Below are 57671 nucleotides of genomic sequence, written 5' to 3'. Positions count from 1 at the left end.
AGTACATTGATTAATAGTTGTACAGGTGGTGTACTTAAGGATTTGTATGAAATAGGAACTGTATTTATACTTCCAGAGTATCAAAGAAAGGGGATAGGGAGTTTACTACTAAATACAATGTTTCTTACGTTACTTAGCAGAGGAATAACAGAATACTGTTTAGATAGTGGATACAAAAAAGCGCAAAGTATATGGACGAACAAGTTTGGAGAGCCTAGTTATGTACTGAAGGATTATTGGGGAGAATCAAGTGATCATATGATTTGGAAGAAAAGTTTACATGATACACCCATAATATTTGAATTATAAAATGAAATATGCCTATGAACGTAGCTTTTCTTACATATGTATGCTATTATTTATCTTTATAATAAAAGAGGACGTGAATGAACTTGATTAAAATTAATATTCCTGAAGCTGATGTTTCAATTACTGAACGTAAACAAGTTATTAAGGGAGACGAGCCAATAATCACTCCAATTAATGGCTTTATCGATTTCCACTTGTTCCCTAGAGATAAAGGCGGCATTTTTATGTTTTACAATATTAATGACGAACTTCTTTTCGTAGGTAAAGCTCGTAAAATTAGACAACGTATTAAGAAGCATTTCGAAGACAATGTTTCACCAATTAAAAACCACCGTGATGAAGTATACCGCATTGATGCATGTGTCGTAGAAGATCCAACAGAAAGAGAAATTTACGAAACATATATCATTAATGAATACAAAGCAAAATATAACGTTGATAAAGTATTCTATAAATAAGTAACAAAAAACAATCCTAGTACATATGCTGGGATTGTTTTTTGTTTTAAATTAGTCCTCATATTTTTCTCCTTTTTTCAAATGATTAGCAACAATAAAACAGCATACACCTATACATATAAGTACAATTCCAATCATTTTATGTTTCCCCTCAAAGAAAGGAATATCAGAAATAACATTTGTCATACATAACCCTACAAACACAAGGATAGGTCCTACCCACAGTAATAGTTAAAAGTAAATTCCTGGAGAAATATAGTTTTTTTCATATCGAAAATTTAACCTTCATATATTGGTACAAGCAAACAAGAAAGGGGACCATCATGAATTGGTTAGAAGCTTTTATATTAGGGATCATACAAGGTTTAACAGAGTTTTTACCGATAAGTAGTACAGGTCATCTTTATTTAGGAAGGCATTTGTTTCAATTAGATAAAGCAGGATTGTTTTTAGATACGATGCTGCATATTGGGACTTTGCTTGCAGTGTTTATTTATTACAAAAAAGAATTTATATATTTAATCAAAAATCCATTTTCAAAACTAATGCTACTACTTATTGTCGGAACGATACCCGCAGTTGTAATCGGCTTGTTATTTAAAGACTTCTTTGAAGATATTTCAAAAACAGGTATTACGATTGGTTGGGAGTTTTTAGTGACGGGATTCTTTCTCTACATGGCGGATAAACAAAAGAATGGTCGTAAAAAAATGGACGACATTACATATAAAGATGCATTTATTATCGGTTCATTTCAAGCGGCTGCCATTTTCCCGGCAATTTCTCGTTCTGGTATGACAATCGTCGCTGCATTATGGAGAAAGTTAGACCGTGAAACTGCTGCTTACTTTTCTTTTTTATTATCAACTCCAGCCATTGTCGGGGCTATCATTTTGCAATTTGCAGATGTTTTTCAAGGGAAAGCAGAATCTATTTCAAGTACATCTTTAATTGTCGGAACGTTATCAGCAGCGTTCTTTGGTTACATAGCCGTTTCATGGATGATTCAATATTTAAAAAATCACTCCTTAAAAGTATTCGCGTATTACGTATGGGGATTAGGTATTTTAATTTTAACGTTGCAATTTACTCATGTGTTTTAAGTATAATGATAAAGAAGTTAATTAGTTTAAGATCCTGTTTCATTTATACAAGGCAGGATCTCTTTTTATTAAGGGGGAAAATATGTTTAATAAGGCTATCATTATTGGCGGAAGTATGGCAGGAAAGCTCGCAGCAAAAGCATTATCAACTTCTTTTAAAGAAGTAATCATTTTAGAAGCTGGCGAAAGATGGGATGGAAAGTCTTCGAGAAAAAGAGTTCCACAAAGTAATCACCCTCATGTGTTATTAAAAGGTGGAGAAAAAGCCATTGAGGAATTGTTTCCTAATATCACTAATGAACTAATTGAAGCAGGTAGTATCGTAAATAACTTTACTCGCGATTTAAAATGGCATCAATTTGGTTTATGGAAACAACCATTCATAGGAGAAGTACGTATGATTCAACAAAGTAGGTTTTTGCTTGAATGGCATATTCAAAAACGAATACATCAAATTTCAAATATCACCAGCAAATTTGGGACACTGGTTGAAGAATTATTAGTAGATGGAAAGGTTAACAAAGTACGTGGAGTAAAAGTTAAATGTTTAGAGACAGGCATGCAAGAAGAAATTCAAGCAGATATTGTTGTTGATGCTAGTGGATTTAGTTCAAAAAGTATATCGTGGTTACGTGAATACAATATCGAAGTGCGAGAAGAGAAAGTGCGTATTGATTTATTTTACGCAACTAGAATGTTTAAACTTAAAGAAAATGAGAAATTAGACTGCTGTAATATGCTCATGTCTCCAAGTTTCCCTGACAATCCGTATGGTGTTCTTATTCAAACGATTGAGGATAATCGTTATTTTGTTACTTTCAGTGGATATGCTAATGAGAAAGCACCACAAACAGATGAGGAATTTTATAATTTTGCTGAAAATCTATCAATCTCAAATGTTACAGATTTTCTTAACAAATCAGAGGCAATTTCAGATATCAAAACGTACAAAATTCCGTATCAAATACGTCGGCGATTTGATTTAGTGAATAATCTACCCGAAAGATTGTTAGTAGTTGGAGATGCACATTGTCGTTTTGATCCTGTTTTCGGTCAAGGTGTTTCAGTTGCGGCTATGGAAGCTCACCAATTGCAGTTGCTTTTACAAAGGAGACAAAAGCTTGATAAGGCATTTACACAGCAGTTTTATAAAGAGACCGCTCATATCATACAAACTCCTTGGGAAATGACAACAACGGAAATATCACGTCATCCTCAGCTAAAAAGAGAATTAACGATAAAGCAAAAATTTCAGCTATGGTATACGAAACAAATATATCAACTATCAGCAACGGACTCTGACGTTTATATTCGATTAGTAAGAGTGATGAATTTAATTCGTAGTCCATTTCACCTATTTCATCCAAAAGTGCTACTTGCTGTGTTACTGAAGCGAAAGAAATAGCAGGAAATTAATCGATTTAAAAAGAATATATAACAGTTAGTAGATATAGAAGGGGTAATCGAGATGAAAATATACATAGAACAATTAAAGAAACACGATGCGAAAGATTTATTTACGTTTGAACTTACGAATAAGTCTTTTTTTGAAACAATGGTACCAAATCGTGGCTCGCAATATTTTGATTTTGAATATTTCCAAAAACTACTAGATGATTTATTAATAGAACAGGCGGATGGAGATTCTTATTTTTATATAATTCGCAATGAAGAAAAAGAAATTGTAGGACGAATAAATTTAGTAGATATAAATTCGGAAACTCGAATCAGTTCGTTAGGTTATCGAGTCGGAGAAAAGTTTACTAAAAAAGGAGTCGCAACAGCAGCTGTAAAATTAATTTTAGACGTAGCGAAAAATAATAAAATTAATGAAGTTCATGCTAAAACAACTACTAATAATCTCGCATCACAAATTGTATTAGAAAAAAGCGGGTTTTCTTCTTATCATAACGAAGCAGATACAACATCTGTAGAATTAAATGGAGAACATGTGAAATTTGTACATTATATATGGAGAAATACTTCGCGTTTATTATAAGGGGGACTTATTCATGAATGATTTACGTTATCCAATTGGGCAATTTACATACAAACGTCCTATAACTGAAGAAATGATTGATACATGGATTCAAGAAATTGAAGATTTACCTAATGAACTAACGAAGGCAATCAAAGATTTAGATCAGAAACAGTTAGACACACCGTACCGCGTTGGTGGATGGACGGTTCGGCAAGTAGTCCATCACGTTGTGGATAGCCATATGAATAGCTATATACGTTTTAAATTAGCACTAACAGAAAAGAATCCAACGATTAAACCATATAAAGAAGAAAAGTGGGCAGAATTACCTGATTCTAAATTACCAGTAGATGTTTCACTAGTAATGTTAGAGTCATTACATAAAAGATGGGTTAACCTTTTATATTCTCTAGAACTTGAAGATCTAGAAAAGACATTTAACCATCCAGAGACTGGCGAAACAAAACTTGCTGCTGCAATTGGACTATACGCATGGCATGGTCGCCATCATACAGCTCATATTACCTCGTTAAGAAAGCGACTTAATTGGTAACATGGAGATTACATTAGAGAAGGCGACAGAAAGTGATGCAGCAGTTTTATTTCAAATGCAAATAGACTCATTTAGCCCTTTATTAAATAAATATAAAGACTATGAAACAAATCCAGCAAATGAATCTATTGAAAAAACTATTTTAAGGATAAATAATCCCAGCAGTAATTTTTATAAGATGATAATAGATTCGAAACTTGTTGGAGCGATATGTATATCCAAAAAAGAGCTACCTTATAAATTTTGTATTAGTCCAATGTTTATTCATCCAATCTATCAAGGGAAAGGAATCTCTCAGAAGGTACTTATTTTAATTGAAGAGATGTTTCCAGAAGCACGGAGTTTTGAACTTGCTACAATTTTAGAAGAAGAAAGAAATTGTTTTCTATACGAAAAAATGGGGTATAAAAGAACAGAAGTAATAAAGAAATTAAATGATAAAACTACACTTGTTTTTTACAAAAAAGAAAGGTAAAGCATTTGAAATACGCTTTACCTTTTTATGTTATTTTAGATTAAATATACAAAATTAATGTATATTATTCCAAAATAATCGGGTTAGTAATTTTACAAATGAATAAACATGCACAAATTAACTATTTCGTCGTATATGTTACCAATGCTTTTTGAATGCTTAAAACACTATCGTCACCTTTAAATTCTTTCGTAATTGGCGTGCTCAAACTAGATACCCAAATTTTAAGTTCAGCATCTAAATCAAAATGTCCAGCCGTTTCAATGCTGAATTGTGTAATGCTTTTATAAGGAATAGAATGATACTCTGTTTTTTTACCTGATATTCCTTGTTTATCTACTAAAATAAGACGACGATTTGTAAATACGATTAAATCACGAATTAATTTATAAGCATGCTCAACTTTCTCATCATCTAACATAATCTTCTCTAAATCACGTTCAACGCTCTCTGCACTCGCGTTTGATGCGTTTCCTAAAATACCACTAAATAAACCCATATGAAATTCCTCCTTTAATATCTATGGAATGAGTTACTTATATTGTACCATGTTACTAACTTAGAGATTATGACATTACTTTAGTAGTTTTTGGTTATTGTTGCAATTAGTTTATATAACCTCATCTTAAAATCTTGTGCTAATATAAAAATAAGAAAAATGAAGCAGAGGGATATAACATGAAGAATACCGGTTTAGTATTAGAGGGCGGAGGAATGAAAGGTTTGTATACTGCAGGCGTACTCGAATATTTTATGGAAAAGAACTTATTCTTTCCCTATGTAGTCGGCGTATCGGCTGGAGCCTGTATGGGAGCAACTTATTTATCACGTCAAAAAGGAAGAAATAAAAAAGTAAATACAGAGCTAGTAGCAGATCACCGTTATATATCTTATCGAAATTTGATTCGAAAACGTGAATTATTCGGAATGGATTTTTTATTTGATGAAGTACCTAATAAAATTGTACCATTTGATTTTCAAACTTTCTTAAACTCAAATGAACAGTTTGTCATAGGGACGACTGATTGCGAATCAGGACAGGCTATTTATTATAATAAAACAGAACACGGAAATGATATTTTAAAAATCATTCGTGCCTCAAGCTCTGTACCGTTTATAGCACCTGCTGTAGAATACGATAATCGAAAGTTGTTAGATGGAGGAATTATAGATCCTATTCCAGTTCTAAAAGCTCAAAGTGATGGTTATGAAAAGAATGTCGTTATCATGACAAAACCAGAAGGATACGAAAAGCAGCGGAATAAATTTTCTGGACTGGCTAAAATTTTATATAGAAAATATCCGAATATCGCAGAATCTTTAGTAGAACATTATCGTTTTTATAATGAGACGATATCTTATATGAATCAAATAGAACAAAAAGACAACTTTTATGTCATTCAACCAAGTGTACAACTTCCTATAAGCGGTATAGAGAGAAATAAAGAAAAACTCGTTAATTTATATAATCTTGGGTATACAGATGCTCAATATCATTATGAAAACTTATTAAATTGGATAGAGAAATAAAGGGGTGGAAATTTGAAGTTAGGAAAACAAATTATTTTTAAGGAATTGCAGAACATGCATAGTCCACTTCATAAACCGTTTCCTTATAGTGCTACAGCAAAATTGCAGCGAAACTTAAAAAGTAAATGTACCGAAGATGACTGTATAAACGTTGATTTTAATCATTATTGGATGCATACAGCAGCAACTTTAAGTTCTGTACTAAATGGAGACGAACAGAACATTATGTTTCAGCAAATCAAGTGGTTAAAGAAATCGTTTTTTTGAGTGGTTTCCGCAATATCGTTTTCTAGAAACAGAAATTGTTAAGTATCCCATTTTGTATAGAGATTTCATGAATTATGAGAAGACCCGAAAACTATTACTTTATTACCTTACTGAATAAAAGCAAAAACGTACAGGTTACATTACTTGTGCGTTTTCTTGTTCACAAAATATACAATAGTAACAACTTGTTTATATAGGAATTCTTATGATAAAAAAGAAGTACATATAGAGTATTACGAAGGAGGGAAGAGGAGTGCACTCAATAATAAGTCCTAAGTTAGAGGAACTTAATAGTCAATTAAAAAATGGAAACGAGAAAGCTTTTAATACTTTTTTGTATGAAATAAAGTCAAATAATACGCCACTAATAGAACAATGTCCAGAAGATGATCAGTATAAGCTTATCACGTATATATGGTTAGGGAATCAAAATACTGAAAACGTTTATGTATTCGGTGTTTTTCCTGGTTGGGATCTGTCTGTAAATCAATTGCAACAGTTGCTACATACAGATATTTGGTTTAAAACGTTTAGAACGGATAAGACATTTATTTCAACTTACTATTTTTCAGTGAATGATTTTTTTGAAAATGATTGGATAAAACGTAGTGAGCAGTACGAACTAGACCAATTTAATGGAAATACATTTGGAGATAGCGCCAATAAAACATCTGTATTAAAAATGGGTATAGAAATGCAATATGATAGTCGATTCAGTTTAAACCAATATCCATCTGGAGAGATTGAGACTTATTCATTCTATAGTTCAATTTTAAATAATACACGTAAAATCCATATTTATACACCTCATAATTATTCTCATAGTTCCCATCCTCATGAACTTCTCATTGTATTTGATGGGAATTCATTCATTAATAACCTTTCAATCGCAAAAACACTTAATTATTTAATTTACGAAAAAGAAATCCCGTCTTGTATTGCTGTTGCTATAGATCCTGTTGATCGACTAGCAGAGTTAACCTATAACGATAAAATGAATACATTTCTAACAGTGGAATTAATTCCTTGGATTCAAGCTAAGTATCACGTATATCAAGAAGCGAAACATACAACAATTGCAGGTTTCAGTCTTGGTGGCTTAGCAGCTTTTTATGCAGCACTTCTAAATCCACATATTTTCGGAAATGTGTTGTCAATGTCTGGATCTGTACATTGAAAAAAGGATAATTATGAAAATACAATTCCTTGGATTGAAAATCAAATTTCATCAATAGATTCTGATGCGACTCATCTTTGTTTTTACATAGCAGTAGGAGAACTTGAAAACGAACCTCTTTTAACAGTTAATAGACGCCTGTACAGAGCTTTCAAACAAAATAAATACCAAACCACTTATGAAGAGTTTCGAGGCGGTCATGACAGCGTGTGGTGGCGAGAAAAGTTATTCGATGGATTAAAGGCATTGAAATTTACAAAAACGACACTAAAAAATAAAAAGGAGAGGGAATCTATGAATCACGAAGAACTAGATAAAAAACTAAAAAAGCAAGAGATTTTAGTAAAAGATGAGAAAGTTTGGTCCTATACGTATGAGGATCATATCAGTTCTATCGTTAAAGAGGCAGAAAAGAAAGGGTCATTTGATAATTTACCTGGTAAAGGGAAACCTCTTAATCTTGATAAAGATCTTTCGTACAATCCCGAAAAGCAATTGTATAGAACGTTAAAGAATAATCATGTGTTACCTAGATGGATTGAGCTTTCAAAGGAAATTGATAATTTAAAAGAAAAACTAAAAGAACATACAAAAACGGCAGAAGCAGCGAATCTAATTCAAACTATTAATAAAAAGGTTTTAGAACATAATCTACTTTGTCCACCAAGTGCGCAAAAAACGAGGGTAAAAACGGACTTTTAACAATTTTCAATGCAGCCATCTCTTGCTATATAATTAAGTAAGGCATTTTCAATTCATTATTAAAGGGAGGCAATTGTGATGAAGAATACGTATCAACTTCAAATTCCGAAAGAACTAGAGCAGTATCGTAGTATTTTAGAAGAAAGTGTAAAACCGTATATTAAAGTGTCTGGAACATTAGCAGAGACAACTCTTTTTGAAAGTAAGTTTGGTGGTTATCCGTATTTACCTATAGATCAAGAGCATCCTAAAGATTCAAATGGACAACCTATGATGTTACTTGCACAGCTAAACTTTGAAGAAATTCCGCATGTTGAATATATGCCTCAAAAGGGAATGTTACAGTTTTTCGTAAGTGCTGATGATGAGCTTTATGGAGCAGATTTTGATCATCCAACAATCCAAAAAGACTTTCGAATTATTTATCATTCTACAATTATAGAAGATTTAAATAAGGTTATTACTGATTTTAGTTATTTAAACATTTTAGAATTAGAGGATTTTATCATACCTGAAGCAGCGAAACTACAGTTTGAATTGGGTCATCAACCCGTAACATCAAGAGATTATCGATTTGAAAAGATTTTTTGTGAGGATATTGATTGGGAAGCCATCGTTGATAAAGAAAACAATACAGAATTAGGCGAACTATATGATGATTTATGCGAAGATCAAGGGCATAAAATTGGTGGTTATCCATTTTTTACACAGACAGATCCAAGAGAATGGGAAGAAAAATACAAACAGCATGATGTGTTATTGCTGCAAATTGATACAGACGATTCATTAAATATTATGTGGGGCGATTCTGGTGTTGCTAATTTCTTTATAAAAAAAGACGATTTGTTAAATCTAGATTTTTCCAGTGTTATTTACAATTGGGATTGTTACTAAAAAGTTATCAATAAAATACCAGCAAGCTAAAAAATCTTCCTGAAGGTAAGGGAGATTTTTTGTGTTAAAAATAAACGTTATGTTAACTAGAGTGTAGAACAATGAGTGCATTAAAAGTCAAGCGTAAATAATAGAAATAACAACAAATAAAATAAAGTTGTAAAACGTGTGTACATAGCAATAAATTCATTAAGGAAAACATAAAATAAAATTATTAATTTATATTTTGTATAGAAATAATTTTTCCGAATAAAAATTTCTTGCCGATTAAAAATGATTTGGATTCGTTAATTCTTAAGCAATTATTGATTGAGAATTGCTGTGATGGATTTATAGCAAAATAAACGATAAAAAGTTTAGAAATCCGTTTAGATAAGATTTTATGCACATCTCACTAAAAATCTCTGTTTCGTCTCATTAAGTATAGTTTACTTGGTTTTTGATACCTGAGATTGCTTTGTTTCTATAACTACCTATAATATATATTATGTTAACTGGTTAAAAATAATAAACTTATTAAATGTTAGTTTGGATTGTATGCTCCCCCTATTCTTTGGAATTAATCCTGTGTGATGGATTGTGTGGTTATTTGTTGTTGATTATAAGGTCTCTAGATATAAATTATATTTAATACAATAAAAAATACAATTCGTTTAAAATGAACGCATTAAACGAATTGTATTGATATGATTGCGAATGCGTTTTTGAAATTAGTTTGCTACAGCAATCGCTTCGATTTCAATTAATAAGTTATCGTTAATTAACTTCCTAACTTCTACAGCTGAACTTGCTGGTGGATTCCTAGTGTCAATGTATTGATCTCGAATATCTCTGACAATGGCCATTTGAGAAATGTCTGTTAAGAAAAACGTTAATTTTACTACATCATTAAAGTTTAAATTTGAAGTTTCTAATGCACATTTAATATTTTCGAAAACTTGTCGTGTCTGTTTAGCTAAATCACCAATGCCGACTATTTGACCATCAGTGTTAATCGCTACTTGTCCAGATATGTAAATTGTTCGTTTAGCATTACTAACTTCGACTACATGTGAATATCCGAAAGTTGGTGGCATTGTTTTTGGATTGATAAATTTCTTTTGCAAGATTTTTCTCCCCTTTTAATATCTCATTTTCTTTATATATTAGATTTTAATTCATCATCTATTTACAAATTACTAAATATTCCCCATACAATTAGCTGCTACATATGTGAAATTATATAAGTCGCTTTTATTTAAAGTTCGTTAAATTAAGTTTGCAATAGATTTAATGGATTATGTACGTTTGATTTTTTTGAACACTAGTTATAATTACACCTTTTCTTATTAATTCTTTAGTTACTTTTGTATAGAAAAAATGATACCACCAGATAAAAAACTCTTCATAAGTTATTTCTTGTAAGTATCTGCTGCTCGCAAAGTATTTTTTTAAAGGTTTATCGTTTTCTTTAAGTAATAAGACTAAATCTTCACTGATTGTGTTTGCAATTTCGTTAAGTATAAATAAGTCTGTTGATTTAAATACAGGGATAACAGGTTGTGAATTTTGATATAAGCCTAATTTTTCGTAAACTACGTTTAAATGTAAGTCTTTTTGTCTATCTGCTGCTACGAAACTTTTTACTAATTGCTTTTTCTTATAATTAATATCAGTATTAGTATTTTGAAAATGTTCTTCAATTGTTTCATTATTTGCTGTTATTAAATTTAAAGTTGAATATCGAGTATTTCCATAAAGTCCAATTTGAACTTCTCCTAAATCTAAATACGTATTACCATACATCCCGAAAGCTTCTTTATCTGCTAGTTCTTGTTCTTGAATCGCATAATAATATCTTTTCTTATTTCTTAAAGGTCGTTTCTTTTTTAATTAGTTTTCTTCAATGTAATTTATTTGTCCAAAATCTAATAACACACCACTATACAATAAAAGACTATAAGATTCTTTAGATAAATGATTAAACGTGTCGATTCTTTTTGAAATAAATTCAATTTGATTTGAATGATTTTCAATGATCTTAAGTGTTGGTTTAATTAGAGGTTCACAAAGGTTATAAAGCTTTCTTCCTTCACAAGCTGTTATCACCATACACGTTGGATAGTATATCCCTCCCGTTTTTTTCAACAGCCCCTCTACTTCTAATGAATTAACATGCTCTTCAAATTCCTCATTCGTCCAACTTAGCATCATTTTTATAGCATTTGACTCAAAATCAAAATGGAGCATTACAAGTAAATATTGAAGTTTCGTCCCTTTTATTTTTATAGATGGCCAATTATCTCCAGACGAAATCATTTTTGCTTCATAAGCTGTATGTAATATATTCTCCGGACTATTATTAGTGGGCATTTCATATCCCCTCCCTTACTAGTAAATTCATTGTAAAATCTATGTATTTACTAAGTTCTATAAACGAAAATAAGTATCCTCTAATAATCTCAAATTAAAAACCTTAGCATAGATATACTAAGGTTTCTTGCATTTTTATAATGAATGAATTCTTTCATAGTCTTTTTTAAATTGATTATCATGTTTTAACCAACGTTTAAAAGTTGATTCGCTTATTTCTAAATTAGAACAAGCTGTACCAATACATTTATTTTTCATATATTCCTTAAGAAAATTTTGTTTTCTCTGCTTAACAGCAGCTTGAGTTCTTTTTAGTTTTCGATCTTTTAATTGATCTAGACTTAGACTTTCTTTCTGAAATTCTTCATATTTTCTACGCAAATAAATATCTTTGTCTTTAGAAATCCAATTTGAAAATAGTTGTATTAATTTTCTACCGGTTAAAATGACGCGATAATGTTTATTTTGATTTAGTAAATCGGTTGGTAAATTTTGATTTTGTAGTATTTGATTTAAAGAATTCATAAAATTATATGATCCACCTACAAAACTAACTGTATAAGTTTCATAATTGGCGTAACCATCCCCATCAAAATACCCACGAACAAAATGATGTAAATACTCTTCTGGTACGCACGGAAATTCGATGTTAAATGATTTACATGGCATGATTCCATGTATGTTCATAAGATCGTCTTTTATTGTTTTGCTATTAATGTTTAGCATATATACACCTGTTTCTTTGTTTTGGTATAGTGGCTGGTTTGTTTTTAGTTCTTTTTTTATATCTTCTAAAATGTAACTTTCTTTTTGTGATATACTGACGCATTGATTTTCTTTTTGTATGACACCATCTGCTGTTATAAACCCTAATATATAAGCCATGTTATTTGACCAAGTTTTAAAATAATTTTCTGTTATGTCATACTTTCTCTTCCAACTCCCTATAGCGCGTCTTGGAACGTTATTGTCTGTTAAAACCATACGTATATACCTAGCAGACACATTAGCAAGCATAGCGATTTCTGAGGTGCTCTTCCCTTCTGCATACAGATGAATAATTTCAGGTTTTGATAGTTTACATTTTGAATTCTTTTTTCTCTGTATTTGCACTTACATCCTCTCCTCTCTCTTACTAATTAGAGACATATTTTCTTCTTTAACATACAACGAAACGTATGTTCTTTGTTACTTTTAAGAATGAATTTACTCAATTAAAACAATTTACATTTACTTAATATTGATTTTATCTGCTGCATGGTTTGTATTTTATATATACGAATAATGAATTTGACGAATTTATGAAATGTACTTCATTTAAGATGAAAGATAAAATGATATAGTTTACACTACAAATAGCTACAATAACAACATACGTATATTGTTAAACGTAAAAAGGAGAACGAATGAAAAAGAAATATATTAATCAAATTCACACTGATGTAAGTTTTAAACCGAAAGATATTATAGGTTTAATGACTGATTACTTTAAAATGAAAACTAAGCTGCGTCCTATGAAAAATTTACCTATTGTTTTATCGAATAAAGATAATGGGTCTTTAGAGAGCGTTACGTGGTTTGGTCATTCTGCGTCTCTTTTAAAAATAGAAGGTAAAAAACTGTTATTAGATCCTATGCTTGGAGATGCTTCTTCCCCATTCCCAGTCTTTAATAGTAAACGTTATAGTGGTACGTTTTCTTTAGAACGTGAAGATCTTCAAGAAATTGATGCGATTATCATTTCTCATAATCACTATGATCATTTAAATTATAAAAGTATTATGCAATTAAAAGATCGTGCAAAGCATTTCTATGTTCCGACTGGAGTTGCACAATATCTTATTAAATGGGGTGTTTCACCTAGTAAAATTAGTGAACATAATTGGTGGGATGAAATTACGTTTGATAATATTAAGTTAGTTTGTGCTCCTGCAAGACATTTCTCTGGACGAAGTATGACAGATAGAGATTGTTCGTTATGGTGTTCATGGCTTATTCTCGGTCAAGAAACAAAAATCTTCTTTAGTGGTGATAGCGGATATGCGCCTCACTTTAAGGAAATTGGTGATAAGTATGGTCCATTTGATCTTACATTAATGGAATGTGGGCAATATGATACACGATGGTCTGCTATTCATATGTTGCCAGAAGAGACGGTACAAGCTCATATTGACGTTAAAGGAGAATTATTACTTCCGATTCATTGGGGTGCTTTTACATTGGCATTACATGAATGGAGTGATCCTATTGAACGTGTTACGAAAGAAGCAAAACGTTTAGGAGTTAATATTACAACGCCGCAAATCGGTGAATCCATTACGTTAAAATCTAAAGATTATCCCTCAGCAGCTTGGTGGCGTGAAGTTTAATTATAAATATAAAAAAGAGCGAATCTTTTTATTAGAGATTCGCTCTTTTTTATGTATTTAATTTTTTTCTTCTTTAAATTTATTACTTTAATAATTTCATCTGCCTCACATAAAATTCTGTAACAAATAACGTAAATTATTCTATTTCCTCAAGCATTTTCAGTTTAGTATTCGAAATCAATTACAAATTATAATTGCAGTTTCGTTTATATATTATGTATAGAATCTATCGAACCGTCCTGCTTAACCAATTCTTCATTCCTGTAATCTATTAATTTATGATTAGATAAAATAAAATTGTGTTCTAATATTAATTCATTATGTAGGAATTCAGGTAATAATTTTGGTAACATCTCTCCTACACCGTAATTATAGTCACTTAATATCCAGGACACACTTTTCCAATCTAAAATCCCTTCGGATACTTTTTTAGGTGTGGCATATGTAAATTCATACGGTAATTCTACGACATAAACATACATGCCACCAGAGTATGAAGAGTCCTCCCACTTAATAATTCCTTTAAATTGAATTTGATCTTGCTTAACATCTATATTTGTTTCTTCTTTTATTTCACGAATCGCATTTTCTAACGGTGTTTCCCCTGGTTCTATCTTCCCTCCTACCCCGTTCCACAATCCTTTTACAGGGTCATATTCTCTATTTAGCATGAGTATTTCTTCATTTCTTTTTATAAAACATAAAGTGTGCTTGTACATAATGTAATTCCTTCCTTCGTTCTTAATAAGCTCTCACTGGTGATATAAGATGAATAGCTGTAGATTGCTCTCCTGCTTCAATTAATATCGGTCTCATAGAACCACCAAAACTTAAAGTAACAGTTTCTTCTTTTATTGCTCTTAAAGCATCAACCATAAATCGTCCATCGAAAGATATATTTAATTGTTTTTCACCACGAATGGTATCTATTTGTTGTGTCTCAGATATTTTTCCGATTTGAGAAGCATTAGAAGAAACTTTAATAGTGGATTCATTGATGATTTCTAAGTTGACGTTGTTATTCGCCCATTCACTTGCTAATAAACTTGAACGATCTACACCTTGTAAAATCTTTTTTCTATCCATGTGAATAACCGTTTGAAATTCATTTGGAATGAGGTTAGATATATTAGGATATTTCCCTTCAATCAGTCTTGAATATAACGTAGTTGTGCCGAATGTAAAAATAATATGGCTTTCTGAAAGATAAATAGAAACGAATTCTACATTGTTGTTTATTAATTTTAAAAGCTCATTAACGGTTGCGCTTGGTACAATACAATTGGCTTTCATATTAGTAGAAATTAGCGTTTCCCGTATAGCTAGTCTATGAGAGTCAGTTGCAGCGCAAATTAATTTACCGTGATCCAACTCGATATGTACTCCGGTAAGAACGGGTCTAGATTCATTTTTAGCTACCGCAAAGGCCGTTTGTTTAAATGCTTCAATTAATTGTTCGGTTTCCATTTGTATTTCTACATGATTATCTATTGATGGTACGTTAGGATACTCATCTGCTGGAAAGCCATTTAAGTTCAAAGTGATTTCTTCTGATTGTATAGTAATTGTTTGTTCATTCTTACTTTTTATTACTATATCATTTGGCATTTTCTTTATAATTTCAATGAAATATTTTGCAGGTACAACAATAGTTCCTGCTTTTAAAATAGTTGTAATTTGTTCGTCATCTATGGAACTAGGTATAAATTTTTCGATGAAAATATTCGAGTTACTTGCAATTAAAGTAATTCCAGATTGATCTGCTATTATTTTGATACCAGATAAGATAGGAATTAAAGCTTTTGTCGATATGGCTTTACTTACTTCTGAAAGTGCTTGAGTGAAGTGTTTATGATTAACGATAAACTCCATTTTTCCCCCGCCTTATATGAAATGATATTTTTATGTTGATTGATGAATGATTGTTCCATTAAAAATGTAAGGTACTGTTTCTTTCTTTTGTAAAATGTCTAGTAAATGTTCTGGTATACGTAAATACGGTGCTGCTATATGAAGTTCCATCCAAGTAATCTCTTCAATTTCTTTTGGCCTGGATATATATGTCTCTCCGCCGATTATCTCGCCTGAAAAATTAAAGAAAATGGCATGGTGGTCTCTTTCCTCGAAAAAGGCTTCGCTGATAGAGCAAATCCCGTTTACAGATATATGTAGTCCTGTTTCTTCTTTCACTTCTCGAATTACTGCCTCTTCTAACGTTTCCCCGAATTTAACTGCGCCGCCTGGTAATGTGTAATAAGAACCATTCTTCCCTTTGTTTTTTACCATTAAGATCTTTTCGTTTGTTTTATCGTATAAAAGTGCATATGTAACATTTACTTTTTTCATCTAAGTCCACCTCTAATAATGGGAATTTTCTATCTTTGTTACATTCTACCATTTAATCGTTTTAAAATATAAAAAAGTTAATTGAGTATTTCATTTATCTTCTCTTAGCAAAGTTAATAATCGATAGTTCTTCATTACAAAATAAAAAAGAGCGTATTTTGAAATTGATTGTTCAACGTACGCTCTTTATGCTCTAATTGATTCATTTTTGGATTCTATATACTTTATAACCTTTTTTCTAAATAGTATCGATTGTGCCCCTTAGGATTGTCTTCACTTACCCCAATTACTTTATATCCATACTTTTTATAAAAATCAGGTGCCTGAAAACTAAAAGTATCTAAATTGATTAACCTGCACTCTTTTTCAATTGCAAATTCTTCAATAAGTTTTATTAACTTGGTTCCATAGCCTTCGTGTCTATATTCTTCAGAAACCCACAGGAAATCAACATGTACGTGGTGCCAAAATGTAATTGCAGTTATTCCACCTACTATTTCTTCTTTTTCATTTTTAACTATAAAACTAATTTTTTCTGAAGGCTTTTTCTCTTCATCCGAAATATGTTTTTGATTATATTCAATTACTTTTTCTCTTATGTAATCACTATCCTCCTGGACCCATTGTTTTACTATTTTCATTTTAATTATCACGCTCCTTTTATGGTATCTATTCAATTTAATAATCGTAATCTCCTGTCTAACTTAAAAGTTGTAGGTCACTGTTTCAGTTCACTAAAATAAAGAAAAGCCCTATCTGTAATAAGGCTTTATACGTTGTTCAATCCATTTTAATAAAAGCGTCCGTTAGTTCAACATTTTAATTAAATAATGCAATTGTATCGCTGCGAAAAAGAATGAATATTCCTAAACCAATTAGAACAATTGGAACTATAATATGACAATTGTTCTCAAGTACTTTAGCTAAAATAGGAGCTCTTATCAATGTGTAGCTAATAAAACACCATATTGCTATCATGGAAAAAAAGATAATTAATGTAACGATATTTGCTTCCAAGGTTTGACTAGCGAACATTGGTATATAAATTGAGATATTGTCTGCTCCATTAGCTAATGTAATCGCAGCTACTTTAAATAATGAGCCAGAAGTGTTATCAAAATGTTTTGTAATAAAAAAGAGCCCTATATTAGGACTCTTTTTAGTATTACGCTACTTTCCCATGTAAATGTTTTAGTTCCTTTTTCTTCTCTGCTTTTGGTGGACGAATTAATATCGAAATAATGAAGGAAATAACGCTTAAAACACCAATTATAATAAAGGTCGGTTTAAATCCACCAAGTAATGCTCCGATGAATGCTCCTGCAAGCGCACCAAATCCGAACCCTTGGTATACAATCCCGTAATTTGTACTATGGTTTTTTAAACCGAAGTAATCTCCAACAATGGCTGGGAATATTGTAATATTACCACCAAAGCAAAAGGCTACGCTAGCTACACAAGCGAAATAAATCCCGTAATTTAGTGGAATGAAACTTAATGTAAAGACTGACAATCCAATAATAATAAACGTTGCAGAGACAATTTTCATTCGACCAATTTTATCTGATAGCGTTCCAAGAATGATTCTACCTACTGTATTAAAGATTGCAATCATTGCGACGGCGTTAGCAGCAGTTGCTGCGCTAAGTCCAACGAGCTGTACCCCAATATCTTTTACCATACCAATTAAATACAGACCACCCATACACGACGTAAATAGCATGAAAAACAAGAAATATACTTGTTTCGTTCTCATCATTTCACGCGGCGTATAATCATTGTGTAATGTTTCTGTTACTGTGTTACTTACAATTGCTTCACGTAAGAAGAACGATCCAATTAATACTAAAAGTAAGACGATAATACCCCAATATAAAAATGCTTGTGATACACCAAGGCTGTCGATAAGATTCCCGTTTACATATCTAAAGATTAGGCTCCCCATTCCGTATGCTGAAACAGATATACCAGAAATAAGCCCTTTTCGGTTTGGAAACCATTTAATTAAATTTGATAGTGATGTAATGTAAGCAGTTCCATCTGCATAACCAACAACGACACCAGCTAATAAATATAGTAATGGCAAGGAAGAAACTTGTGAGCTAAGTATTAAGCCGAGTCCCAGAACAATCCCTGCAGTAGCGATGAGTTTACGAAGTCCAAATTTTTTCTGTAACTTTCCCGCAAATAAGGTTGAAAATGATAAAGAAAAGCTTGTTATGGAGAAAGTTATCGCAACGGCATTAAGGTTCCATCCAAACTTACTGACAAGGGGTTGATTAAATAAACTCCATGTATAAATTGTTCCAAGGCCAATTTGAACAATGATTGTGCCTAAAACAATTAGTAACGGATTTATAGTGGTTTGCTTCATACTAACTGTCCCCTTCTATTATCTTGACATGAATTTTCACAGTTAGTATAACCATCATAAAATGCAAGATACTGTGCGGAAAATGGAAATTAAGTTCATGCACACAAAAAGACACTCCATAATGAAGTGTCTTTTTGCAGGTTATATACAGATATATTTCAAGAAAGCTTTGTTAAGATAAGACATTTTCAAATGCTTATGTATATAGGATATCAAAAGATTTCTTTCATGTGATGGGACTTAAGATGTATTTTTTATTCATCATATAGTCCGATGAACGAATAATTAGTATTCAATTTCATCAAAATCCTTCGGCTGCGGTACTGTTTGCATATTAGCTGCATCTTTTGGATCGCTATAAATTGCATTTTGTTCTGTATTTACATCTTTAATGTTTTGCTTTTTGTTTTTATTTATTTTATCTTTCATTTTTTTCACTCCTTTTCAATATAGGAGTAATTATGCCCTATTACTGCTACGAAATGTATCTGCGACTAAATTGCTAAATTCACGTAAATAATATAAATAATTATCACCGCCATAGTTATATCTTTTATTATACATTTTCGCAACAACTACATTATATTCAGGTATTACTAATATAGTTGGTCCCGTAATTCCTAATATTTGATACGATCCTTTTGGTACGCGTTCACCAAGTTCACTTAATTGTGCAGGTTCATTTTGAACGAACCAAAACAAGCCATTTTGTGGTAGCTCTTTATTTACATATGTTGGACTCTGCAAACTCGTAGCGATTTTTATAACTTCTTTTGGAACAATTTGTTTATCATCTATCATACCTTGATTTAAATGAAGATTGCCCCACTGCGCAAATTCTTTAGCTGAGACAAATAAATTTTTTTCAGTACCATCATCTACCGTACCAATTTCACTAATTGCGTCTTCATTTGGATTATTAACAACGTCAACTAAATTTTCATCTTGCTGAACTCTCCAACCTGTTTCTTGAAAATTAGCAGGTCTAAACACACGCTCTCTTAACAATTCAGGAAAACTTTTGTTATATAGCTGATAAATAAGACGTGTCATCATTCTTACATTAATATCTCTATACGCCCAAGCTTGTCCGGGTTCAAATTCACGAAAAATTGTCCCGTCATCCGTTTCTTCTAAACCGTGCGAATGTGTTACTAAATGTCTTATCGTTGTTTTACCAAGCAATGCAGGATCAAAGTCTTTAAAATATTCTATCGCTTCATCATCAATAGAGTTTATTTTCCCCTCGTAAAGCGCATATGCTATCATTAATCCTAAATAACTTTTTCTCGCAGAAGCAACATTGAACTGGGAAGATGCTGTTACCTTTTTACTTTTAGATGTATTTGAATGGTATCCACTATAATGCTCTAGTACAATTTTGTTATCCTTTATAATACAAAGTGCTGTAGCAGAACTATGATTTTTCTCTTTTATATTCTCCACCCAAGAAATCAACTTATCATATGTATACAAATAAATCCCCCTCAATACGCATAAAAATTACAGCTTGAAAGAAAAGTGCAAAATAGTTTTCACACCTTTCTTTCAAGTAAATAGCTTTGATATTCTATACTTAAATGATCCACCAGTTCCAGCAATTAAAACAACTGAAACATCCAGCGCAACCTATGCATCCGCCGCAACGACCTGCACAACCACCACATCTACCGCCACATCCGCCACAGCGTCCACCACAACCCCCGCATCCGCCGCAACGACGTGCATCGTCTTGAATGTAGTAGTATGGATATTGACTTTGTTGTTGATCCCAATACACAACATTACCAGACTGATAATCATTAAGGTTTAATGATTGTAATTCTTGTTGAAACTGATTCATTACGAAACCCTCCATTTATTAAAATAAAATTCTGTCCAAATATTAAGTTTAATTTAGAAACAAGGCTATAGACTAAATGCGTACATCAACAAAATATGAACTTACACTAGGTGATGTACCTTGTTTTGCAGCCTATTTTCTTTATATCCTTTCAATGGACGAATTTACTATAAATAGAGTGATTTAAAAATTGCTAATCCAACAATTTAGTAGTTCATCACTTAATTTTCTTTCTAGTAATTCTTTAACTGAAGGCATTGGCATAATTTTATAAGTATTTAAAGATTCCTTATTATAATCTATCCAGTGAAATGCTAAATGAGATTCTCTAGACTTTGGTGTTAAATCAATATGTAACTCTTGTGAATCTACTTCAAAAATGTGGTTAATTTCATGATGAAGCACTTCTTTATCTTTCCATTGGTTTTCTATGACCCCTAAAAACCGTTTTATACTACAATTTACTCCGAGTTCTTCTCGTAACTCTCTTATTAATGCATTCTCTGCTGATTCTCCAATTTCAACATGGCCACCAGGTAAAAAATAATGATGACCAATATATTCAGCAACTAGTAATTTTTTATCTTTTATTATAACAGCCCGTACAATATGATGGAATTTGCTTTTCAACTTATATTCCTCCTAGGTATTCAATTTATACTTGCTCAAAATAGTCATTTAGTATCGGTATAATATAAATCATAGGTGTTTCATACGGATGAATATTATTAATAACTTCAAGAGCACCTTTTACAAGTTCACGTTTACACTTTATTTCAACTTTACATTCTTGCCCTTCGCATATTTGACCAATTTCCCCATTATAAGGTGATGCTCCCTCTAACGGTCTCCAGTATCCTTTTACTGAACTAAAAGAAAGACAATGGTCATATTCTCCAGTTTTACAAGCGCCAATTTTATTTAACGCATCCCTTAACATTTCAATGTATTCTTCAGGAATAAATACTTCGATTTTCACTTCAGTAAATTGCACAATTCATTTCACACCTTTACTACATCATAGTTAAACGAATAAACGATATACTTGCTCACCATCATAATCATGTCCCAATGATTGAAAACCATAATGTTCATATAGTTTCTTTGCAGAGATATTATCTTTATGTACTGTTAATCTAATTTCTTTACACGCCTTAAACGTATTTTTTATTAAGTATATACTTTCTTGTAATGCCGCTTTTCCATAGCCTTTACCTTGCTGCGTTTGATCAATAATAAATCCGTTAATCCAATACATATTTGTTGTCTCTTTTACAACAGCATGCATAATAAAACCAACCATAAGATCACCATCATATATTGCAAATGGTATGTATTCTACATTCTCGCCATCTGGTTTTATATATACTTTAGCAAGTGAGACTGCTACAGCCGGAACAAATTTTCTTTGATTTTCTTTAACTTGTAACTTTAATGCATCTTCCCAATTCTCTCTCGTAACAATCTTTAACTGGATATTCAATATTGTAAGCTCCTTTATTAAGTGGATATATTTTTATATTCAACGTAGTGAAATAATCCCCTTTTTCGACAACGGCTTTTAACTAACTTTTTATAAAGCTAAGTTGGAACTTGAAATGTGTTGAAATATTATTGTGAATAGAATCTACCTTGTTGTATTGAAGTGTTTTTCACTCTCAATTTCTTTCTTTAATGATACATGCGCAATTAAAACCCCGAGTATAGTAATTCCACCGCCAACTATCGAAACAAAAGTCGGTACTTCACCTAACCACGTCCAAGCAATAAAACATGCAGTTACTGGAGTTAAATATAGAGAACTTGTTGCCTCCGCAGCACCAGCATGAGATATAATATATGCCAATGCAATATACGGGAGTACTGTTGGAAATAACCCTAAATATATAACGCTCAAATTAACTTCAAGAGGAGCTGCTAGTATTTCTTGATAAATTCCTGGTGAAAAAATAAGCATACATACCGTACTAGATAAAATTGTATATATGGTAAATGGCAAGAAACCGTACTTTTTTAAGTAAGATGATTGGAAAACGAAAAATAGGCTTTCGGAAATCGCTGCTAATAATATAAATAATCCCCCACTATTTAATTGAATAGCATCTCCTTGACTAAATGATATGAAAGCAATTCCTATAAAACTAATTACACCTCCAATCCAACCATTTAATTTCATTTGTTCTTTTAAAAAAACAGAAGCTAGAATTGCTGTTACTATAGGTGTGACTGAAACAATTAAACTTGCAGATCCAGCATTTACTGTTTTTTCGCCATAGTTTAATGCAATGTGATAAAAAGTAAATCCTAAAGTACCAAATATAAAAATTGCTGGGATATCTTTTAATTCAGGTAGTCGTAACTTATATAAAAAGGAAAACAAAAGAAGTACAAATGAAGCAATTAATAAACGTAGTAAAGTCAGATGCTCAGGTGTATAAGATTCAAGCCCCATACGAATTGCCGGAAAAGCAGATCCCCATATAAGAATCGTAAAAGCGTGAGCACATATAATACGTAAATCCCATTTTTTATTATGCATGTTGTCTCTCCCTCCCTAATAAACCAACCATTTTCAAATTACCAATTATTTCTTTTCATCATATTTAATAGTTGATACAATGTCTTCAACCAGTTTTTTATCGTAAAAACCAACCACTTGGCATTTTTTAAGTGAACGAGGGAGTTTGTTTATGACAAATAGTAAAAAACTGCCTAAGTATCGGCAGATAGTAGATTATATGAAAGAAAAAATTGAAAACAGAGAATGGCCAATTGGAAGTAAGATCCCTAGTCAAAGGCAGTTAGCAAAATTATTTCAAGTAAATCGTAGCACTGTAATAACTGCACTAGATGAACTTATGGCTGATGGCTTGATTCAAGGGAAAATTGGAGCAGGAACAATTGTAACGAATAATACATGGTCATTATTAGCAACGAATCCCCCGCCTGATTGGAGTGAATATGTAAAGGCCGGTATTCATAAACCCAGCAAGTTAATGGTACGAGAAATAAATGAAGCAGAAGCAAATAACAAACTTATCCATCTTAGTAAAGGTGAACTTGCGCCTCAACTTTTTCCACTAAAAACAATGCAGTCCATTATGAAAAAAGTAAGTGAGGAATTAGATTATTTTGGATATGAGGAACAAAAAGGGTTTTATCCGTTACGTGAAGCAATAAGTAAATACGTAAAATCATTTGGAATACATGCATCACCGAGTTCCATATTAATCGTCTCAGGTGCATTACAAGCATTGCAATTAATATCAATTGGTCTTTTACATAGAGAGTCAACCGTTTTACTTGAACAACCTTCTTATTTATATTCACTTCATATATTTCAATCAGCAAATATAAATCTATCTGGTATATCAATGGATCCTCACGGTATCTTATCTAACGAGTTATTAAAACGCATTAAATATAGTCATAAGAAAAACATTTTATATTCAATCCCTTGTTTTCAAAATCCAACAGGGGTATTAATGTCTAAAGAGCGAAGAAAAGAAATATTAAAAATATGCGAAAAGGAACAGTTACCTATTATTGAAGATGATATTTACCGCGAGTTATGGATTGATGAACCACCTCCAGTTCCTTTAAAGTCGATAGATAAACATGGACATGTATTATATGTTGGTAGCCTATCTAAAACACTTAGTCCTGGACTTAGAATTGGGTGGATTATCGGTCCAGAGCCTGTTATTGATAGATTGTCAGATATAAAAATGCAAACAGACTATGGATCGAGTTCATTATCTCAAAGAGTTGCTGCTGAATGGATAAATAAAGGTTTTTATGAGGAACATGTAGCGAACGTAAGAATTAAACTTAAAGAAAGAAGACAAATAATGATACAAGCTTTAGATAAGTATTGTGCAGATATTGCTACCTGGGATATTCCAAGTGGTGGATTTTTTATATGGTTAAAGGTAGTACCTATCATTCCGATGAAGAAATTATTTTCAGAGGCACTATCAAAAGGAATTCTTTTAAACCCAGGACGTATCTATGAAGAAGAATCAGATCAGTACATTCGTTTATCATATGGATATGCCTCTTCAGAACAAATCACTAACGGGATTAAATTGTTGAGTGAATTAATTCGTAAGCTAACGGCATAACAAAAACTCCTCTTTTTCTATAGAGGAGTTTTTGTGTATTTTATTTACCATAATCTCATTTCCTGTCCTAATAAAATAAGTCCTTCATAAGGATCCCCGTCAATGTTTAATACTTGAGCAAAAGCAGGTTCTGTTTTTAAACCTTTTTCTTTTAAAAGAATTACTTCTTCCCTTATATGTGGATGCTCCATTAATAGCATGTGTTCTACAATCATATGTTTATATGCATTTTGGTTACGCACTGGCTTAGGTTGAGCAAATAATCCAAATTCAAAACCTTTAAAATTGAAATTCACTTTTATCGATTCGGTATTTTTAATTTTTTTCTTTTTTATTTCGAATCCTTCATAAGAACCATATAAAGATCTCATTTCCTGTTCAAAAGCATTAAATTTATGTACTTCCATTACAATATCTAAGTCAGATTGAGGAGTATCAATTCTTATAGGGATTGTCCCGCAAAGAACTGGATCATATAAAGATAGATCCTCAATTATGTTTAGTTCATTCAAAACATCGTATACTTTTTGTTGTTTGTCATTCCCATATTGTAAATATGTAATAGATGTAAACATTGAAGTCGCTCCTTTATTTCACGTAATACGTACCTCACTAAATTTAAGGAAAATTTGTTCTAGGAGTACCTTTATTTCAATATATTAAGACGAATAAACAATATGTTTCAACTTTTCTCCTATACTGCAATACTATAAAAATAAAAAAGGTGGAATTATTATGAGCATTTTCAACATTCTTTTGACCATCCACATACTATTTGGAACAATATGCTTAATCACCGGTATTGTAGCGATGGTTGCTCAAAAGAAGAAAGGAAAACATACGGAATGGGGCGAAATATATCATGCATCCTACGTTGTTGTCACAATTACTGCAATAATACTATCCATTATGAACTGGGACAAAATCGCATATTTATTTTATGTAGCAATTTTCTCTTATGCTTTTGCGATTTATGGCTACCTTGCACGAAAAAAACGTTGGAAAAATTGGCTTCACCACCATATTAGAGGTATGTTAGGCTCTTATATCGGTGCCGTTACCGCACTATTAGTAAACATAGGTATTCATATTCCCATAATTAATTTATTGCCGCCTATATGGTTTTGGTTTTTACCTACATTAATCGGTATTCCTCTCGTAGCCAGTGTATCAAAAAAATATAAAAAGCGTAGTTAAAATTCATTACATTTTCGTTACTTTCTGATTATTATTATAAAAAATCATACTCAATGTAATATTTTATTTATAAATTCAAGATCGTATTGCTTTAAGTTAGTCATTTAGAGCTAAATAAAAAGAATCCAATATAAGTCTTGGATTCTTTTTCGAATTTCATTTCAATGTCGGCTCTATGTATTCAACGATAAATCACTCTTTGCGCCCTAGAAGAATTAAAAATGATATAACGTTGTCGGAATGAAAAAAGTGGTATATAATAAATATTAACATTACTAGTAATTATTTTAGGTATTCCTAGAATAAAGGAGCGATACATATGAAAATTACTATTTATTTCGGAAGTCATGAAGATCAAGATGTTCGTACTATGGACTGTCATTTAGATGTAGAAGATACAGAAGAGATTGTTTCTGTATCATAATATAAATAGTTGGGATGAACCCTCTTCCCTACAACGTTTAAGGCACCTTTTTATAGGTGTCTTTTTTGTTGTTTTTTCGTCAAAAACCCTTTACTTTAGAGCCTTTTAATAGTAAAATATAAATATACGAACAAACGTTCTTTTTTTATTTTAATTGTACATGAAGGGATGATTTTTACAATGGCTCAAGCAAAGCGCAGAGGAAGAAAAAAGCAAACACCTATTATTTCAAATACAGGCTTTATCGGCTCTGTCTTTATTGATACATTGGAGTTACAAAAGAAATCCTATTATTTCGCCCGTAAAAAACTTCAAATTGTTCATCACGTACTAGATGGTCTCTCCGGGGCAACAAGTTCTCTATTTAAAGAACATAATATTTCAGCATATATGTCGTGTGTGTATTTATATAAACAAAAGAAAATCGGCTTTGTTCTTTCAACGAAACCATTTGAACAAAGTGACGGTGTTGCTTATTTTGTAAATTATTTAATCGAAAAGAATTTTTACGGTAATCATGACGAAGATGTAGAATATCAAGAAGTATTTAATACAGGTTTTATCGGTGTAGTATTCGCCGATTTATGTAGTATAGATCGTTTTAATTTCGAGTTTGAAATGGGTATGTTAACAAAATTAATGAAAGATATGATTATACCGGTTAAAGAACTCTTTTTACGCCATAATGTACCGGCTTATATCTCCACTTCTCATTTAGAGGAACAAAACAAATTAGGTTTCGTTCTATCTGTAAAACCATATGATGAACGTGCAGAGGCAGATTTATATTTTGAAGCGTATTTAAAAGAACGCGGGTTATTTATTGGTGATGAAGAAGATGATATTGATAAGATTGTTATTAGAAAAACAGCTGAATTACGATAGATAGGCGCAGGATGATAATCCTGCGTTTTTTAAGTTACATTAAACACTAATCATTCTCGCCCATCGACTCGCAACAATTCAAACCGCTCATCAAATTGTTGTACTTGAAAACGAAAAAATTGTTCAAAAAGGACCACACGACGAACTACTCCAACGTAGAGGTGCATATCCTCATTTCATTCGTGTTCGTCATGAAGCAGAAAACTAGGTTTTAAAATAATTCCTCCTATTTTGGGTACCCATCAAGCTAGGATTTTAAGACACCCCCATAACGAGAATTTTGCTTTTTTACAGTTAGTTATGAAAATTCCATTTGTTTTTTCATTTTTGGGGTACTAAACTTAAAAATTCAGCAAGAAGCACAGACTAAAACACCTAGTTTTCACGATATAATTCTCAGCTAAATTCGCAAAAAAGAGCTTGAATTCCCAAGCTCTTTTAAATATCACTTAATAACTTTATAACCACCATTTTTCCTGTGGAATTAAAACTGTTTCAATATCAAAGTTATTCTCAAACCATTCCTTCATCAATGTTTTATGAACAAGATATTCTGATGCAGAATGGGAAACGCCGATTAAAGACATCGAAGTATTAGAAACATAATCCATCATTTGTTTGTATCTTTGTTTACCATATTCGTTATCAATATGGCAATGGATTTCGCCAGTGATATAAGCTTGAACTCCTCTTTTTTCAGCTTCCTCCATCCAACTTACTTTGTCGCCACAACCTGCCACGATAGCTATTTTCTTTACGTTATTTATGTTCTTACCCTCAAAATCAACATATGGGATATCGAATATTTCTTTTAAGTGAGAAGTTAGTTCACTTGTACTCTTTTCTTCAATGTTACAAATTAGAACTAGGTCTTCATTATTTATAGAACTTGTTAAAAACCCATCAATAATTTCTGCATTTAATTGTTTAGCAATAGCTACACTTGTACCTAAATTGGCATGATAATCCATGGGTACATGGCATGTATAGAATGATAATTTCTTTTCTTTTATTTGTTTAATGTATTTTTCTTTTATAGGAACAAAACCTTTGCCCCATACTCCTTTTGGATCTCCACATTCCATCAATAAGGGATGGTGCATAAAAAGTAAGTCTCCGCTATTACTTTCTTCTATAAAACGTTCCAACACTTCATCTGTAGGGAAAACGGCAAGAAAAATTTTCTTTACATTTGCATCCCCTTTTAACATTAGACCATTAAATAACTCCACAAAGTCTTTTTCAAAAACTGATTTCCAGTCAAACTTTAAAGGTTCATAGACCATTGGTATGAATTGACTGAAAGCAGAATCCTTCCCAAATGATTTTATATCAAGTTCAATGTCCAGTTTAGACACTATTTCACTTAGTTTAACCATAAAATTATTCCCCCAAAAATTTTATAATTCAATACAAATGGTTAGAAAAATAACAATTATTATATTCTTTTAAATATTTTAACATAAAAATTCATTTTTCCTCATGAAAAAATCACTCCTGTTATTTAAAGTACTCCCTTCACATGCACATCAAGCTAAGTTAAAATCATACCTTCAAAATGAAAAAACGCTTTGCTTATTGTAAACAGTTTATAAGAAAGGATGGCGTTTTGACGAATCCTATCATTTCAAATAGATTGAATCTTTTCGCTCAAGAGCTACAATACTTTTTATCCCCAGTGGCCCTACAAGATATTGCCAAACAAGTTGGCTTTGTACAGCGATCTAATAAGTATCAAGCAAAAGAACTCATTGCCCTTTGCGTATGGCTAAGTCAAGAAATTGCTAGCACATCATTTACACAATTGTGCAGTCAGTTAGAAGTTTCCACTGGGGTACTATGAGCTCAGAAGGACTGAATCAACGCTTTAATCCAGCAGTCGTCGCATTTCTTCGAGAAGTCTTTACTTCTCTTCTCACACAAAAACTCTGTTCAAATTTACTTTTCTATCAATTACTAGTTTTGAACCAAGGATCATTTCATATCTAGTAAGTTACTTGTTTAGCTTGATGGACATGGGGTAGCGTCAGGAAAATGCGGATTTACAACGATAAGGGAATTCCAATTTAAAAAGCCCAACTTCTCTGCAAATTAAAATAGAGAAATTGAACTTTTTAGTTATTTCATTTATTTATTGAATTCATTAACTGGAAGAAGTATTCAGGTTTATGAGTCTTATTTAGGTTATACCATGAGTGTAATGCATCTGGTGTAAATACATCTATTTTTTTCAGTACCTCCATTGCAAATTCCAGAGGAGCTATTCCTGATGCAGTAACTAAATTTGCATCAGATACCGCAGATCCCAACTCATAGAACTTTTCTCCTTTATAGTTAGGACATACCATTTTAGTATATTCTAAGTTATTACTTGTATGCTTTCTAGTATCTAAGTATCCCATATTCGCGAGGGCATCAGTTGCACCACAAATTGCAGCAACAATAGTGCCAAGCTCTAAAGCTTGGCCAATTCTCTCCAAAATAGGTTGATGAATTTCTTCACTCCAAGTAGTCCCTCCTGGTAAAATTAACAGATCTTTACTCTCAAGAATACATTCATCAAGGGAAATATCTGGTTTTATGCTAAGTCCTCCCATAGTAGTAATCATTTCTTTATTAGCTCCTACTGTAATTACTTTTAAAGGTGCTAAATCTTTTTTGAAATATCTTCCTGAGTTTAGTTCAGCAATTAAATATCCATATTCCCAGTCCGACATTGTATTAAATACATATAGAAAAACCTTATTTGTTTGCATCCAATAACACTCCAATCACAATTGATATAGATATTATAATATAACTTCCCTGACAGTTAACGTCAGGGAAGTTATCATACTTGATGAAATTTTATTAATTCCGACAGAACTTCAATAAGTCTTTTCTTAAGACTTATTGGCTCAATAACTTTAATAGATTTATTGTACGGTAAAAGTAAATACGGTACATATGTATGAATCATATCTTTTTCAAGAAGAAAAACTGCTTGATTTGAAGTCCGTTCTTGTAAATAATGTCCTAAAAACCAATGTTGGCAAATATCAGCCAATACACTTTTATCCCCATTAATAACCAAAGAAATAACCCCTTCCTTATCTTCTATAGTTGGAAGGAGATTTTTTATAAAAAAGTCACGTGCTGAAAAATTCTTGGGGCGGTTAAACTTATTTTCGGTTAGCATTAGACTTTCAATTCGATCTACTCTAAAACTACGGATATCATTCCTAAGATGACAAAATCCAATCACATACCACTTATTATTCCAAAAGATAATTCTGTACGGATTGACCACTCTATAATTTAATTGCTTTTCGCCACTTTTATGGTAAAGAATTTTTACTGAGTACCCGTCAGCTACGGCCTGCTCCAACTCCTTCAAAAAAGTTTCTATAGAGAGTGAACTTAATCGACTTATTACTTCAAGACTAGTTAAATGTTGGTTGATCTTTGTTTCCTGCTCTTGATTTGAGTATTTACTTAGTTTTGAAATAGCCCTATTTAGTGCTTCACCTCCATAATATCCGGCTTCTTCTGCAAAAACAGCAGCGTGAAATAGTGAAGTTTGCTCTTCAAAATCAAAAAATAGAGGAGCCTCAATAAAATTGTTCAATAAAGTGTATCCACCGTTATGTCCTGCTTCTGAAATTATAGGTACGCCACTTGTTGAAAGTGTATCAATATAACGATACACAGTCCTTATATTAATCTCTAGCTTTTCTGAAATTTGTTGTGCAGTAATTTTTTCACCTGAACGAAGCATCCATAGAATTGCTAACATATTGTCAATTTTAGGCATATAATTCCACCTCTTTATAAAATTTATTTTCTATCGTATATTTCCGATATTTGGTATAACTCATCTGTAATTTCACAAATTTGTTTTGTTGCTCCGGAAACTTTTTCTTCAAAAATAATATCCATTCCGATTTCGTTCAGTTGCTGAAATTGCCTTGAAGGATTCTGGCTAGTTGAACTGACACGTATATAACCGATTTTTCGCAAAATATCACCTCATTTTTAAGACAAGTCTTATGAGACGCTCTTAACTATGATTTTATCAGTCTCCTACACTCTATTGATATATATTTGAATTAATAAATTGAGAAATTATAGAATTCTCTTCTTACTACATAAAGATTATTCATACAAATTCAAGGGATGCGATTCATGTTTTGGATGGATTGTTGCACATGAAACAGATCTAAACATAGAAGAGCATTATACAGACACGGCCGGTTATACAGATCAAATCTTCGGATTCACTCATTTATTAGGATTTAAATTTGCTCCAAGAATAAGAGATTTATCGGACTCAAAATTATTTACAATAGATAAAGCAAGTGAGTATCCAAAGCTAGTAGCTATTTTATGTGGGCAGATAAATACAGAGGGCATTGGAGAAAATTATGAGGATGTTTTGCGGATTCGGTTATACTCGCTTTTTCAATTGGCATGCTCTATCGCTTGTAACATAGCTCCATGAATTGCCTTTGATAATGCTAGATGCCTTACGATAATATCTCTCACTTTCACTTTTCCAATTTGTTCTACTAGAATAACAGATTTCGTACATTTAGATGATCTAATAAATAGTATAGTTATTCACCTTAAGGCTGACTAACCAGTATCCAATAATGGAACTTCTTACGCAACTTTACTGCCAATTAACTCAATAAAAAGACTGTCAAAGTAAAACCCCAGAAATCCAACGGTCTCTGGGGTTTTATTATATATTTATCTCTTTTTGCTTTTTGGTTTGTTTATGTCTATAAAGTAATTTACGAGCTGTTAGAGAAATCAGTAATAAAATCAGTATTAGTACTAAAATTTGTATAAATGACAAATCAAAATATTTAGCACCTGTGACAATTAATAGTGTAGAAATTGTACCTTTTACAATAAAAAAAATCATAACCCATAATCCGCCTTTTTTCCAGTTCATTTTTATATTATCCTTTCCTACGTTTAAATTCATAAAAAATCAGTGATAGTTCTTGAAAGTGACACCGTAATGGAAATCTATTATATTAATATTTCACAAAAATCATGCTCAATTAAATGTAATGACTTTATATTAAATGAAAATGATATTCAATGTCAATTTATTCGATTTTTCATTCCATAAAATATGAGCCGTTTCTATATAATTAGGACAATTATTTCCCCTGAGTTAATAGGTATTAGTCGGGATCTCACTTTCATATTAATCAAATAAAAAACCCGCGAATCATTCACGGGTTTTACTTTAATAACTAATCGCTATTGTTCCTTCACCTGCATGAACAGCAAATGAAATCGGTAATGGATATAATTTGAAATCCATTTCAGGGAATGCTTGTCTAATATCTGAAATCCATTCTTCCGCTCCATCTTTATCGTTGGCATGGAACATATGAAGTACTTTAGGTAACTCTTTTTCCAGTTCACTTTTAATGTACTCTCTACATTTTTGGATTTTACGAACTTTCTTTTCAAGTAAAAGTTCTCCACTTTTCACTTCTAGTATTAAGTTGACACTTAATAAACTTCCAAGTAAAAATTGTACTCCTTTTACACGACCACTTGCATATAAACCTTTTAAGCTCTTTGGAAATACATAAAAAGGTCTTCTTTTTTCATCTACTAATGTTTTGTGTATATCTTGTAAAGTCATACCATCATTGTATAACGATTTCGCTTTTCTAATTAGTTCATCCATTGGATAACTTGTCGATTCACTATCTAACACAGTTAAAGGGAACCCTGCCATTTCTGCAGCAAGTTTCATATTTTGATAAGTTCCACTTACTTTTCCGCTAATAGCAACTGCAAATCCTTCTTCATATTCTTCTTTACATTTCGTAAATAACTCTACCATTTCCCCAATGTTAGGTTGTGATGTAGTGACAGTTTTACCTTCGTTTAACGCAGCATAGACGCGTTCACGTACACCTTCTTCACAATCTTTGTACGACACTCCATCAATAATAACTTCAATTGGTACAACAAAGTTATCTCCTTCTGTTATAAAACTCGCAGTTGTACTATCAGTAATCCAAGCAACACGCTTCATGTTGTTCCTCCCTTAATTCAATTCCTCTTTTCTAATTTTTCTATATATTTATGTTATGAAAAGAGAATATCCCTGTAATAGTAACAGGACTTTATAGTTTTGGCTATAGTAGATGAATATTAAAATGTGAATATTTTTTGTCTGTTTAATAAATAAAAGAAGAAAATTATAGCATTTGCCTAATTTTCTTCTTATCCTACATTATTTAAAAGTCTCATTATCTAAAATAACAACATAATCATTCGTCAATCGTCCAGCTTCTTTTGTATAACTAACGAGCCGCTGTATGTTATCACAGCAAATTTTCGCTCCCCATACGAGTAGAGGTACGCCGATAAAATCGATATGGAACCTTCTAGAAAACAGCCCGCCAAAAGTCATTGGTAAAGGCACTGTTGGTGATGTATTAGAAAAAATAATCTTTTCATGGCTTTGATAATGTTTTTGCAGAATCTCACCTAAATGCTTCATCGCAGGTACAACGACTTTTGATGCACCACACCCAATCGTATATACGGGGTGACCATTTTCGTCTATCCCATGAAAAATAATCTTCCCCATATCTTCGGTTTTCAATTTATTGAAGTAATCTACATTTAAAATTTCTTCTTTCGTTAACTTACGATCAGTTGGTAATTTATTTAAATGATAAGCTGCAGCGAGTGAAGTCGTATGTGTTCCGCCAAAGTCCGTGTAAATGAATATCATATTATCATCCCTTGTTGTAAAATTTCAATGTTAATTAGTATTACCGTTCACAGTGTTGTTAAACACGGGATGAATTTATTTAAAATTTTATTTATCAATACATATCTATACAATTAAAAAGCCTGTTCTATTTCTCCCATTATTTTTTCAGGTCCCGCTCCTTTATTCGAAGGAATAACTAATGTAATTCCCAAATCTGGATATACAGCAGAGCGAAAGCTGACGCCTGGATCATAGCCCATTATATGATATTTAAAAACATTGTTTTGTCTTGTTTCAATCCATATTCCATAACCATAAAACTGATTGTTTTTCACTTGAATGTGAGGTTTTAAAAGTAACTCTGTATATTCTTGGCTTATTACTTCATAGTTAAATAATGCTTCCCAAAACCTCAGCATGTCTGGCGCAGTAATAAAAGCACCACCATCAGAACCTCCTTTTATTGGTATAGAGTATGCATTTGTTCTCCATTTTTGTTGATTTACATCTTTTATATATCCGAGAGCTGTGTGTCTTGGTAATCTATCTAAAGAGAAATAGCCGGAATCATTCATGCCTAGTGGAATGAATATATTCTTTTCTATATATTCCGTAAAAGTAAGTCTTGTTTGCTCTTCTATAATTAATCCAAGTATGATAAAACCAGCATTGTTGTAGTGAAATTTATCACCTGGTACAAACATCATATTATTGTTTTGGAATAATGGTAAAAAATCTCGTAAACTTTTTAATAGATACATTTGGGTTTGTTTCCACAGGTCCTCAAAGTTCTCCATGATACTTTCATCAAAATAATCCGGAATACCCGAACTATGAGTTAAAAGTTGATGTACTGTAATATTTTCATTGAAGTGTGGAAAATCAATGCTTAAACAATCTTTTAACTTTGTATGAAAAGTAATCATACCTCTTTCAACAAGTTGACAGATGCCGATAGCAGTAAAAATTTTACAGCCTGAAGCAATTCCGAATCTTGTTTGTAGTGTATTATTTATACATTCACTTTTGTTTGCGTAACCAAGTGCTTTTTCATAGACTAAGTCTTTTTCTTTTTTTATTAAAACTACTCCAGAGAAATCTATTTTCTTTTGTATATCTTTTATAATTTTATCCATTTCATCTTTTATTTTTATCATGATAACCACCCTTATCTTTCAATGTTGTTCTTTCCCCTTATTATTTTTCCATATAAAGGGGAAAGAACCTTCTTATTGAAGACGATAAATTGTTAATGAGAACACAAAATTCATTTCGAATTTATTGATTCAGTAGAATACACCTTAGATTGTGATGGCAATAAAGTAAACACACACAATATGATAGTAATAAGTAACATTATTAATGATCCTATAATAACTACAAGTTGTATCGAAATAACTTGAGTTGCAACGCCGAACAAAATCGTTGCAAAAATAGTTATTACCGCGATTAATAGGCCATATATACTTCCAATCCGTCCCATTATATGAACAGGAACGTTATTTTGATAAAATGTGTAAAATCCAGTATTTGCATATGCCATGGAGAAAGATAAAATAAAGAATCCGATAGCAGCTATTAAAAATTCATTTGAAAAAGCAAAAATTAAATAACCGATTGCAATGAATAATGATCCTATTCCAATTAAAAATGACGGTGCTAATTTTTTTGATAAAATTGTGTTTGTTATGGCACCAAATATATAGCCTACACCAGCTATACTAACTAGAAAACCATATTCACTATCCGTTAATAGTAATACTTCTTTTGCAAACGATAGTTCAAGTGAATCAGTAGCAGTCGCTAATATGATTATGCCTTGAAATAAGAAGTAGACATATACGACATACACATGTTTTCTACTAAAGTTTATAACAGTGCTCCAATCTTTTATTAATACAGTAAGGGATAATGTATGACTAGTCGTATCCAAATCTTCTTTCTTATCAAGGTTGGGCAAAAGTAGTGTAATGGCTCCTGATATAAGAAAGGCAGTAGCATTTATATAAATAGCAAACTCTGGTGTACTCGCAAATAATAGTACCCCCGCTACCGCCGGACCAATTAAAAATGCACCAGATCCTATTAAAGTACGTAGTGAGTTGAATCGTTGTCTTTGCTCTACTGGAATTAATTTCGTCATATATGTCATAGCAGTCGGTTCAAAAATCGCACTAGCCATGCTTATAACAAAAACTAAGGAATAAACACTCCAAAGTGATGGAACTAATGGTAAAATAGCGATTAATATTGCACGAATTACATCAAGGTGAATCATTAATTTTCGTTTGTTTAAACGATCAATCATACTTCCTGACCAAGCGTTTGTAAATAGAGTGGCTAATGGTTTTATTACATATAGAGTAGCAACAGCTAAGGCTGAACCACCCATATTATAGACAAGTACATTCAATGCTATTAAGTAAATCCATGCACCTAAATTCGCAATACCAACTCCGGATAGTAGTAATAAAGGATATTTCCATTCTTTAAGTACGTGTTTCATTTTAGGCCCCCGCTTTCCAAATTGTTTTAAAGCAATAAAAAAATCTCACCCCCAAGACTTTTAGTCTTAGGGACGAGATTTATCATCGCGGTGCCACCCTAGTTTATTAATATGTCGCCATATTAACCTTATCAGGTACTGCATTGTTTTCATGCTTATACCTTATCTCTATAACGGGAGCTCCCGTCACACCACCCCCTTTATGAAAGGTTCCGATGTGCTGCTCAGAGGCTTGTTTCAATAAAGAATTTTTGCTCCTTTTCAGCTAAGTGGAGCTCTCTGTGAAAAATTCATTTTATTTACTCTTCTCTTCACTGCATTTGATTTTTTCCATATTATCACAGTTTTATATAGCTGTAAATAAAGAATAGTCTGTTAATTTAAATTATGTCAACGTTACTGTTCTTGTTTATTATTTTTTCTAAAAATTACGGTGCGTGAAATTACTTATACTGTTAAAAAAGAGCCTGCTATCTCTAGGCCCTTCAAAGTGTCGGAATTAATTTGTATTCGCATCTGCTAACGGTTGCAGTGGCGGTTCTAATTCTATTTTTAATGCATCGCCTTCTTGTATAACTTGTCCCTTTTCAATACTTTGACTCGTTACATAACCCGTACCTGAAGTTTTCAAATCTAATTTTAATAGTTTAGAGAAATACATAACATCTCGCATTGACCAACCTTGTAAATTTGGCATTTTTGCATTATTTCCTAATAAAAATAAACGATCCCCTTCGCTCATTACTTCACCAGACTGTGGATATTGCTTTATTATCTTACCTTCTCCTAAAATCACTGGCTGAAGTTTCTTTTTTTCTACACTGTTCTCAACTGTATCCATCGTTTGGTTAACATAATTTTGTACTTTTATTTGAGATTGTTTCGTTGTATCTGCCATTTGTTTGTCAGTATATGGTTTCACCTTTAAATATTCGAGACTATTTTTCATAACCGGTTTAAAGATTTCAGCAAGAGGCTGAGCTCCATACTCGTCACCCTTTAATTTCGGTTGTTTAATAGCTAAATATACAATTATCTCGGGGTCATCAATCGGAGCCATTCCTAAAAATGAAAAAATATAATTTTCTTTACCTTCCATATATCGTCCATTTTCAGGATTCGGAATTTGTGCTGTTCCTGTCTTACCACCAATTGGATAACCATCCACTTTATACATTGTACCCGTTCCTTTTGAAGATGTAATAACACGCTCCATTAAATTTCTTACCTTCTCCGCTGTTTCTTTTTTGATCGGACTCCCAATTTCTTTCGGTTGATTTTCCATAATAACTTGTTTGTTTGTTGGATTTACAACTTTGTCGACAATATATGGTTGCATCATTTTCCCGTCATTCGCTATTGCGGTAGCTGCTTGGATTAATTGAATAGGCGTTACAGTAGAACCTTGGCCGAAAGAAGTGGTAACTTGTTGAATTTTTGTGTTTAATAATAAAGTATTTTTACTTTCACCAGGTAAATCTATTCCGGTTTTTTGATTAAATCCAAACTTATTCATATATTGCTTAAATTTATCTGGTTTCAGTAACTGATCTTCTAAAATAGAAAAAGCTACATTTGATGATCTTTCAAAACCTTCATCAAATGTAATAGATCCCCACCCAAATCCACCATTATGATCTTTTATATCAGATGAACCAACAGAATATTTACCTGATTGAAAATATTCTTTTCCGTTATATACACCTTCATTAATGGCAGCAGCAAGCGTAAACACTTTCATTGTTGAACCTGGTTCATATGCGTTTGCAATTGGATCATTTAAAAAATACTCTATATCGCCTTTATTAGGGTTAAAACTAGGTTTGCTAGACATCCCTAAAACTTTCCCTGTCCTGGGATCTGCAATGATTCCTATTAACATAGAAGGATCATAGTGGTCTTGTGCTTTATTCATCGCTTCTTCTAAAAAGCCATTAATTTGTTTATCAAGTGTAAGGTATACATTATTTCCACTTTTAGCAGGTTCTACTTTACTAATATCATTTGTAAGCGGAATACCTTTTTGTGAGCCTACATATTCTATATTCCCGTTTGTAGAGCGCAAATATTTGTCCAAACTTTTTTCAAGTCCAAATTTACCTTCTGTATTTCCTTTATCGTCTGGTCTAGCAAATCCGAGTATATAGGATGCAAAATCTTCATTTGGATATACTCTTGCTTTCTCTGTCCTAAAAGAAACTCCCGGTATTTTCATTTTTTTTATTTCATCCTTCATTTCTCTAGATAAATTTCGGCCAATTTTTCCGATTTCAACTTGCGTACGTCCCTCATGAAAGTTTTTTATTATTTCTTCTTTATCAATTTCAAGCGCATCAGCTAATCGTTCTGCCGTTTCATCTTTATTTTTCACTTTATCTGTTCCTTTTAAATTGACAACAATACGATACGTTGTGGAATCTTGAACTAGCACCTTTCCAGTTTGATCATAAATTGTGCCACGATTCGCTTCTATAACACCATTTTTATTGTGTTGTTCATTCGCAAGATCTTTTACATCAACATTTTGTACGACACCTACTGCTTGAATGTAAAAAAAACGTAAAAGCATAGTAAGAAACAAAATAATAAAAGCAATCATCATATACCTTGCGCCTTTATTTGTTTGAAGTTTATGCATACTTTTCTCCTTTCTTTTACGATTAATGAATGAAAAAATGCGCTTTTAAGTATGATTTTATTTAATACTATATTTTTCGAAGTTTTTTTAGTAATCCCTTTAAATTAGTAAGAAGCCAGCAATGTTAATATTTATTTTTTGTTCTATTTTTTAATTAATATAGAGTACGGTACATGAAATTTTTAAAAATTCAAACAAATAGAACCTACTTTTTTGTAGGTTCTAAAGTTTAAACTATATGATTGTATTTTGCTAAAAAAGGAACTCGCTTCGCTACAAATCCATACATTTTAAAAATAAGTTTCGCTATCGGTTCAAACGTACGTGCACTTTGCATTACTAAGCCGCTCGTAATAAATGTTAAGAAAGCAGCACCAATTATATCTAGAGGGTAATGAACACCTACGTACATACGTGATATGCCAACTAATACTGCCCAAATAAGTGCAATATACTTAAGTTTTTCTCCTCTGAGAATAAATATGAATGTAATGGAAAATACAAGTACAGAATGATCACTAACAAATGATGAATCTGCTGCATGTGGTACTAATTGATGTACTTCGTGTGATATAAAAGGACGCGGATGGTAATACACCGCATGAATGAAAATATTTACTAGTAATGCAATACTAACTGAAAGTGTCGTATATAAAACTGTATATTGTTTTCTAATTGCATTCTCTTTTTTTCCGTTATTAAACCATAAAATAAGCATAAACAGAATTGCTACATAAACAGCACTATTTGTAATTGCGATCATTAGCGTATCTAAAAACTTGTACGATCCCGCGAAATGATTAAACCATTGAAATACTGTGTAATTCATACTACTCTCTCCTTACATACAAGTGTTCTTGATTTACACAGTATACAACATCATTATGAAAATGGGCTTAAGCTTTTCTCATCTAATTCTCATTTTAAAATTTTTCATTTTACAATGATGAAACTAACTTTATAGGCTATTCATGTATAAAGCTTAAAAAACTTTTAAATTATACACCTCATATATTTTTCATATGTAAAATACATAACATACACATCTAAATATACTAGTTATGAAATCATATTATTAATGCATATGAAAATACAATGCTTCATCATCACACCCTGTTTTATTTTGATGTACAATTGCTTTCATTTATTGCTCCTAATGTATGAGCAAGTTCGAAATAAGCAAACTAATTCAATCGCAAAAAAGAAGGAATGTATAAAACATCCTTCTTTTCAATACTGCTAATCATTTATTTTATGGTGCAAGGTATTGTAATCGTAACAACTGTTCCCTCATTTTCTTTGCTCTCTATTTCAATAGCTCCGTCGTATTTCTCTACAATTCGTTTTGCAATAGACAACCCTAGTCCATTTCCCCCTTGCTTTCTGCTCCTAGCTTTATCAACTCGATAAAAGCGATTTAGAACAAATGGTAAATCCTCTTTAGGTATTCCTGGTCCACGGTCCATTATACGAATTTTAACTTTCTTAGATCGTACACAAGATTCTATGCAAATATACTTATTAACTTCTTTTGTATACTTTACTGCATTATCCATTATGATAATAATAATTTGTTCTAAGTAAGATGATGGCATTGATACATACGCTGCATTACCATCTAATTTCAGATCAAATTGAAAATCAGTTTGAAGTACCGCAAAGTTTTGCGCAACTTGTTTTAATACGCTATTTACATGGACTGGCTCAGCTTCTATCGGATGCATCTGTTCAGAATCAGCTCTTGATAGTTCTAGCAATTCTGAAACCAATTTATTTAAACGCTCTACTTCTTTTAAACTGGATTGAAGAGATTTATCTAATACCGCTGGATCATTTTTTCCCCACCGATTCAACATCGCTAAGTGTCCCTGAATGATTGTTAACGGTGTTCTTAATTCATGGGATGCGTCTTCTACAAACTGTTTCTGTTGCGTAAAAGAAGTTTCTACTTCATCCATCATTTCGTTAAATAGAAATGATAATTTAGCGAGTTCATCATTATTTTCTCGTACTGGAACACGCTCATTTAATCCGTTTTTCTTAATAAGGTTCATCGTGTCTGTTATATTTTGAACACTTGATAATAGTTTTTTTGATATAAGTATCCCGCCTAAAAAACTAAATATCAATCCAAATACCCCAGAAATAACCATTACAACTAAAATAATTTTTAATAAGTGATCAAAAGTCTCTAAGTTTTTCGTAAGTTCAATCGTTCCAGTGAATCCTTTTGTTTGAATTGGTATACGCTCCACTAATATTCGATCTTCTAGATGCCTCGTTATTAAAGATTCATCTTCTATAACATACTTCGGTCTTATCCAATTTTCATTAAAATCTCGCGAGACAGAGACAATCGATTTTCCATTAATGTCGATAATACGAATCATTTGATGCTTATCAATCATATTATTAAAAAAATCTTTACTATTTTCAAAAGTTTTATTAGAAAGGCTATCATTTTTATCTTGGAAATATGCCGCTATTTCTGTCACTTGTCTATTTATTTGTTTCTGTTCATAATCTATGGTCCACTTATTTATTACTAAAAATTGCAAAGCGCTATATAAAATGAATAAAATAAATACTAATGCCGTGGACCAAAGTGTTAACTTCCACTTTATAGGTAGAGTTCGAATGCGAAACATAATATTTTTTATCATTTCATTATATATCCTGCCCCTCGGACGGTTTGGATATATTCCTCCTTATCAACACTATGTAACTTATTTCGTAAATAACGAACATATACATCCACAATATTCGTCTCAACGATTGCATCATACCCCCATATTTGATCCAATAAAACATCACGTGTAAGTACTCGATTAATATTTTTCATAAACATAAGCAATAGCTCGAATTCTTTATTTGTAAGTTCAATTTCTTCATTTTCTTTTGTAATCGTTCGCGATTCAATCTGGAGCTGTAAATCTTTGAATGCAAGAAATGTGACCGGCTTATTTTCCATATTTTCTTCTCGTCTAAAAATAACTCTCATACGTGCTAACAGTTCTTCAATTGCAAATGGCTTGGGTAGGTAATCATCAGCTCCACTATCTAATCCTGTCACACGATCCATAATACTATCACGAGCAGTCAAAATAATAATGGGAGTCTTTTTAGTTGCTCTTAATCGACGACATACTTCTAATCCATTTAATCCTGGAAGCATTAAATCGAGTAATATGAGGTCATAATTATTTTCAAGCGCAGCTTTTAATCCCTTTCTTCCATCAAACTGTATATCTACTTTATATCCTTCATACTTTAATTCTAACTCTAAAAAATCCGCTAAACTTTCCTCATCTTCAATAATTAGTATATGTTGTAACAACAGTTCTCCCCCCTATACGCTTAAATGAATAAGTAAACCTATTCCATATATAAATGAAAATATTTATTTCTGAGTAACTTCTCCATTTTATTTAATCTCCTTACCTATACAGTTCCTATAACAAGCAGTGTATCAACTACAGAAGAAAGGAACATGAGAGAAAGATGAAAATAAAATGAGAATTTCAATATTAATAAAATTTTCTAGTGATATTGTTTAGCTAACTTTATTATGTTTTGAATAAACGGCGCTTTGCCACTTGTATATGACACACGATCAAAAGGATATGTAGCTGCAAGCACGTCTTTTAAATCTCTATATTCCTTACGTGCCCATTCATGTTTTTTTAAAAATTCTCGAAATAAAAGATTGTTTCTCCATTCGTCACTATTGTAAACATAAACATGTACATGGTGGGTACCCGCGCGCCATTTTCCCTTTCTAAAAAAACGCCAATTAGGTGTGTTTTTTGGAACATACTCATATCCAATTTTTGATAGGTCTTCAATCCACTTATCCGTAATTCGTAAATCCGTTACACCAATCATCATATCAATAAGAGGTTTAGCTCCTAACCCTTCCACTGCTGTACTCCCTATATGCTCAATAGCAATCATTTCTTCTCCCAGCAAAACATTCAATTTGCATCTTTCTTTTAAGTATTCTTCATGCCATTCTTTTTGATGTGCCTTGATAATAATTTTTTGATCCATTTTATTTGCCTCCTTTTAAGTGCTTGTCATTATATTTATAAAATTTCGTGTTAATAACATAGGAATTGTACAAAATCTGTCGAATATTGAAATATATAACTTTATTATAATAAATGCGAGGTAAATTATGAAAGATATTCCAGTTAAAATTCAGTTAAATCATGTAACTTTCCAATTAAAAGAACGTCATAATTTTGATTGGCTTATAAAATTAGGAAGCGTATTTGCAGTTTTTGACCAACAAGATTCAGGTAATCTTTCTTTTGGTGTGGAAAAAGATGGTCATAAGAAATTTATTAAATATGCCGGAGCTCCTACAATTTCATATAATGGGAATACGAATGAGGCTATTAAAAGATTAAAAAATTCAGTTACCATATACGAGGAATTACAGCATCCCTCTCTTATAAAATTAATCGAACATTTTCCAGTTCAATCTGGATATGTTTTAATTTTCAATTGGTTTGAGGGTGAATGCCTTCACCCTCACTGGAGCTTCCCACCTCCAGAAAAATATAATAATCCAAACTCTCCATTTTTTAAATTTAAGCATTTATCTGTTACGGAACGCATTCATTCATTGAATTCCATTTTTTCTTTCCATACATATGTAGAAAAGAAAAATTATGTAGCGATAGATTTTTATGATGGCAGTATTTTATATAATTTCAGTACAAATGAGACAAAAATTTGTGATATTGATTTATATTCTAAAAAACCATATATAAATAAAATGGGACGATTATGGGGTTCCTCTCGTTTTATGGCTCCTGAGGAATTTGAGCTTAACGCAATGATTGATGAGAAGACAAATGTATTTAATATGGGGGCAATGGCATTCGCACTTTTAGGCGGTGGAAAAGATCGCACTTTTATAAAATGGGACGCAAGTAAAGAATTATATGAGGTAGCATATCGTGCTGTAAATGAAAACCGTGCAAAAAGATATGCATCAGTTAAAGAATTTTATGAGGCATGGCTAAATGTATCTGATACTACAAAAATATAACTACATATTTTCAAATTAATATATAGTTTATACTATTCTCATGTATAATACAGATGAAATAGAAATTCAGAATAACGAGGCAAATATTATGAACTTTGTTTATATTAATCAAAACGTATTAAATAATCTTCTATACATTTTAAGTAGTATATTTGTTTTTTATTTTATATATGATAGTGGGCGCAATTTAAAGAAATATAGAAAACTACTTATTAGCGTTTGTACGATTATTCCACTTATTTTATGTATGCGTTATCCTATCTATATGGATGAAAATTGTATTCATGATTTAAGACAAATTCCTGTTTTAATAGGTACACTTTATGGTGGATTCCCTGTTGGTATCATATTGTTTACTATTTTATTAATTACAAGATTTGCATTTTATGGATTTAACATGTTAACTGTCATTGTTTACGGCACAATGTTCATTATTACAGCTTTTGCATCTGCAAAATTTAATACATATAATAGAAAAGTTAAAGTAGCTTTTGCTATGTTTTTAACTTTTTTCCTAGCAATATTTACAACTGTGATTGTATTAACTTTATCAGACTTTGAAGTAAATAATTTGTATATTATTTATTTCATAATATTGCCAACTACTTTGATGCTATTTATTGTTTATTTTAATGAAGTACTAAGAGATGCAGTATTTATGCGATCTAAGTTAATTAAGATGGAAAAAATGGAGATAGTTAGTCAACTCGCTGCTAGTATATCTCACGAAGTAAGAAATCCCTTAACTGTCGTAAAAGGATTTACTCAACTTTTAAAAACACCAAATTTAACTCCAGAATCAAGAGAAAAATATATTGAACATATATTGGAAGAGTTAAATCGGGCCCAAGTAATTATTGATGATTATTTAACGTTTGCCAAACCTGCATCCGAAAAGCTAGATCATATTTCAGTAGAACAAGAGTTAAATCGAGTTATTAATATGATATTGCCATTATGTAATATGAATACAATACATATTACAAAAGACTTCTCCGAGGCAACAATTGTTGGCAATAAACAACACTTTCAACAATGTGTTTTAAACTTAATCAAAAATGCTATTGAAGCCATGCCTGATGGAGGTAGCTTAAATATTTCCTCTTCTATTAATAACAATAAAGTTATAATACGAATTGAGGATAGCGGAATTGGAATGTCACAAGAGCAAATAAATCGATTTGGTGAACCTTATTTTAGTACGAAAACGAAAGGTACAGGTTTAGGTACGATGGTTGCTGTTAAGATCGTCGAAACGATGCAAGGTACTTTGAAAATTCGAAGCGTAATTAATAAAGGTACAACATTAATAATCACTTTACCAAAATATAATAAGAACCTATCTTAATACAAATAAAAAAGGAGCTATTATGCTCCTTTTTTATTTGTTTCGATACATAAGTATCTACTATGTTTTTTTAGTTTACATTATTGGAGACTAATTAAAAATTAGTATCCTCCGCCCCAACAGCTGCATCCAACAATAATTAATAAAATAAACAACACAACTAATAAAGCGAAACCTCCACCAAAACCACAAGAACCACCGTAACTCATATTTTCTCCTCCTTTTGGTTTGAAAACTAATAGGTAGTTGATCATTTTAACTGGTTCGTATTATACATTATGTAAATATCCCTTTTTTGAGCATGTCTGCATAAAATAAGTAAAAGCACTCCTTTTAGAGTGCTTTAAAATGGATACCAAAAATTTTGAAATACATGTAATTTTAAATAAACTGCAAAAATCAAAATAAATATTCCTACAAACAAAGCAATAAAATCCCAGGCGTTTGTTTTTTTTGTATAGAACCACGTACGTTTATCCTTTTTTCCAAATCCTCTTAAATCCATTGCATTTGAAACTGTATCAACTCTGTCTAGCGAATGAATAATTAGAGGCCAGAAAATTAAAATACGATTTTTCATGCGCGTCCATAAACTTGCTTCTCCTTTTTCAAAAGCTATTCCTCTTGCTTCTTGTGCATGTTTAATAATTTGATATTCAAATTGAATATCCGGTATATAACGTAATGCGATATTTATTGCATATGTAATTTTATAATGAATGCCAAGTTTATTTAAGCTACTTACAAATTCACTTGGATCTGTCGTATAAATAAAGAGAAGTGTAAAAGGTAATAAGGTAAAATATTTTAATGAAAGCGTAGCTGTATAAAATAATGTTTCATATGTAATTGTCGCATAACCAATATGTAAAAACGAAGTATATGATCCAGTTAATTCAGATCCATGGGTTGGCGTAATTAATAAAATCATGACAGAGTTTAATAAACTAAATGTAAATATAACACTAAAAACAATTAAAATTTTACGAAGTGGAATTTTAGCAAGCAAAAGTCCAATACACCCAATAAAACATAAAATTAACAATATACGAAAATCAAAAAACAAAAAGGTAAGTGTCATACAAAGAATAAATAAAAACAATTTCACTGCTCCATCCATACGATAAAAATATGTACTATGCACCTTCCTCACTCCTATTATTACAGAAATAAAGCTCTATAAACTTTTTTTGACATGAAACGCCGCTAAATGTAACAAGCTTGAATAAAGAACTCTCTCTTAAGTTAGCCCTTTGTAATATCTCTTGATCTCCTAATACAACGGATACAGTATTATCAGCAATTATTTCTCCTTCATGTAGTACTATCGCTCGGTCTGCATATTCTAATGCTAGATTCATATCGTGCGTGATAAAAATAAATGAGATTCCTTTTTTAGCTAGGTTTCTAATAAACGACATGAACTGTTTATAATGATAATAATCTTGTCCAGCCGTCGGTTCATCTAATATGATAAGTTTTGGATTTGTTGTTAGTACAGTTGCAATAGTTAATCTCTTCTTTTGTCCGTAGCTTAATGCCTGAATTGGCCAATTACGAAATGGATATAAACCGCAAATTTTTAACGCTTCTTCAGCTCTATTCTTAATTTCTTCCTTTGAAAATTTTTTTATTTTTAATGTAAATACAACTTCTTCTAAAATAGTCGGTTGCGTAATCATGTGATTTGGATTTTGCATTACATAACATATACTCTCCCCACGTTTACGAATAGACCAAGAATTAATAGTTACTCCATCTAACAAAATTTCTCCACCTTTTATTTTGTTTATACCAATAAGACTATTGGCTAATGTAGATTTCCCAGCTCCATTCTGGCCCAATAGTGTTACAATTTCTCCTTCATTTATTGAGAGATTGATATTTTTTAATACGCTTTGATTATTAGGATATGCAAATGACAAATTTTTCACGTTAAACACTTCTTTACTTTTAGTAGTATCCATTACAAAAGTTTGCTTTTTCACCCACTCTTTTATAACAGTACTAACCCTCTCCTTTTGAAGATTTTCAAGTGGATATATTAAGCCATTTTTACTATCGTAATGTATTTTTTTTAGCGCTTCGATGTAAATAGGCTCTCTTAAGCCGATACGAGGTAATATATGTGACGCTAAAATCTCTTCTGGTGTCCCTATCGCAACAACTTCACCTTCATCAATTAAAATAATTTTATCTAAATCCAAATTTAAAATTTCCTCTATTCGATGTTCAATAATTACAATTGTTTTCTTATATTGCTTATGTATATCTTTAATAAGTTCAATCGTATGTAAGCTGCTTAGCGGATCTAAGTTTGCTAACGGTTCATCGAACAATAATATATCGGCATTTGTTGTTAACAGACCTGCTAGGGAAACGGTTTGCTTTTGACCTCCTGATAATTCATGTGGACTTTGTTTATGAGTAGTATGCATCTTCACCTTTCTTAATGAATCTGAAACGATCTTTCTCATATCATCTTGATGTACACATTCATTTTCTAAATAAAAAGCTACATCTTCTTCTACTGTCAAACCAATAAATTGAGCGTCTTGATCTTGCAAAATTGTTCCTACATGTTTACTCTGTTCAAAAATACTGCCTTTCCTCGGATCTTTACCAGCAATTGAAATGCTTCCTGTACTAATTCCTTCATATGAAAATGGGATTAGCCCATTAATACAATGAGCTAATGTTGATTTTCCTGAACCGCTTCTTCCAGCAATTAATACTTTTTCCCCAGGATATATATGAAAAGTAATGTCTTTTAACGTAGGCTGTGCAGCATGCCCGTATTGAAAGGTAAATTGTTCGAAAGAAATAATCGGTCGCATATTAACATCCCTACTTTTCAATTTTTAAATGTGTATGTTTCTTATTTGATTTAGCTAAGCCAATTATAATTGGTAATCCAAGAACTAAAAATACAATAACATCAGATATAGCCGCCCCTAGTACTTGTATAACAATTTTGTCAAACGGTTCTCCCATCACAACAATATCGAAAGCTCCAGCAAATATAATAGCAATGACGATACCAATTAATCCAGTAATGGCTAAATAAGAAATATCTCCCTTATTATATGTCCCGTTTTTCACACTAAAGCCTACTCTTTTTTGAATGAGCCCCATTGCAAAGCCGATAATGCCTGAACTAATAACCCATCCCCACCAAATACCAAATCCAGCGATTGTATCTGTTACGGTATGACCGATAAGTCCTATTAACAGTCCTGCCACTGGACCAAATAACGCTCCAAAAACGGTTAAAATAGCTAATGCAGGTTTAATAAATGTATTCGGTGCAATAGTGAATCCCCAAAGTCCTAATATGCCATATAAGGCTGCCCCAATCCCAATTGCTACTACTAATTTTGTCGTTAATTTATTCATTACAATTCCCCTCTCATATTAGTCAGCTTTAATTACTCTATATTTATTTTGAAAATGAATTATGCATCGACACTCCCTTTCTGTACAACAAAAAATGACCCCTTACATAAGAGGTCATTTTCTTTCACGTTCAAGAATCCTCTTATCTTTCAAAAAACACATCGTGTCCTCTGCGGAATTAGCACCTTCCTATGGATTTACATAGGGGTTGCTGAGGTTTCATAGGGCCGTTCCCTCCACCTCTCTGGATAAGTATTAATTTGTAATTCGTATTATGGCACTAAGAAGTATAAATTTCAATACTTTTCTAATTATTTTTATTTTTTGTTTAATAGTAAATTTAAATCATTGTATTCTTATCGGAATTATGAAATAATAAATTCAAAATAGTTACGGGAGGCATGTACGATGAAAGTAATCGGTTTAATTGGTGGACTAAGTTGGGAATCTACATCATTATACTATAAACATATTAATACACTTACACTCTCTCAATATGCTCAAAATGCAAAGCTTGTTTTATATAGTATGGACTTTGGTGAAGTAACTACTTTATTGCAAAACCACCAATATGAAGAGGTAAAAAACGAATTAGTCACCGTTGCAAAAAAGGTTGAAAAATCCGGAGCTGAATGTTTATTAATATGTTCAAATACGGTCCATTTATTTGCTGAAGAAGTAGAAAATGCAATATCTATTCCACTTCTTCACATTGGTGATGTAAGTGCTAAAGAAATGGTAGAACAAAATATAAAGCGTATCGGACTATTGGGTACGAAACAAACGATGGAACAAGATTTCTATACATCACGACTAGCAAGTTATAACATTGAGACAATCATTCCAAATGAAGAGGAAAGAGCTTTTATCCATCACATTATATTAAACGAATTAAGTAAAGGCATTATTTCAAAATCATCAAAAGAAAAACTATTACAAATTACAAAGTCATTAATTCAAAACGGTGCAGAAGGTATACTACTCGGCTGCACTGAAATACCTTTGCTCATTTCCCAAAATGATCTTACTGTTCCTGTTTTTGATACTGCATTTTTACATGCACATACTGCTGTGCAGTTCGCTAGATAATAAAAGCATATAGGTGTGACCTCTATGTTTTTATATTGTCCAAACTATTAATTTAATTATGGGTGCAAAACTACAATTACTATATTACGAAATTAACATTAACAGTCCTAATACACTTGCTACATTATGTTTATAAATAATTGATATCAATAAAAAAAGCATCTACAAAGGTAGATGCTTAGATGTGATAAGGAGTGTTCTGTGAGGTTAGGATAAGTTTTTCAGCTTGTCCTATGCTATCAATATATGATTTATTTTATAAAACGTGAATAGTTAATAGAATTATTTTAAGCATTTTATTTGATTAATGGAATATTATACCTCATTTCTAATCTATTCCTATATAAAAAACGTCTCTAGTTCATATAAATACTAGAGACGTTACGCACATTTTATTTTTCATTAGAGCTACCTATTTTTGACTCTTTTCCAGTTAATCGCTCGTTTTTTAATTCGAAATATGCATCTAGAACTTCTTTTCCAATATCATCACAATTTGATAGAGATTGTTTACTCTGAATTTTTGGCAAGTAAATCGTTACAGTTGTTCCGACCCCAACCTTACTCATTGTACTTATTGTTCCTTGATGACTTTCAATGATTTTATAGCTTAACATTAATCCAATACCGGTACCTTTTTCTTTTGTACTATAAAAAGGCTCCCCTAATCTCTTAATTCTTTCTTCAGGTATTCCTATTCCTTCATCTATTACATGAATAATAACGCCCTCATTATTGATTTTTTTTATATGAATTGAAATTTTCCCACCAGATGGCATAGCTTCAATTGAATTTTGTAAAATATTAATAAATACTTGTTTCAGTTGATTTTCTGAACATTCAATGATTAACTCTTTGGAATCTGTATATAATTCCACTTGAATATTTGTCATAATTGCTTTTGTATTTATTAATGATACGACATTTTTAAATATTTGATAAATATTTTTCTTTTCTGTATTTATTTCATCTGTTTTTGCAATCGACAAAAACTCTTGGAGAATCGCTTCTATTCTTTCAATTTCCGAAAGCATAAGATCAAAATATTTTTCTTGATCTTCTTTATTGATTTGAAATAACTGTATAAATCCTTTAATTACGGTTAATGGGTTCCTAACTTCATGAGCTACGCCCGCTGCTAATTGACCAATTGCTGCTAATGTATCTGATTTATTTAGCAATTCTTCTGTCTTTTTCCGCTCTGTAATATCGCGTACGATAATCATAATTTTATCCTGCAATAATGGTAAACATCTAGCTTCAAAGAAATCGATACTCCCATTAATTGTAAGTTGGTATTCAACAATTGTATTTGTTCCTTTTTCTTTCACTTGATGAACTGCTTCTTGAAATTGCTGCGCTACTGGAGATGGTAATATTTCGTAAAACTTTTTTCCCATAAAAGCCTCTGCGGGTACGTAAAATTTTGTAGGAGATCCTGCTTTATAATCAATAATTGTGCCATCATCTTCTGTTAAGAAACATAAATCTGGTAAAGCTTTAAAAATTAATTCCAATTCAGATGTTTGTTGTTTCAACTGTTTTTCTATCGCTTTTAAATGTGTAATATCTACACCAACAGCCCAGTAGCTGAATCCTGTTACAGGAAACTGCTCTGATATATTTGACCACATGATTGTTTTAACTTCTCCGTTTTTACATGTTAAACGCATTTCCCAATCTCTAAAATTTTTGCCACGAGTCAAAAATTTACTTTGTATTTGGTGACGATAATTATGGTCCGGGTACAATAATTGAAGTGCATTTGGATTCCCGATTATCTCTTCAGCAGTATAACCTGTTACAATTTCACATTCACGATTCCATAGAATAAATTCCCCATTATGATCAAGCGCATCGACCATTACAGGCATGTTTTGTAAAATTGTATGTAGCTCCTCCTCTTTTTGAGAGAGCAACGTTGCATTTTTACTTTGAAATACTTTTATTACCCCATCTAAAATTAGGTTTGCTAGCATTTCAAAGTATTTTTGACAATTGAAAATTTCACTTTTGGGGCACCATACCACAAAAGATCCTAAATATTGATTGTATAAGAAAATGGGGATTTCAATTTTGGGAAGCTTACATATTTCCATTTCATTTATTCCAAATGAAAATATACATACTTTTTCAGCATCAAGAAGTTGATGTGATATGTTTGTTAACTCATAAAATTGTTCTGCCATGGTTTCTATTGTACTCACATCAATAAGTTCCATTAGCCGCGCATTCATTGCTTTTTCACCTCAATATGTAAAATTAATACAAATCCAAAATTCATACTTCTCCATTATACGAAGAATGTGCGTATAGGTATATAGCTGTAGAATAATTATTCAAACAAATTTTATTTTTCAATTAAAAATATGTAATCGTATACAATCAAGTAAAGCTTTCATCCATCCCATACGAAGCGACTTACTATATGTATGCCACCCTCATCACCCTAACTTACTTTGTTTTCGTCAAATTTCAAAACGGTAGACAATTCTTAGCAGAATAAAAATACAAAAAAAACATAAAGTTCACAAAATTTTCATAATTATCATGAAAATTTTAAACATTTATTCCAATATATTCTATATAATGATAGGTAATAAGGCTTCTATGCATCTCATAGAATACCTTACCCCTAATAAAAAGTAAAAAAGAATCCTCATTGGATTCTTTTTTACTTTTTATGCTAACACATGCGTATAGAGAGCATGTGCAACACCGTGTTCTTCATTTGTCAACGTTTCATATTGACACATCGCTTTTATTTCTTCAACTGCATTTCCCATTGCAATTGATATATTTGCTTTTTCCATCATGGAAACATCGTTTAGGCCATCACCTATCGCTACCGTATTTCCAACTGAAATATTAAGATGTTCTGCCAATGTATATAAGCCATTTCCTTTTTGAGCCTCTCGGTGATTAATCTCTAAATTATGCCAATAGGAAGATGTAATTGCTAAATCTGTATTATGAAGAAACTTTTCTTTTAATTGTTTTAGTTTCTCAATGTCATAAGAAAATGGTAACAGTTTATGCACGTGTATATCTGTTTGTACAATTGGTTTGCAGCTTTCTGCACTATGAAAAGCTGTATGCTCAAGGTATAATGCTGCAATCGTTTCTAACTCTTTCAAGTCAATATTTTCTTTTGAATTCTTCACGTACTCGATTTCATTACGTACGCTCTCTACGCCATATTCCGGTACGTATACACCTTTATCAGTATAAAGTTGATAATATAAGCCATTTTCTTCGAGATAGTTCACAATCTCAAGTGCCTGTATATTTTGAATTGGATATCTCTTCATCATTTTTTTATCTTTATATATTAGCGCACCGTTTTCCGCAATAATTGGACACTCTAAATTAACTTCTAATAATAATCGTTCAATGTCGACGATAGAACGTCCTGTACAAATTGCTACAACATGGCCAGCTTCCTGACATTTTCGAATTGCTTCTGCATTCTCTTTACTAATCATTTTATTCCCCGAAAGAAGAGTTCCATCTAAATCAATTGCAATTAATTTCATTATTTCTTCACCACTTTCTATAAATACACGAGTTTATATTAAACGAAAGATATCGTTCTCATACTGATCTCGTGAAGTACTCCTTATTTATAATTTATGAAAAGCGTTTCAGGTCAAGAAATAAATTTTTTAAAACATGAATGAAAATGAGATTTATTATCAATACTATAATTAATAAAAGGGCAACCACGATTTGGCTACCCTTCGGAAATTTATATTTCTGGATCAAAAGTTTTGCAATCTGTTTCTTCCGTAGTTGATGCATGTTTCCCTTTATTACTTACTACATAAATTGCGTCTGCACTACATTTATTACCGTTAGCCCAAAATTTACAATTGTTTACTTCACATAAAACGTCTTGTGCCATAGTATCACACCTCCTTGTTCTATTATGATTAACAAAATTCGGAGGTATGATACTCTTTAGAATGCATTTTTATTACCTTTTGAGCTTTCTTAATGATTCTATATCACCTCGTACAATAGCATCGATATTTTGGGTTATCTTTTCAACTTCAAAATGCCACCATTGAATTTGCAATAATTCTTCTATTATTGCATTTGAAAACCTCTCTTTTATTTTATTTGCAGGGTTTCCACCAACAATTGTATATGGTGCGACGTCTCTGGTCACAACAGATTTAGCTGCAATTATTGCACCATCACCTATTTTTATTCCAGGCATAATAGTTGTATCCATGCCAATCCAAACGTCATTTCCTATAACTGTATCTCCTTTATATGGTAGATCAGATAAATCTGGTGTAAATTTATCCCATCCATTCCCGAAAATATTAAAAGGATACGCCGAAAATCCATCCATTCGATGATTTGCTCCGTTCATAATAAAGGTAACTCCAGATGCAATACAACAAAATTTTCCAATGACGAGACGATCTCCGATGAATTCATAATGATATAATACTCGATCTTCTAAAGTTTCCCCATGTTTCGCATCATAATAAGAATAGTCACCAACGAGTATATTAGATTTCATTATTGTATTTTTAATAAAATGAACGTTTTGACTTCCTTCAATTGGGTATTTAACATTTGGATTAGGATTCATGTTGCATAGCACTTCCTTTACCATTCATTTCACTTTCAACTGCTATTACTGGCTTTAAATTGTAAATAGGTAAAATAAACAATAATCCAATTATAAATAGTAGAGCCGTTCCCTCGTACATCGTACTTAATGAAAACATCTCCTTTAATGAGCCAGCAATACTCATCGTGACTACCATTGAACCAGTAAATAATGGACTTAAAATACCGTTTACCCGTCCAATAAAATCAGTATCACTATTTTGAATAATAAGCGTATTAATACCTATTTGAATACACGGAAGAGCTAAACCGCTAAAAAGTTGTGCTGTAAGTGTCACCCATAAATTTGTAGAATATCCTATGATACCAATGCCAATTGCCTGACCAAGCATCCCAACTATTAACATTTTTTGCGGAGCAACATTTTTCGCAAATATCATCGCTACAGCACCGCCAACAATCATCCCCGCACCATTTACTGTTAGTAACCATTGTAAACTCTCTTTTGATAACCCTAACTGCTCAGTTACAATAAAAATCCCTAATGGTTGAATTAAACCTATCCCTAGCCCTGCTGCCATAAAACATAATCCAAGCAAAGTTAATGCTTTTTTCTTTTTCACATATTTAATACCATCAATCATTTCCTGTAACAGCGTTATTTTTTTCTTTTCAGATTCGTTTTCAAGATCTTTTGGAAGAAATAACAATACAACTGCTGCAAGTAAAAACGAGATACCTGTTATAATAATTGAAATATAAATTCCAAAACTTTGAAAAATAAATGTGCCGAGAATAGGTCCTAATACCATAAATATTGCAAATATCGTTTGATATATAGACATTGCCAATTGAATTTGTTCAGCTGATAAATGCTGCTTAAACAATTTCATCCCTGATGGTTGAGAAAATTGGGAAAGGATTGCCGAAATGAGTGTCACAAAAAATACGATTTTCCAAGTTCCAAACATAAGAGTAATTAACACAGCGAATACTGAAATAGAGCTTAACGTTTCGCACCATATCATCGTCTTCTTTGGCTTCCACCTATCAGCAAAAGTTCCACCAATAAAGGAAAAGATGAAAATTGGAGCAAACTCAGCCACTGAAATCATTGAAATAGCAAAAGCATCACCTTTTGTCATTTCCATTACATATAATAATACCGCAAAGTTTCGAACCCATATTCCGATTTGTAAAAATAATGCTGATGCTAGAATTCCTTGCACAAACCTATTTTTTAATACTTGTGATACCCCAGTATTTTGCTTTGTTTCTACATTTGTCGACATAAAAAAGCCTCCTATTTCATGTTCTGAACAGGAAGCAGCACAAATCATATGAAAAGACTATATTTTTCGCAGAGCGAAACACATCCCTTTTCTATAAATGTACAGACTAATCCTATTCAGAAGAATATTTCGTTTTTTAACGAAGATCTCTTACAAATAGAATTAGTTGATCATTGGGATGTTTTCACCCTTCCGTTTCGAATTTGTATATCACATACATACTCTATGTAAATCATTTTTGATGTATGCATGTCTTAATGTAACTATTCTAGAAGGTCAAAGGTAATTCCTCCAAAGAACGCATTAAGTAATTTCCTTGCCATTTCATTTCTTCGCGATTCCCTTTTATGTGTAATTCAGGCATTCGATTAAACAAAGTAGTAATAGCAATCTTCGCTTCTAACCTAGCAAGTGGAGCCCCAAGACAGAAATGGCTACCATGACCAAAAGCAATGTGACGATTATTTTTCCGATTAATATCAAATACTTCTGGGTTTTCAAATACTGTTTCATCACGATTAGCCGAAGCTAATGAAATGATAACCATGTCCCCTTTTTGTATTATTTGCTCGTGAATTTGAAAAGGTTCAGCTGCCCATCTTGCAGTTGTAACCTCAACTGGAGAATAATAGCGCAATCCTTCCTCAATAGCGGAGTCAATTAAATTGGGATTGTCTTTTAATAACTGCAACTGATCCGGATTTTCGAGAAGTGCTAATACTGTATTTGTTATTAAATTCACCGTTGTCTCATGACCCGCAACGATTAATAGCATTATCATCGAATATAGTTCCGGGACGCTAAGTTTATGTCCTTCACTTTCAGCAAGTATTAGCGCACTAACCAAATCATCTTTAGGAACTTTTCGTTTTACATCAACTAAATATTGAAGATATGTAATAAATTCAGCTAGTTGCCTTTCAGTTTCTTTTATTTCTTCTGGTGTTTCTGGCGAAGCAATGACAGCATGAGACCAAACTCTAAATTTCGCTTGATCTTCTTTCGGAATGCCGAGCATTTCACTTATTACAATGATTGGTAAAGGAAAAGAATAATCATCAACAAGATTTAGTGATTTTTTTCGTTTGACATCATGTAATAAATCGTCTGCAATATCCTGAATTCTTCCTTCCAATTGCGTAATCATCTTCGGTGTAAAAGCTTTTTGTACGAGTGATCGTAAACGATTGTGGTTAGGTGGATCCGAATTTAACATATGTGTTGTTAAATGATCGCTATTGTCAACAGTAAGAAACATATTCATTGTATGTTGAGAAAATACATTGGCCGGATCTTTTTTTAAGCGATTATCTTTTAAAAGTGGCAAGGCATCTTCATATCTTGTAATGAGCCATTCTGCACCTAACTCACCTTTATTCACAAATAAAATAGGTTGAACTTTTCGTGATTCTTTATAAATTTCATAAGCATCTTCTTTAAACTGAGCTGAAGCCAAATTAATGCCATCCTCTATTTTTCGGCCAACTTTATTTTTCATTGCCATTGCATTCCCTCACTCTCATTTATTTTTGAAAACCAACCAACATATGCATTATACTCTAATAAAAACGTGAAAATTGTAAATTTTTAATCAAAACCTTACTTCATATATTGAAAAATAAAAAAGTGAGGGAGTAATAAAATGTACCCTATA

General features: G+C 31.8%; 56 protein-coding genes, 8 pseudogenes, 1 riboswitch and 1 other annotated feature (1 of these 66 running past the window's edge). Of the genes and pseudogenes, 21 read left to right on the top strand and 43 right to left on the bottom strand.

The genetic code is table 11. The annotated features are described in order from the left end of the window. Both DN410_RS01965 and DN410_RS01960 read left to right on the top strand, forming a co-directional pair. Window positions 1-309, top strand: the 3' portion of a protein-coding gene (locus tag DN410_RS01965; RefSeq protein ID WP_149175102.1) for a GNAT family N-acetyltransferase. Its footprint begins 255 nt before the window's first position; 309 of the gene's 564 nt are visible here — the last part of the coding sequence; the start codon falls outside the window, past its left edge; its stop codon occupies window positions 307-309. Between the two features lie 77 nt (window positions 310-386). Next, window positions 387-767, top strand: coding sequence for a nucleotide excision repair endonuclease (locus DN410_RS01960; protein WP_149175101.1), 381 nt, complete (start codon window positions 387-389; stop codon window positions 765-767). Between the two features lie 51 nt (window positions 768-818). Here DN410_RS01960 and DN410_RS28250 read toward each other — a convergent pair whose 3' ends face one another. Beyond that, complete coding sequence (locus DN410_RS28250) at window positions 819-953, bottom strand: hypothetical protein (protein WP_255446633.1); 135 nt, start codon at window positions 951-953, stop codon at window positions 819-821. A gap of 137 nt (window positions 954-1090) precedes the next feature. On the opposite strand from DN410_RS28250, the gene DN410_RS01955 reads away from it, so the two are divergent. The 5 genes from DN410_RS01955 (at window position 1091) to DN410_RS01935 (ending at window position 4879) form a co-directional block, all read left to right on the top strand. Next, window positions 1091-1870 carry an undecaprenyl-diphosphate phosphatase gene (locus DN410_RS01955; protein WP_149175100.1) on the top strand — a complete coding sequence of 260 codons (780 nt, stop codon included), beginning with the start codon at window positions 1091-1093 and terminating at the stop codon, window positions 1868-1870. A gap of 82 nt (window positions 1871-1952) precedes the next feature. Then, window positions 1953-3275, top strand: a complete 1323-nt coding sequence (locus DN410_RS01950; protein WP_149175099.1) for an FAD-dependent oxidoreductase — start codon at window positions 1953-1955, stop codon at window positions 3273-3275. 63 nt (window positions 3276-3338) lie between these two features. Continuing rightward, window positions 3339-3869, top strand: coding sequence for a GNAT family N-acetyltransferase (locus tag DN410_RS01945; RefSeq protein ID WP_149175098.1), 531 nt, complete (start codon window positions 3339-3341; stop codon window positions 3867-3869). 13 nt (window positions 3870-3882) lie between these two features. Continuing rightward, complete coding sequence (locus DN410_RS01940; RefSeq protein ID WP_000999077.1) at window positions 3883-4404, top strand: YfiT family bacillithiol transferase; 522 nt, start codon at window positions 3883-3885, stop codon at window positions 4402-4404. Between the two features lies 1 nt (window position 4405). Beyond that, on the top strand, window positions 4406-4879 hold the full coding sequence (locus tag DN410_RS01935) for a GNAT family N-acetyltransferase (RefSeq protein ID WP_149175097.1): 474 nt from the start codon (window positions 4406-4408) through the stop codon (window positions 4877-4879). Between the two features lie 121 nt (window positions 4880-5000). Here DN410_RS01935 and DN410_RS01930 read toward each other — a convergent pair whose 3' ends face one another. Next, window positions 5001-5378: a PH domain-containing protein gene (locus tag DN410_RS01930; protein ID WP_149175096.1), complete on the bottom strand. Its 378-nt coding sequence runs from the start codon at window positions 5376-5378 to the stop codon at window positions 5001-5003. Between the two features lie 179 nt (window positions 5379-5557). Here DN410_RS01930 and DN410_RS01925 point away from each other — a divergent pair, with 179 nt between their 5' ends. The 5 genes and pseudogenes from DN410_RS01925 to DN410_RS01910 all read left to right on the top strand — a co-directional run bounded on the left by DN410_RS01925 (window position 5558) and on the right by DN410_RS01910 (window position 9449). Then, window positions 5558-6409: a patatin-like phospholipase family protein gene (locus tag DN410_RS01925; RefSeq protein WP_149175095.1), complete on the top strand. Its 852-nt coding sequence runs from the start codon at window positions 5558-5560 to the stop codon at window positions 6407-6409. Window positions 6410-6421: 12 nt separating this feature from the next. Then, a pseudogene (locus tag DN410_RS01920) lies at window positions 6422-6794 on the top strand (YxiJ-like family protein). A 135-nt stretch (window positions 6795-6929) separates the two neighbouring features. Continuing rightward, window positions 6930-8123: pseudogene (locus tag DN410_RS01915) on the top strand (alpha/beta hydrolase); the annotation flags it as partial. Window positions 8124-8147: 24 nt separating this feature from the next. Next, a complete protein-coding gene (locus DN410_RS28245; RefSeq protein WP_255446637.1) occupies window positions 8148-8555 on the top strand; it encodes a DnaJ family domain-containing protein in 408 nt (135 codons plus the stop codon). A 78-nt stretch (window positions 8556-8633) separates the two neighbouring features. Continuing rightward, on the top strand, window positions 8634-9449 hold the full coding sequence (locus DN410_RS01910) for a YwqG family protein (RefSeq protein ID WP_149175094.1): 816 nt from the start codon (window positions 8634-8636) through the stop codon (window positions 9447-9449). A gap of 710 nt (window positions 9450-10159) precedes the next feature. On the opposite strand, the gene DN410_RS01905 is transcribed toward DN410_RS01910, so the two are convergent. The 3 genes and pseudogenes from DN410_RS01905 to DN410_RS01895 form a co-directional block, all read right to left on the bottom strand. After that, the gene (locus DN410_RS01905) at window positions 10160-10555 is read right to left on the bottom strand and encodes a RidA family protein (protein ID WP_149175093.1); all 396 of its coding nucleotides are present in this window, start codon (window positions 10553-10555) and stop codon (window positions 10160-10162) included. Window positions 10556-10718: 163 nt separating this feature from the next. Next, window positions 10719-11801: pseudogene (locus tag DN410_RS01900) on the bottom strand (hypothetical protein). Window positions 11802-11936: 135 nt separating this feature from the next. Then, on the bottom strand, window positions 11937-12914 hold the full coding sequence (locus tag DN410_RS01895; RefSeq protein ID WP_149175092.1) for an LAGLIDADG family homing endonuclease: 978 nt from the start codon (window positions 12912-12914) through the stop codon (window positions 11937-11939). A gap of 293 nt (window positions 12915-13207) precedes the next feature. On the opposite strand from DN410_RS01895, the gene DN410_RS01890 reads away from it, so the two are divergent. Continuing rightward, entirely contained in the window at window positions 13208-14170 is a 963-nt protein-coding gene (locus DN410_RS01890) for an MBL fold metallo-hydrolase (protein ID WP_149175091.1), read from the top strand. A gap of 206 nt (window positions 14171-14376) precedes the next feature. On the opposite strand, the gene DN410_RS01885 is transcribed toward DN410_RS01890, so the two are convergent. From DN410_RS01885 to DN410_RS01830, 13 genes and pseudogenes are all read right to left on the bottom strand, one after another. Then, a complete protein-coding gene (locus DN410_RS01885; RefSeq protein ID WP_149175090.1) occupies window positions 14377-14889 on the bottom strand; it encodes an NUDIX hydrolase in 513 nt (170 codons plus the stop codon). A gap of 22 nt (window positions 14890-14911) precedes the next feature. Continuing rightward, a complete protein-coding gene (gene dnaN, locus DN410_RS01880) occupies window positions 14912-16042 on the bottom strand; it encodes a DNA polymerase III subunit beta (RefSeq protein WP_149175089.1) in 1131 nt (376 codons plus the stop codon). Between the two features lie 30 nt (window positions 16043-16072). Beyond that, window positions 16073-16516, bottom strand: a complete 444-nt coding sequence (locus DN410_RS01875; protein ID WP_149175088.1) for an NUDIX hydrolase — start codon at window positions 16514-16516, stop codon at window positions 16073-16075. Between the two features lie 224 nt (window positions 16517-16740). After that, window positions 16741-17157, bottom strand: coding sequence for a GNAT family N-acetyltransferase (locus DN410_RS01870; protein WP_149175087.1), 417 nt, complete (start codon window positions 17155-17157; stop codon window positions 16741-16743). A 178-nt stretch (window positions 17158-17335) separates the two neighbouring features. After that, window positions 17336-17632: pseudogene (locus tag DN410_RS01865) on the bottom strand (cadmium resistance transporter); the annotation flags it as partial. 49 nt (window positions 17633-17681) lie between these two features. Further along, the gene (locus DN410_RS01860) at window positions 17682-18890 is read right to left on the bottom strand and encodes an L-lactate MFS transporter (protein WP_149175086.1); all 1209 of its coding nucleotides are present in this window, start codon (window positions 18888-18890) and stop codon (window positions 17682-17684) included. A gap of 285 nt (window positions 18891-19175) precedes the next feature. Continuing rightward, window positions 19176-19319: a hypothetical protein gene (locus DN410_RS27780; RefSeq protein ID WP_000653324.1), complete on the bottom strand. Its 144-nt coding sequence runs from the start codon at window positions 19317-19319 to the stop codon at window positions 19176-19178. A gap of 30 nt (window positions 19320-19349) precedes the next feature. Further along, window positions 19350-20366, bottom strand: a complete 1017-nt coding sequence (locus tag DN410_RS01855) for a serine hydrolase domain-containing protein (protein ID WP_149175085.1) — start codon at window positions 20364-20366, stop codon at window positions 19350-19352. A gap of 100 nt (window positions 20367-20466) precedes the next feature. Then, a complete protein-coding gene (locus DN410_RS01850; protein WP_149175084.1) occupies window positions 20467-20733 on the bottom strand; it encodes a heterocycloanthracin/sonorensin family bacteriocin in 267 nt (88 codons plus the stop codon). Between the two features lie 183 nt (window positions 20734-20916). Next, the gene (locus DN410_RS01845; protein ID WP_149175083.1) at window positions 20917-21363 is read right to left on the bottom strand and encodes an NUDIX domain-containing protein; all 447 of its coding nucleotides are present in this window, start codon (window positions 21361-21363) and stop codon (window positions 20917-20919) included. 25 nt (window positions 21364-21388) lie between these two features. After that, window positions 21389-21727, bottom strand: coding sequence for a divalent cation tolerance protein CutA (gene cutA, locus DN410_RS01840; RefSeq protein ID WP_149175082.1), 339 nt, complete (start codon window positions 21725-21727; stop codon window positions 21389-21391). 30 nt (window positions 21728-21757) lie between these two features. Next, the gene (locus tag DN410_RS01835) at window positions 21758-22216 is read right to left on the bottom strand and encodes a GNAT family N-acetyltransferase (RefSeq protein ID WP_149175081.1); all 459 of its coding nucleotides are present in this window, start codon (window positions 22214-22216) and stop codon (window positions 21758-21760) included. A gap of 144 nt (window positions 22217-22360) precedes the next feature. Beyond that, window positions 22361-23272 carry a DMT family transporter gene (locus tag DN410_RS01830; RefSeq protein WP_149175080.1) on the bottom strand — a complete coding sequence of 304 codons (912 nt, stop codon included), beginning with the start codon at window positions 23270-23272 and terminating at the stop codon, window positions 22361-22363. A gap of 151 nt (window positions 23273-23423) precedes the next feature. Here DN410_RS01830 and norG point away from each other — a divergent pair, with 151 nt between their 5' ends. After that, window positions 23424-24857: an efflux pump transcription regulator NorG gene (gene norG / locus DN410_RS01825; RefSeq protein ID WP_149175079.1), complete on the top strand. Its 1434-nt coding sequence runs from the start codon at window positions 23424-23426 to the stop codon at window positions 24855-24857. A gap of 44 nt (window positions 24858-24901) precedes the next feature. Here the strand turns inward: norG and DN410_RS01820 are convergent, their stop codons facing one another. Next, window positions 24902-25432, bottom strand: a complete 531-nt coding sequence (locus tag DN410_RS01820) for a DUF4269 domain-containing protein (protein ID WP_149175078.1) — start codon at window positions 25430-25432, stop codon at window positions 24902-24904. A 160-nt stretch (window positions 25433-25592) separates the two neighbouring features. On the opposite strand from DN410_RS01820, the gene DN410_RS01815 reads away from it, so the two are divergent. After that, window positions 25593-26054 (top strand): DUF2306 domain-containing protein, encoded by a 462-nt coding sequence (locus DN410_RS01815; protein ID WP_149175077.1) that lies wholly within the window; start codon window positions 25593-25595, stop codon window positions 26052-26054. A 592-nt stretch (window positions 26055-26646) separates the two neighbouring features. Then, window positions 26647-27363 carry a hypothetical protein gene (locus DN410_RS01810; RefSeq protein ID WP_149175076.1) on the top strand — a complete coding sequence of 239 codons (717 nt, stop codon included), beginning with the start codon at window positions 26647-26649 and terminating at the stop codon, window positions 27361-27363. Window positions 27364-27821: 458 nt separating this feature from the next. Here the strand turns inward: DN410_RS01810 and DN410_RS01805 are convergent, their stop codons facing one another. After that, window positions 27822-28742 carry a Nif3-like dinuclear metal center hexameric protein gene (locus tag DN410_RS01805; RefSeq protein WP_000240015.1) on the bottom strand — a complete coding sequence of 307 codons (921 nt, stop codon included), beginning with the start codon at window positions 28740-28742 and terminating at the stop codon, window positions 27822-27824. A gap of 179 nt (window positions 28743-28921) precedes the next feature. On the opposite strand from DN410_RS01805, the pseudogene DN410_RS01800 reads away from it, so the two are divergent. Then, window positions 28922-29301, top strand: a pseudogene (locus tag DN410_RS01800) (hypothetical protein); the annotation flags it as partial. 185 nt (window positions 29302-29486) lie between these two features. Here the strand turns inward: DN410_RS01800 and DN410_RS01795 are convergent. The 3 genes and pseudogenes from DN410_RS01795 to DN410_RS01785 form a co-directional block, all read right to left on the bottom strand. Continuing rightward, window positions 29487-30119: a type 1 glutamine amidotransferase family protein gene (locus DN410_RS01795; RefSeq protein WP_149175075.1), complete on the bottom strand. Its 633-nt coding sequence runs from the start codon at window positions 30117-30119 to the stop codon at window positions 29487-29489. Between the two features lie 74 nt (window positions 30120-30193). Continuing rightward, window positions 30194-31156 (bottom strand): helix-turn-helix transcriptional regulator, encoded by a 963-nt coding sequence (locus DN410_RS01790; protein WP_149175074.1) that lies wholly within the window; start codon window positions 31154-31156, stop codon window positions 30194-30196. Between the two features lie 35 nt (window positions 31157-31191). Then, window positions 31192-31362: pseudogene (locus DN410_RS01785) on the bottom strand (recombinase family protein); the annotation flags it as partial. Window positions 31363-31514: 152 nt separating this feature from the next. Between DN410_RS01785 and DN410_RS01780 the strand changes: the two are divergent. After that, window positions 31515-31786, top strand: a pseudogene (locus DN410_RS01780) (Tn3 family transposase); the annotation flags it as partial. Between the two features lie 300 nt (window positions 31787-32086). Here DN410_RS01780 and DN410_RS01775 read toward each other — a convergent pair. From DN410_RS01775 to DN410_RS01730, 10 genes are all read right to left on the bottom strand, one after another. Next, on the bottom strand, window positions 32087-32302 hold the full coding sequence (locus tag DN410_RS01775) for a hypothetical protein (RefSeq protein WP_149175073.1): 216 nt from the start codon (window positions 32300-32302) through the stop codon (window positions 32087-32089). 303 nt (window positions 32303-32605) lie between these two features. Then, window positions 32606-33412, bottom strand: coding sequence for a DegV family protein (locus tag DN410_RS01770; protein ID WP_149175072.1), 807 nt, complete (start codon window positions 33410-33412; stop codon window positions 32606-32608). 201 nt (window positions 33413-33613) lie between these two features. Beyond that, complete coding sequence (locus DN410_RS01765) at window positions 33614-34120, bottom strand: DUF3189 family protein (RefSeq protein ID WP_000576342.1); 507 nt, start codon at window positions 34118-34120, stop codon at window positions 33614-33616. Window positions 34121-34233: 113 nt separating this feature from the next. Further along, window positions 34234-35259: a serine hydrolase domain-containing protein gene (locus DN410_RS01760; protein WP_149175071.1), complete on the bottom strand. Its 1026-nt coding sequence runs from the start codon at window positions 35257-35259 to the stop codon at window positions 34234-34236. A 110-nt stretch (window positions 35260-35369) separates the two neighbouring features. Continuing rightward, complete coding sequence (locus DN410_RS01755) at window positions 35370-36608, bottom strand: MFS transporter (protein WP_149175070.1); 1239 nt, start codon at window positions 36606-36608, stop codon at window positions 35370-35372. Window positions 36609-36673: 65 nt separating this feature from the next. Next, window positions 36674-36932 (bottom strand) — a binding site (T-box leader). Between the two features lie 175 nt (window positions 36933-37107). Further along, window positions 37108-39246 (bottom strand): penicillin-binding protein, encoded by a 2139-nt coding sequence (locus DN410_RS01750; protein ID WP_149175069.1) that lies wholly within the window; start codon window positions 39244-39246, stop codon window positions 37108-37110. Window positions 39247-39475: 229 nt separating this feature from the next. Next, window positions 39476-40075 (bottom strand): undecaprenyl-diphosphatase, encoded by a 600-nt coding sequence (locus DN410_RS01745; RefSeq protein WP_149175068.1) that lies wholly within the window; start codon window positions 40073-40075, stop codon window positions 39476-39478. Between the two features lie 418 nt (window positions 40076-40493). Further along, window positions 40494-41909 (bottom strand): sensor histidine kinase, encoded by a 1416-nt coding sequence (locus DN410_RS01740; protein ID WP_149175067.1) that lies wholly within the window; start codon window positions 41907-41909, stop codon window positions 40494-40496. Next, on the bottom strand, window positions 41906-42583 hold the full coding sequence (locus DN410_RS01735; RefSeq protein WP_149175066.1) for a response regulator transcription factor: 678 nt from the start codon (window positions 42581-42583) through the stop codon (window positions 41906-41908). Before DN410_RS01735 ends, DN410_RS01740 begins: the two co-directional genes overlap by 4 nt. Before the next feature lie 203 nt (window positions 42584-42786). Next, window positions 42787-43296 carry a GrpB family protein gene (locus DN410_RS01730; RefSeq protein ID WP_149175065.1) on the bottom strand — a complete coding sequence of 170 codons (510 nt, stop codon included), beginning with the start codon at window positions 43294-43296 and terminating at the stop codon, window positions 42787-42789. Between the two features lie 127 nt (window positions 43297-43423). Here DN410_RS01730 and DN410_RS01725 point away from each other — a divergent pair, with 127 nt between their 5' ends. Beyond that, window positions 43424-44305 (top strand): protein kinase domain-containing protein, encoded by an 882-nt coding sequence (locus tag DN410_RS01725; RefSeq protein WP_149175064.1) that lies wholly within the window; start codon window positions 43424-43426, stop codon window positions 44303-44305. A gap of 40 nt (window positions 44306-44345) precedes the next feature. Further along, a complete protein-coding gene (locus tag DN410_RS01720; protein ID WP_149175063.1) occupies window positions 44346-45653 on the top strand; it encodes a sensor histidine kinase in 1308 nt (435 codons plus the stop codon). Window positions 45654-45754: 101 nt separating this feature from the next. Here the strand turns inward: DN410_RS01720 and DN410_RS01715 are convergent, their stop codons facing one another. The 4 genes from DN410_RS01715 to DN410_RS01700 all read right to left on the bottom strand — a co-directional run bounded on the left by DN410_RS01715 (window position 45755) and on the right by DN410_RS01700 (window position 49049). After that, window positions 45755-45862, bottom strand: a complete 108-nt coding sequence (locus DN410_RS01715) for a YjcZ family sporulation protein (protein ID WP_000120182.1) — start codon at window positions 45860-45862, stop codon at window positions 45755-45757. 134 nt (window positions 45863-45996) lie between these two features. Beyond that, window positions 45997-46797, bottom strand: a complete 801-nt coding sequence (locus DN410_RS01710; RefSeq protein ID WP_149175062.1) for an energy-coupling factor transporter transmembrane component T family protein — start codon at window positions 46795-46797, stop codon at window positions 45997-45999. Further along, on the bottom strand, window positions 46790-48490 hold the full coding sequence (locus DN410_RS01705) for an ABC transporter ATP-binding protein (RefSeq protein WP_149175061.1): 1701 nt from the start codon (window positions 48488-48490) through the stop codon (window positions 46790-46792). Before DN410_RS01705 ends, DN410_RS01710 begins: the two co-directional genes overlap by 8 nt. Window positions 48491-48500: 10 nt before the next feature. Beyond that, window positions 48501-49049, bottom strand: a complete 549-nt coding sequence (locus tag DN410_RS01700) for an ECF-type riboflavin transporter substrate-binding protein (protein ID WP_149175060.1) — start codon at window positions 49047-49049, stop codon at window positions 48501-48503. Window positions 49050-49188: 139 nt separating this feature from the next. Beyond that, a riboswitch (SAM riboswitch) is annotated at window positions 49189-49304 on the bottom strand. A gap of 153 nt (window positions 49305-49457) precedes the next feature. Between DN410_RS01700 and DN410_RS01695 the strand changes: the two genes are divergently transcribed. After that, entirely contained in the window at window positions 49458-50138 is a 681-nt protein-coding gene (locus tag DN410_RS01695; RefSeq protein WP_149175059.1) for an aspartate/glutamate racemase family protein, read from the top strand. 485 nt (window positions 50139-50623) lie between these two features. On the opposite strand, the pseudogene DN410_RS01690 reads toward DN410_RS01695, so the two are convergent. From DN410_RS01690 to DN410_RS01660, 6 genes and pseudogenes are all read right to left on the bottom strand, one after another. Continuing rightward, window positions 50624-52375 (bottom strand): annotated as a pseudogene (locus DN410_RS01690) (ATP-binding protein); the annotation flags it as partial. Between the two features lie 444 nt (window positions 52376-52819). Then, window positions 52820-53674, bottom strand: coding sequence for a Cof-type HAD-IIB family hydrolase (locus DN410_RS01685; protein WP_149175058.1), 855 nt, complete (start codon window positions 53672-53674; stop codon window positions 52820-52822). A gap of 212 nt (window positions 53675-53886) precedes the next feature. Continuing rightward, a complete protein-coding gene (locus DN410_RS01680) occupies window positions 53887-54042 on the bottom strand; it encodes a DUF1540 domain-containing protein (RefSeq protein WP_000046092.1) in 156 nt (51 codons plus the stop codon). Window positions 54043-54114: 72 nt separating this feature from the next. Then, window positions 54115-54744, bottom strand: coding sequence for a Vat family streptogramin A O-acetyltransferase (locus DN410_RS01675; protein WP_149175057.1), 630 nt, complete (start codon window positions 54742-54744; stop codon window positions 54115-54117). Further along, window positions 54734-56017: an MFS transporter gene (locus DN410_RS01670; RefSeq protein ID WP_149175056.1), complete on the bottom strand. Its 1284-nt coding sequence runs from the start codon at window positions 56015-56017 to the stop codon at window positions 54734-54736. The genes DN410_RS01675 and DN410_RS01670 overlap by 11 nt, the downstream gene beginning before the upstream one ends. A 268-nt stretch (window positions 56018-56285) precedes the next feature. Further along, window positions 56286-57521 (bottom strand): cytochrome P450 family protein, encoded by a 1236-nt coding sequence (locus tag DN410_RS01660; RefSeq protein WP_149175054.1) that lies wholly within the window; start codon window positions 57519-57521, stop codon window positions 56286-56288. Between the last annotated feature and the right edge of the window lie 150 nt (window positions 57522-57671).

The organism is Bacillus sp. SH5-2, from assembly GCF_008368905.1.
GTDB lineage: Bacteria > Bacillota > Bacilli > Bacillales > Bacillaceae_G > Bacillus_A > Bacillus_A luti.
Note: the sequence above shows the minus strand (reverse complement) of the source record. Positions and strands in the feature narration are given on the sequence as shown.

Excerpts from the sequence above, each read along its gene's own strand:
- DN410_RS01945 (WP_149175098.1), top strand. The coding sequence starts at position 3,339 with ATGAAAATATACATAGAACAATTAAAGAAACACGATGCGAAAGATTTA.
- DN410_RS01925 (WP_149175095.1), top strand. The coding sequence starts at position 5,558 with ATGAAGAATACCGGTTTAGTATTAGAGGGCGGAGGAATGAAAGGTTTG.
- DN410_RS01700 (WP_149175060.1), bottom strand. The coding sequence starts at position 49,049 with ATGAATAAATTAACGACAAAATTAGTAGTAGCAATTGGGATTGGGGCA.
- norG (WP_149175079.1), top strand. The coding sequence starts at position 23,424 with ATGACAAATAGTAAAAAACTGCCTAAGTATCGGCAGATAGTAGATTAT.
- DN410_RS01830 (WP_149175080.1), bottom strand. The coding sequence starts at position 23,272 with ATGCATAATAAAAAATGGGATTTACGTATTATATGTGCTCACGCTTTT.
- DN410_RS01775 (WP_149175073.1), bottom strand. The coding sequence starts at position 32,302 with ATGAACTGGAAAAAAGGCGGATTATGGGTTATGATTTTTTTTATTGTA.
- DN410_RS01940 (WP_000999077.1), top strand. The coding sequence starts at position 3,883 with ATGAATGATTTACGTTATCCAATTGGGCAATTTACATACAAACGTCCT.
- DN410_RS01750 (WP_149175069.1), bottom strand. The coding sequence starts at position 39,246 with ATGCATAAACTTCAAACAAATAAAGGCGCAAGGTATATGATGATTGCT.
- DN410_RS01755 (WP_149175070.1), bottom strand. The coding sequence starts at position 36,608 with ATGAAACACGTACTTAAAGAATGGAAATATCCTTTATTACTACTATCC.
- DN410_RS27780 (WP_000653324.1), bottom strand. The coding sequence starts at position 19,319 with ATGAAAGATAAAATAAATAAAAACAAAAAGCAAAACATTAAAGATGTA.
- DN410_RS01935 (WP_149175097.1), top strand. The coding sequence starts at position 4,406 with ATGGAGATTACATTAGAGAAGGCGACAGAAAGTGATGCAGCAGTTTTA.
- DN410_RS01695 (WP_149175059.1), top strand. The coding sequence starts at position 49,458 with ATGAAAGTAATCGGTTTAATTGGTGGACTAAGTTGGGAATCTACATCA.
- DN410_RS01670 (WP_149175056.1), bottom strand. The coding sequence starts at position 56,017 with ATGTCGACAAATGTAGAAACAAAGCAAAATACTGGGGTATCACAAGTA.
- DN410_RS01930 (WP_149175096.1), bottom strand. The coding sequence starts at position 5,378 with ATGGGTTTATTTAGTGGTATTTTAGGAAACGCATCAAACGCGAGTGCA.
- DN410_RS01765 (WP_000576342.1), bottom strand. The coding sequence starts at position 34,120 with ATGATATTCATTTACACGGACTTTGGCGGAACACATACGACTTCACTC.
- DN410_RS01805 (WP_000240015.1), bottom strand. The coding sequence starts at position 28,742 with ATGGTTAAACTAAGTGAAATAGTGTCTAAACTGGACATTGAACTTGAT.
- DN410_RS01685 (WP_149175058.1), bottom strand. The coding sequence starts at position 53,674 with ATGAAATTAATTGCAATTGATTTAGATGGAACTCTTCTTTCGGGGAAT.
- DN410_RS01660 (WP_149175054.1), bottom strand. The coding sequence starts at position 57,521 with ATGGCAATGAAAAATAAAGTTGGCCGAAAAATAGAGGATGGCATTAAT.
- DN410_RS01675 (WP_149175057.1), bottom strand. The coding sequence starts at position 54,744 with ATGAATCCTAATCCAAATGTTAAATACCCAATTGAAGGAAGTCAAAAC.
- DN410_RS01860 (WP_149175086.1), bottom strand. The coding sequence starts at position 18,890 with ATGAAGCAAACCACTATAAATCCGTTACTAATTGTTTTAGGCACAATC.
- DN410_RS01850 (WP_149175084.1), bottom strand. The coding sequence starts at position 20,733 with ATGAATCAGTTTCAACAAGAATTACAATCATTAAACCTTAATGATTAT.
- DN410_RS01730 (WP_149175065.1), bottom strand. The coding sequence starts at position 43,296 with ATGGATCAAAAAATTATTATCAAGGCACATCAAAAAGAATGGCATGAA.
- DN410_RS01680 (WP_000046092.1), bottom strand. The coding sequence starts at position 54,042 with ATGGCACAAGACGTTTTATGTGAAGTAAACAATTGTAAATTTTGGGCT.
- DN410_RS01740 (WP_149175067.1), bottom strand. The coding sequence starts at position 41,909 with ATGATAAAAAATATTATGTTTCGCATTCGAACTCTACCTATAAAGTGG.
- DN410_RS01715 (WP_000120182.1), bottom strand. The coding sequence starts at position 45,862 with ATGAGTTACGGTGGTTCTTGTGGTTTTGGTGGAGGTTTCGCTTTATTA.
- DN410_RS01820 (WP_149175078.1), bottom strand. The coding sequence starts at position 25,432 with ATGTTTACATCTATTACATATTTACAATATGGGAATGACAAACAACAA.
- DN410_RS28250 (WP_255446633.1), bottom strand. The coding sequence starts at position 953 with ATGACAAATGTTATTTCTGATATTCCTTTCTTTGAGGGGAAACATAAA.
- DN410_RS01955 (WP_149175100.1), top strand. The coding sequence starts at position 1,091 with ATGAATTGGTTAGAAGCTTTTATATTAGGGATCATACAAGGTTTAACA.
- DN410_RS01745 (WP_149175068.1), bottom strand. The coding sequence starts at position 40,075 with ATGAATTACACAGTATTTCAATGGTTTAATCATTTCGCGGGATCGTAC.
- DN410_RS01790 (WP_149175074.1), bottom strand. The coding sequence starts at position 31,156 with ATGCCTAAAATTGACAATATGTTAGCAATTCTATGGATGCTTCGTTCA.
- DN410_RS28245 (WP_255446637.1), top strand. The coding sequence starts at position 8,148 with ATGAATCACGAAGAACTAGATAAAAAACTAAAAAAGCAAGAGATTTTA.
- DN410_RS01885 (WP_149175090.1), bottom strand. The coding sequence starts at position 14,889 with ATGTACAAGCACACTTTATGTTTTATAAAAAGAAATGAAGAAATACTC.
- DN410_RS01725 (WP_149175064.1), top strand. The coding sequence starts at position 43,424 with ATGAAAGATATTCCAGTTAAAATTCAGTTAAATCATGTAACTTTCCAA.
- DN410_RS01870 (WP_149175087.1), bottom strand. The coding sequence starts at position 17,157 with ATGAAAATAGTAAAACAATGGGTCCAGGAGGATAGTGATTACATAAGA.
- DN410_RS01910 (WP_149175094.1), top strand. The coding sequence starts at position 8,634 with ATGAAGAATACGTATCAACTTCAAATTCCGAAAGAACTAGAGCAGTAT.
- DN410_RS01770 (WP_149175072.1), bottom strand. The coding sequence starts at position 33,412 with ATGAAGCGTGTTGCTTGGATTACTGATAGTACAACTGCGAGTTTTATA.
- DN410_RS01960 (WP_149175101.1), top strand. The coding sequence starts at position 387 with ATGAACTTGATTAAAATTAATATTCCTGAAGCTGATGTTTCAATTACT.
- DN410_RS01815 (WP_149175077.1), top strand. The coding sequence starts at position 25,593 with ATGAGCATTTTCAACATTCTTTTGACCATCCACATACTATTTGGAACA.
- DN410_RS01795 (WP_149175075.1), bottom strand. The coding sequence starts at position 30,119 with ATGCAAACAAATAAGGTTTTTCTATATGTATTTAATACAATGTCGGAC.
- DN410_RS01760 (WP_149175071.1), bottom strand. The coding sequence starts at position 35,259 with ATGATAAAAATAAAAGATGAAATGGATAAAATTATAAAAGATATACAA.
- DN410_RS01890 (WP_149175091.1), top strand. The coding sequence starts at position 13,208 with ATGAAAAAGAAATATATTAATCAAATTCACACTGATGTAAGTTTTAAA.
- DN410_RS01875 (WP_149175088.1), bottom strand. The coding sequence starts at position 16,516 with ATGAAAAAAGTAAATGTTACATATGCACTTTTATACGATAAAACAAAC.
- DN410_RS01705 (WP_149175061.1), bottom strand. The coding sequence starts at position 48,490 with ATGCGACCGATTATTTCTTTCGAACAATTTACCTTTCAATACGGGCAT.
- DN410_RS01720 (WP_149175063.1), top strand. The coding sequence starts at position 44,346 with ATGTATAATACAGATGAAATAGAAATTCAGAATAACGAGGCAAATATT.
- DN410_RS01950 (WP_149175099.1), top strand. The coding sequence starts at position 1,953 with ATGTTTAATAAGGCTATCATTATTGGCGGAAGTATGGCAGGAAAGCTC.
- dnaN (WP_149175089.1), bottom strand. The coding sequence starts at position 16,042 with ATGGAGTTTATCGTTAATCATAAACACTTCACTCAAGCACTTTCAGAA.
- DN410_RS01810 (WP_149175076.1), top strand. The coding sequence starts at position 26,647 with ATGATTTTTACAATGGCTCAAGCAAAGCGCAGAGGAAGAAAAAAGCAA.